The organism is Rhodoplanes sp. SY1, assembly GCF_046000175.1.
GTDB lineage: Bacteria > Pseudomonadota > Alphaproteobacteria > Rhizobiales > Xanthobacteraceae > Rhodoplanes.
In genome coordinates, this window is record NZ_JBEOMB010000036.1 from 57672 (window position 1) to 109858 (window position 52187).

General features: G+C 70.2%; 49 protein-coding genes and 1 pseudogene. 23 read left to right on the forward strand and 27 right to left on the reverse strand.

All coding sequences use genetic code 11. The annotated features are described in order from the left end of the window. Positions 1–719 precede the first annotated feature (719 nt). A complete protein-coding gene (locus ABTU92_RS10630) occupies positions 720–1523 on the reverse strand; it encodes a response regulator (RefSeq protein WP_408090351.1) in 804 nt (267 codons plus the stop codon). A gap of 217 nt (positions 1524–1740) precedes the next feature. Between ABTU92_RS10630 and ABTU92_RS10635 the strand changes: the two genes are divergently transcribed. The 5 genes and pseudogenes from ABTU92_RS10635 to ABTU92_RS10655 all read left to right on the forward strand — a co-directional run. Next, positions 1741–1989, forward strand: a complete 249-nt coding sequence (locus ABTU92_RS10635) for a NepR family anti-sigma factor (RefSeq protein ID WP_408090352.1) — start codon at positions 1741–1743, stop codon at positions 1987–1989. Further along, positions 1986–2561, forward strand: coding sequence for a sigma-70 family RNA polymerase sigma factor (locus ABTU92_RS10640; protein WP_408090353.1), 576 nt, complete (start codon positions 1986–1988; stop codon positions 2559–2561). The genes ABTU92_RS10635 and ABTU92_RS10640 overlap by 4 nt, the downstream gene beginning before the upstream one ends. 344 nt (positions 2562–2905) lie before the next feature. Then, entirely contained in the window at positions 2906–3283 is a 378-nt protein-coding gene (locus ABTU92_RS10645; protein WP_408090354.1) for a hypothetical protein, read from the forward strand. 26 nt (positions 3284–3309) lie between these two features. Beyond that, a complete protein-coding gene (locus tag ABTU92_RS10650) occupies positions 3310–5868 on the forward strand; it encodes a DUF3772 domain-containing protein (protein ID WP_408090356.1) in 2559 nt (852 codons plus the stop codon). Between the two features lie 89 nt (positions 5869–5957). After that, positions 5958–6425: pseudogene (locus ABTU92_RS10655) on the forward strand (CAP domain-containing protein); the annotation flags it as partial. Positions 6426–6800: 375 nt separating this feature from the next. Here ABTU92_RS10655 and ABTU92_RS10660 read toward each other — a convergent pair. The 5 genes from ABTU92_RS10660 to ABTU92_RS10680 all read right to left on the reverse strand — a co-directional run bounded on the left by ABTU92_RS10660 (position 6801) and on the right by ABTU92_RS10680 (position 10658). Beyond that, positions 6801–7088 (reverse strand): HigA family addiction module antitoxin, encoded by a 288-nt coding sequence (locus ABTU92_RS10660; RefSeq protein WP_408090357.1) that lies wholly within the window; start codon positions 7086–7088, stop codon positions 6801–6803. 18 nt (positions 7089–7106) lie between these two features. Continuing rightward, complete coding sequence (locus tag ABTU92_RS10665; protein WP_408090359.1) at positions 7107–7385, reverse strand: type II toxin-antitoxin system RelE/ParE family toxin; 279 nt, start codon at positions 7383–7385, stop codon at positions 7107–7109. A 52-nt stretch (positions 7386–7437) separates the two neighbouring features. After that, positions 7438–8562 (reverse strand): GNAT family N-acetyltransferase, encoded by a 1125-nt coding sequence (locus tag ABTU92_RS10670; RefSeq protein ID WP_408090360.1) that lies wholly within the window; start codon positions 8560–8562, stop codon positions 7438–7440. A gap of 5 nt (positions 8563–8567) precedes the next feature. After that, on the reverse strand, positions 8568–9986 hold the full coding sequence (locus ABTU92_RS10675) for a lipopolysaccharide biosynthesis protein (protein WP_408090362.1): 1419 nt from the start codon (positions 9984–9986) through the stop codon (positions 8568–8570). A gap of 255 nt (positions 9987–10241) precedes the next feature. Continuing rightward, complete coding sequence (locus tag ABTU92_RS10680) at positions 10242–10658, reverse strand: c-type cytochrome domain-containing protein (RefSeq protein WP_111357789.1); 417 nt, start codon at positions 10656–10658, stop codon at positions 10242–10244. Between the two features lie 315 nt (positions 10659–10973). Here ABTU92_RS10680 and ABTU92_RS10685 point away from each other — a divergent pair, with 315 nt between their 5' ends. Together ABTU92_RS10685 and ABTU92_RS10690 are read left to right on the forward strand one after the other, a co-directional pair. Next, the gene (locus tag ABTU92_RS10685; protein ID WP_408090364.1) at positions 10974–11471 is read left to right on the forward strand and encodes a hypothetical protein; all 498 of its coding nucleotides are present in this window, start codon (positions 10974–10976) and stop codon (positions 11469–11471) included. 54 nt (positions 11472–11525) lie between these two features. Continuing rightward, positions 11526–11702, forward strand: coding sequence for a hypothetical protein (locus ABTU92_RS10690; RefSeq protein ID WP_408090365.1), 177 nt, complete (start codon positions 11526–11528; stop codon positions 11700–11702). Positions 11703–11732: 30 nt separating this feature from the next. Here the strand turns inward: ABTU92_RS10690 and ABTU92_RS10695 are convergent, their stop codons facing one another. Continuing rightward, positions 11733–12464, reverse strand: coding sequence for a YggS family pyridoxal phosphate-dependent enzyme (locus ABTU92_RS10695; RefSeq protein WP_408090367.1), 732 nt, complete (start codon positions 12462–12464; stop codon positions 11733–11735). Positions 12465–12553: 89 nt separating this feature from the next. Between ABTU92_RS10695 and ABTU92_RS10700 the strand changes: the two genes are divergently transcribed. From ABTU92_RS10700 to ABTU92_RS10725, 6 genes are all read left to right on the forward strand, one after another. Beyond that, positions 12554–14230, forward strand: coding sequence for a diguanylate cyclase (locus ABTU92_RS10700; protein WP_408090369.1), 1677 nt, complete (start codon positions 12554–12556; stop codon positions 14228–14230). A gap of 166 nt (positions 14231–14396) precedes the next feature. After that, on the forward strand, positions 14397–17024 hold the full coding sequence (leuS, locus tag ABTU92_RS10705) for a leucine--tRNA ligase (RefSeq protein ID WP_408090371.1): 2628 nt from the start codon (positions 14397–14399) through the stop codon (positions 17022–17024). A 70-nt stretch (positions 17025–17094) separates the two neighbouring features. Next, positions 17095–17619 carry an LPS assembly lipoprotein LptE gene (lptE, locus tag ABTU92_RS10710; protein WP_408090442.1) on the forward strand — a complete coding sequence of 175 codons (525 nt, stop codon included), beginning with the start codon at positions 17095–17097 and terminating at the stop codon, positions 17617–17619. Between the two features lie 13 nt (positions 17620–17632). Then, positions 17633–18655: a DNA polymerase III subunit delta gene (gene holA, locus ABTU92_RS10715; RefSeq protein ID WP_408090373.1), complete on the forward strand. Its 1023-nt coding sequence runs from the start codon at positions 17633–17635 to the stop codon at positions 18653–18655. Between the two features lie 146 nt (positions 18656–18801). Beyond that, positions 18802–20205, forward strand: a complete 1404-nt coding sequence (locus tag ABTU92_RS10720; RefSeq protein WP_408090375.1) for a methyl-accepting chemotaxis protein — start codon at positions 18802–18804, stop codon at positions 20203–20205. Positions 20206–20642: 437 nt separating this feature from the next. Next, positions 20643–22334: a methyl-accepting chemotaxis protein gene (locus tag ABTU92_RS10725; protein ID WP_408090377.1), complete on the forward strand. Its 1692-nt coding sequence runs from the start codon at positions 20643–20645 to the stop codon at positions 22332–22334. Positions 22335–22550: 216 nt separating this feature from the next. Here the strand turns inward: ABTU92_RS10725 and ABTU92_RS10730 are convergent, their stop codons facing one another. The 5 genes from ABTU92_RS10730 to mnmE form a co-directional block, all read right to left on the reverse strand. Beyond that, the gene (locus ABTU92_RS10730) at positions 22551–23480 is read right to left on the reverse strand and encodes a ParB/RepB/Spo0J family partition protein (RefSeq protein WP_408090379.1); all 930 of its coding nucleotides are present in this window, start codon (positions 23478–23480) and stop codon (positions 22551–22553) included. Positions 23481–23535: 55 nt separating this feature from the next. Next, complete coding sequence (locus tag ABTU92_RS10735) at positions 23536–24396, reverse strand: ParA family protein (protein WP_408090381.1); 861 nt, start codon at positions 24394–24396, stop codon at positions 23536–23538. Positions 24397–24474: 78 nt separating this feature from the next. Next, positions 24475–25140 carry a 16S rRNA (guanine(527)-N(7))-methyltransferase RsmG gene (rsmG, locus tag ABTU92_RS10740; RefSeq protein ID WP_408090383.1) on the reverse strand — a complete coding sequence of 222 codons (666 nt, stop codon included), beginning with the start codon at positions 25138–25140 and terminating at the stop codon, positions 24475–24477. 287 nt (positions 25141–25427) lie between these two features. Continuing rightward, positions 25428–27305 (reverse strand): tRNA uridine-5-carboxymethylaminomethyl(34) synthesis enzyme MnmG, encoded by a 1878-nt coding sequence (mnmG, locus tag ABTU92_RS10745; RefSeq protein WP_408090385.1) that lies wholly within the window; start codon positions 27303–27305, stop codon positions 25428–25430. A gap of 84 nt (positions 27306–27389) precedes the next feature. Further along, entirely contained in the window at positions 27390–28730 is a 1341-nt protein-coding gene (gene mnmE, locus ABTU92_RS10750) for a tRNA uridine-5-carboxymethylaminomethyl(34) synthesis GTPase MnmE (protein ID WP_408090387.1), read from the reverse strand. Positions 28731–28860: 130 nt separating this feature from the next. On the opposite strand from mnmE, the gene ABTU92_RS10755 reads away from it, so the two are divergent. The 3 genes from ABTU92_RS10755 (at position 28861) to ABTU92_RS10765 (ending at position 31709) form a co-directional block, all read left to right on the forward strand. Beyond that, the gene (locus ABTU92_RS10755) at positions 28861–29109 is read left to right on the forward strand and encodes a hypothetical protein (protein WP_408090389.1); all 249 of its coding nucleotides are present in this window, start codon (positions 28861–28863) and stop codon (positions 29107–29109) included. Continuing rightward, on the forward strand, positions 29087–29497 hold the full coding sequence (locus ABTU92_RS10760) for a type II toxin-antitoxin system VapC family toxin (protein WP_408090391.1): 411 nt from the start codon (positions 29087–29089) through the stop codon (positions 29495–29497). Before ABTU92_RS10755 ends, ABTU92_RS10760 begins: the two co-directional genes overlap by 23 nt. Positions 29498–29585: 88 nt before the next feature. Then, entirely contained in the window at positions 29586–31709 is a 2124-nt protein-coding gene (locus ABTU92_RS10765) for a thioredoxin domain-containing protein (protein WP_408090393.1), read from the forward strand. A 35-nt stretch (positions 31710–31744) separates the two neighbouring features. Here ABTU92_RS10765 and ABTU92_RS10770 read toward each other — a convergent pair whose 3' ends face one another. The 4 genes from ABTU92_RS10770 to hemE all read right to left on the reverse strand — a co-directional run bounded on the left by ABTU92_RS10770 (position 31745) and on the right by hemE (position 35353). Then, positions 31745–32245: a GNAT family N-acetyltransferase gene (locus tag ABTU92_RS10770; RefSeq protein WP_408090395.1), complete on the reverse strand. Its 501-nt coding sequence runs from the start codon at positions 32243–32245 to the stop codon at positions 31745–31747. 4 nt (positions 32246–32249) lie between these two features. Continuing rightward, positions 32250–33515: a transcription termination factor Rho gene (gene rho, locus ABTU92_RS10775; protein ID WP_111357038.1), complete on the reverse strand. Its 1266-nt coding sequence runs from the start codon at positions 33513–33515 to the stop codon at positions 32250–32252. 228 nt (positions 33516–33743) lie between these two features. Next, the gene (locus tag ABTU92_RS10780) at positions 33744–34304 is read right to left on the reverse strand and encodes a CopD family protein (protein ID WP_408090397.1); all 561 of its coding nucleotides are present in this window, start codon (positions 34302–34304) and stop codon (positions 33744–33746) included. After that, positions 34301–35353 carry a uroporphyrinogen decarboxylase gene (gene hemE / locus ABTU92_RS10785; protein WP_408090399.1) on the reverse strand — a complete coding sequence of 351 codons (1053 nt, stop codon included), beginning with the start codon at positions 35351–35353 and terminating at the stop codon, positions 34301–34303. The genes ABTU92_RS10780 and hemE overlap by 4 nt, the downstream gene beginning before the upstream one ends. Before the next feature lie 405 nt (positions 35354–35758). On the opposite strand from hemE, the gene ABTU92_RS10790 reads away from it, so the two are divergent. The 4 genes from ABTU92_RS10790 to dnaQ all read left to right on the forward strand — a co-directional run bounded on the left by ABTU92_RS10790 (position 35759) and on the right by dnaQ (position 38774). Then, positions 35759–36598, forward strand: coding sequence for a pyruvate, water dikinase regulatory protein (locus ABTU92_RS10790; protein ID WP_408090401.1), 840 nt, complete (start codon positions 35759–35761; stop codon positions 36596–36598). A 153-nt stretch (positions 36599–36751) separates the two neighbouring features. Beyond that, entirely contained in the window at positions 36752–37357 is a 606-nt protein-coding gene (locus tag ABTU92_RS10795; protein WP_408090403.1) for a Maf family protein, read from the forward strand. Between the two features lie 46 nt (positions 37358–37403). Further along, positions 37404–38024: a dephospho-CoA kinase gene (gene coaE, locus ABTU92_RS10800; protein ID WP_408090444.1), complete on the forward strand. Its 621-nt coding sequence runs from the start codon at positions 37404–37406 to the stop codon at positions 38022–38024. Positions 38025–38042: 18 nt separating this feature from the next. After that, positions 38043–38774, forward strand: coding sequence for a DNA polymerase III subunit epsilon (gene dnaQ / locus ABTU92_RS10805; RefSeq protein ID WP_408090446.1), 732 nt, complete (start codon positions 38043–38045; stop codon positions 38772–38774). Positions 38775–38800: 26 nt separating this feature from the next. Here dnaQ and ABTU92_RS10810 read toward each other — a convergent pair whose 3' ends face one another. Next, positions 38801–39907 (reverse strand): glycosyltransferase, encoded by a 1107-nt coding sequence (locus tag ABTU92_RS10810; RefSeq protein WP_408090405.1) that lies wholly within the window; start codon positions 39905–39907, stop codon positions 38801–38803. Positions 39908–40073: 166 nt separating this feature from the next. Between ABTU92_RS10810 and dmeF the strand changes: the two genes are divergently transcribed. Further along, positions 40074–41162, forward strand: a complete 1089-nt coding sequence (dmeF, locus tag ABTU92_RS10815) for a CDF family Co(II)/Ni(II) efflux transporter DmeF (protein WP_408090407.1) — start codon at positions 40074–40076, stop codon at positions 41160–41162. Here the strand turns inward: dmeF and ABTU92_RS10820 are convergent. From ABTU92_RS10820 to ABTU92_RS10830, 3 genes are all read right to left on the reverse strand, one after another. Further along, positions 41146–41724 carry a Smr/MutS family protein gene (locus tag ABTU92_RS10820; protein ID WP_408090411.1) on the reverse strand — a complete coding sequence of 193 codons (579 nt, stop codon included), beginning with the start codon at positions 41722–41724 and terminating at the stop codon, positions 41146–41148. The genes dmeF and ABTU92_RS10820 overlap by 17 nt on opposite strands. 15 nt (positions 41725–41739) lie before the next feature. Beyond that, positions 41740–43080 (reverse strand): murein transglycosylase A, encoded by a 1341-nt coding sequence (locus ABTU92_RS10825; RefSeq protein WP_408090413.1) that lies wholly within the window; start codon positions 43078–43080, stop codon positions 41740–41742. Positions 43081–43158: 78 nt separating this feature from the next. Continuing rightward, entirely contained in the window at positions 43159–43905 is a 747-nt protein-coding gene (locus tag ABTU92_RS10830) for a Tim44/TimA family putative adaptor protein (RefSeq protein ID WP_408090415.1), read from the reverse strand. A gap of 337 nt (positions 43906–44242) precedes the next feature. Here ABTU92_RS10830 and ABTU92_RS10835 point away from each other — a divergent pair, with 337 nt between their 5' ends. Both ABTU92_RS10835 and secB read left to right on the forward strand, forming a co-directional pair. Next, positions 44243–44740 carry an FxsA family protein gene (locus ABTU92_RS10835; RefSeq protein WP_408090417.1) on the forward strand — a complete coding sequence of 166 codons (498 nt, stop codon included), beginning with the start codon at positions 44243–44245 and terminating at the stop codon, positions 44738–44740. Positions 44741–44912: 172 nt separating this feature from the next. Next, positions 44913–45407: a protein-export chaperone SecB gene (secB, locus tag ABTU92_RS10840; protein WP_408090419.1), complete on the forward strand. Its 495-nt coding sequence runs from the start codon at positions 44913–44915 to the stop codon at positions 45405–45407. Positions 45408–45556: 149 nt separating this feature from the next. Here the strand turns inward: secB and ABTU92_RS10845 are convergent, their stop codons facing one another. The 7 genes from ABTU92_RS10845 to ABTU92_RS10875 form a co-directional block, all read right to left on the reverse strand. Next, a complete protein-coding gene (locus ABTU92_RS10845; protein ID WP_408090421.1) occupies positions 45557–46432 on the reverse strand; it encodes a hypothetical protein in 876 nt (291 codons plus the stop codon). 188 nt (positions 46433–46620) lie between these two features. Continuing rightward, positions 46621–47016 carry a VOC family protein gene (locus tag ABTU92_RS10850; protein WP_408090423.1) on the reverse strand — a complete coding sequence of 132 codons (396 nt, stop codon included), beginning with the start codon at positions 47014–47016 and terminating at the stop codon, positions 46621–46623. A 136-nt stretch (positions 47017–47152) separates the two neighbouring features. Further along, positions 47153–47554: a hypothetical protein gene (locus tag ABTU92_RS10855; RefSeq protein WP_111357899.1), complete on the reverse strand. Its 402-nt coding sequence runs from the start codon at positions 47552–47554 to the stop codon at positions 47153–47155. Then, a complete protein-coding gene (locus tag ABTU92_RS10860) occupies positions 47551–48252 on the reverse strand; it encodes a hypothetical protein (protein ID WP_170145889.1) in 702 nt (233 codons plus the stop codon). The genes ABTU92_RS10855 and ABTU92_RS10860 overlap by 4 nt, the downstream gene beginning before the upstream one ends. A gap of 102 nt (positions 48253–48354) precedes the next feature. After that, on the reverse strand, positions 48355–49908 hold the full coding sequence (rpoN, locus tag ABTU92_RS10865) for an RNA polymerase factor sigma-54 (protein ID WP_408090426.1): 1554 nt from the start codon (positions 49906–49908) through the stop codon (positions 48355–48357). A 260-nt stretch (positions 49909–50168) separates the two neighbouring features. Further along, positions 50169–51113, reverse strand: coding sequence for an LPS export ABC transporter ATP-binding protein (lptB, locus tag ABTU92_RS10870; RefSeq protein ID WP_408090428.1), 945 nt, complete (start codon positions 51111–51113; stop codon positions 50169–50171). Positions 51114–51284: 171 nt separating this feature from the next. Beyond that, positions 51285–52052 (reverse strand): LptA/OstA family protein, encoded by a 768-nt coding sequence (locus ABTU92_RS10875; RefSeq protein ID WP_408090430.1) that lies wholly within the window; start codon positions 52050–52052, stop codon positions 51285–51287. Positions 52053–52187 lie beyond the last annotated feature (135 nt).

The window sequence follows — 52187 nt, forward strand, 5'->3', positions numbered from 1 at the left end:
TCCGGGAGAAAGGCCCGCGCGGGATGCAGGTGCGCGCCCGGCATGGCTCGCGGGAGCGGAACGCCGAGGCGCCGCCGTTGGTTTCTGAGACGACAGAGGGGTGTGCGGCCCCGCGGCCGGCACGCCGGGCGGGCTCCGAAAAGAGTTCGAAAAAAATTCGCCGAACCCTGGAACCAATCGTCGGACGGCCGGTTGTACGTGTGACCGGCCGCCATTCCCCCTCCCCCCCCGTGCTCGGCCGGCCATTTAAGGCGTGGTTGACTCCGTCAACCACGCCTTTTCTCTGTTCGGCCCACCGCGCGCCCGGATGCCGGGCGACGGCGGAGGCGACCCGCCCTCCGACGAGAGGCGGCGAGCCGACCGGAGCGGTGGGCGAGGGGGTGGGGCTCATCGCAGGGATCTGTGACCAATTTGTTGTTGTCTGAAGGAGGGATGCGCGGAGCGTGCCGCGGCCCTGTTCGTGACGACGCCGCTCCCGCCGGTTCATAAGATCCTTCGGCCGGTCGCGGTCGGGGCATCGCGATGACGTCGCGACGCCGACGCGCGTGCCGGGGCCGAAAGCATGCCACCCGAGCATGTGGCCCGGCCCCGCGCAAGCGGCTCCCAGAGGTGCTTCTACACCTCGCGTGATACTTGGCGCGGCCAAGTCCAAGGTGCTCCCCGACGAAAAAGGGCGGCCCTGCGGCCGCCCTCCGAACGAGCCGGGACCGGCTGTGCGCTCAGGCCGGGATGCGGCGCTCGCGGCGGGTGGCGTTGCGCTCGAAGAACAGCGCCTGGCTGACCACGGCCGAAACGGTCGCGGGCTGGAACGGCTTGGCGATCAGGAACGCCGGCTCCGGCCGCTGGCCGGTGAGGAAGCGCTCCGGATAGGCCGTGATGAAGATCACCGGCACCTCGAAGGTGTCGAGCAGCTCGTTGACGGCATCGAGGCCGGAGGAGCCGTCGGCGAGCTGGATGTCGGCGAGGATCAGGCCCGGACGCTTCTTCTGGGCGATCTGCACAGCCTCGCTGTGGGTGCGGGCGATGCCGACGACATGGTGGCCGAGGCTCTCGACCAGTCCCTCGAGGTCGAGGGCGATGAAGGTCTCGTCCTCGATGATGAGGACGTCGGTGGCGATCTCGGCGGCGAGCTCGCGGCCGGCCTCCTCGACCAGGCCACGGACCTTCCCCAGGTCGGTGTCGAGGATCGCGGCGGCATCCTCCTCCGAGAAGCCTTCGAGCGAGACGAGCAGGAAGGCTTGGCGCGCCTTCGGCGTGAGCTGGCCGAGCCGGCGCTCGGCCGGGCTGCCGAGATCGGCCAGATCCGAGGTGCCGTTGACCGGCAGCGAGTTCCAGATCGCCGTGAAGCAGCGGAACAACGCGACCTTGGGCGCGTCGGTGTCACCGAGGATCGACGGCTCTCGGATCAGGGCCTCCAGCGTGGCGGCGACATAGGCGTCTCCCGAGGCCTGGCTGCCGGTGAGCGCGCGCGCATACCGGCGCAGATACGGAAGATGATGAGCAACCAATTGCGCCGACGACAAAGTTCGAACTCCCGAAATCGAGGATCAGGGGGGTCCGGCCCTCCCCCGTGTGGACGGCCGGCACGACGAGATGCCAGAGGGAACGCCTCGCCGATATAAAGGTTCCGTAGCCTGGAACTATGGCAGGTTTCCGGAGTTGGTTCAAAGTCGCGGGGTCCGGCGTCCGCCCGGGTGTCAGTTCACCTCGAGGTCCGGGAGATGCCGGTGTGAGGAAGTGATGAAAGAGAGAAAGTCATTGCGGCCGGAAGGAAACGTACAGGTGCGGTCGTCCTCCGCCAGGCTGGACCCGACCTTGAATCGCGAGATCCAGACCAAGATCGGTCAACAGCTCCGTGCCGTGTACGACGACATCGTCGATCAGGGCGTGCCGGACCGCTTCGCGGATCTGCTGCGCAACCTGGACATGCAGAGCACGGGCGCGCAGAGCACGCGCGCGAAGGTGGCCGACAAGGACTCCGGCGAATGAGCCGCGACTCCACGGCCGTGACGTCGCGTGACGACGCATCGGTGCGCGAGGCGATGCTGGCGGCGGTGCCGAGCCTGCGCGCCTTCGCGATCTCGCTCTCGGCCAATGTCGACCGTGCCGACGATCTCGTTCAGGAGACGCTGCTGCGTGCCTGGGCGAATCTCGACTCGTTCGAGCCCGGCACCAACATGTCGGCGTGGCTGTTCACCATCCTGCGCAACCTGTTCCGCTCCGAGTATCGCAAGCGGCGCCGCGAGGTGCCGGATTCGGACGGCGCCTATGCGGACTCGATGAAGACCCAGCCCGAGCAGGCCAGCAAGGTCGAGTTCGAGGAGTTTCGCGAGGCGCTCGGCAAGCTGCCGCCCGACCAGCGCGAAGCCCTCGTCCTGGTCGGCGCCTCCGGCTTTTCCTACGAGGAGGCGGCCGAGATCTGCGGCTGCGCGGTCGGCACCATCAAGAGCCGCGTCAACCGCGCCCGCACCCGCTTGGCGGAGCTGCTCGCCATCGAGAGCATCGAGGACCTCGGCCCCGACCGCGAGCTGCGCGCCGTCTTCACGGCCGGCGGCAGCTGATCGCTGGCAGCGACGGCAGCAGACCCGCTGCGGCTGCAAGTGCGAGAGTGGATTCACCAAGACCGACACACACTCCGTTCATCCCCGCGCAAGCGGGGATCGAGAGCAGCGCGTCCTGACATCTTCGGGTCCAGGGCCGTGACGGGCGACTAGCCCGCCGGCGCGGGCGCGTCGTCCCGGCGCCTCGCCGGTGCCTCACCGGTACCTCGCCGGTGCCTCGCCCGCGTCTCTCCATGCTTCCGCCGCGAATCCGGTCCACCGGGTCGGGCGGCTCGACACGCCTTTCCGGGTTGCGCCATAAAGGAACGGAACCCGCCGACGCGGGCCACCGGTGGAGGACCCCCATGGCCGACCCCGTCAGGACCGAGCATTCCGCCCGTCAAGCGACGCGGACCCGGGCGCTGCTGCGCCAGCCCCTGTTCAGGCTGTTGGCGATCAATCTCGCCATCGGCCTCGTCGTCGCCGTTCTGGCGGTCGCCGGCCTGCTGGCGCTCGACGCGCACCGGTTGCGCTCGCTGATCCTCGGCGACCAGTCGCCCGTGGTGGCGGTCGGCCTCCTGCTGTTCGGCTTCGCCATCACGCTCGGAAGCTGGGTCATGGGCTCGGCGATCATGCGGCTCGGCGACGACGAGAACGACACCGGCCGCTCGGCGGCGGCGCCGGTGACCGACACGGCGGAGCCGGTGCCGGTGCGGATCGGGGCTCAAGCGCGGCGTCGCTGAACCAACGGGACGAACGGGGGCGGGGAATGCGATCGACGGAACGGCCGTGGCGCCGGGTTTTCGGCGGCGGCCGGGCGATGGCGGCGGCGGTCATGATTCTGGCCGCCGTGCTGATCGGCGTGCTCGCGACCGGACCCGACGCGGCCGCGCAGACAGCCGCGCAACCGCAGCAGCAGCAATCCCAGCCGCAGCAGCAGCCGCGCACACCGCCGGCCGCGGCGAAGAAGCCGGCGGCGACGACGGCGCCGGCGCAACCGCCCGCCGCCAAGCCCGAATCGAAGCCCGACACGCCAGCCGCCGCCAGCCTGGAGTCGAACCGGAGCGCCCTCGAGGAGATCGAGAAGGCGCTGGCCGCCGAGACTCACTTCGAGGACACGCTCGCCGAGATGCGCCGGCGGCTGACGCCGATGCGCTCCGACCTGCGCGACACCGCGCAGGCGCTCGAGGACGAGCTCAACCAGGTGACGGCCCAGCTCAAGCAGCTCGGCGACGCTCCCGAGGACGACGAGCCCAAGGAGGACGCCGGCCTCGCCGCGGAGCGCGATAAGCTGGAGAAGCGCCAAAGCGAGGTCGACGCCGGCCTCAAGCAGGCGCGCCTGCTGATCCAGCGCGCCGACGACGCCTCGATCAAGGTGACGGACCTACGCCGCGGCCTGTTCACCAAGGAGCTGCTCGCCCGCAGCCCCGGCCTGTTCAACCGCACCTTCTGGGGCGACCTCTCCGACGGGATCCCATCCGAGACCGGGCGCGTCGTCCAGCTCGTCCGCGCCTGGTGGCTGTACGCCGCCAACGCGGCCGGCCGCGGCAACGTGATCGGCGCGCTGCTGACGCTCGCCGGCTTCGCGCTCGCCGCCGTCCTGCTGTTCCGCTGGCTGCGCCAACGCCTGAGCCAGGAGCGGATGACGGCCCAATTCGGCCGCGCCTTCCAGGCCGTGATGGTGCTCCTCGTGCATGCCGTGGCGATGCCGGGCGCCGTGCTGGTCACCGTGCTGGTGCTGGAGAATTTCGGCCTGATGCCGGCCTGGATCAAGGCGATCGGGGTCGGCCTCGCGCTCGCCGTGCTGGCGGCCAGCACCGGCCGCGCCGTCGCGCTGGCGCTGTTCGCGCCCGGCGAGCCGGGGCGGCGCCTGTTCGCCTGGTCGGACGCCGAGGCGGCGCGTGCCACCCGCCATCTCACCTGGGCGGCCCGCATGCTCGGCCTCGCCGCCTTCCTCAATCTCCTGCACAAGACGACGACGGCGCCGATCGCCCTCACGGTCGCGACCAGCGCCCTGCTGGCGCTCGTCACCGCGGCGATCGCTTTCCATTTCATGTGGCGCACCGCCCGCAGCAGCGTCGTCGACGACGACGCGCCGCCCGGCTCCGCCCAGGGCGGCATCCGGATCCGGGTCGTGCTCGCCGTCTTCGTCGCCGGCATGCTGATTCCGCTGGCCACGGGCTACATCGCACTCGCCGCTTTCGTGGCGAGCCGGCTGGTGATCGTGCTGACGCTCACCGGTGCGCTGGTCATCCTCGACGCCTTCGTCGACGCGCTGTTCGGCCAGGTGCTGTCGAGCTCCAGCGAGCGCGGCCGCGCCGTCGCGGCGCTGCTCGGCCTGTCGCATCGCGGCCTCGATCTCATCTCGACCCTGCTCTCCGGCATCATCCGGGTCGCGCTGCTGGTCGTCGTCATCCTGGCCGTCCTCGGCCCGTGGGGCGTGTTCGCCGACGACGTGCTGAGCCGCGTCGCCGAAGCGGCGTTCGGCTGGCAGGTCGGCGGCGTCACCATCTCGATCCAGACCATCCTGGGCGCCATCGCGATCCTGCTGATCGGCGTGCTGGCGGTGCGCGGCGCCCAGCGCTGGCTGCAGACCAGCTTCCTGCCGCGCACCGCGCTCGATCCCGGCCTGCAGCATTCGATCGCGGCGCTGTTCGGCTATGCCGGCCTGATCGGTGTGCTCGCCGCGGTGCTCGGCGCGATCGGCATCGACCTGCAGAAGATCGCCCTGATCGCCGGCGCGCTGTCGGTCGGCATCGGCTTCGGCCTGCAGTCGATCGTGCAGAACTTCGTCTCCGGCCTGATCCTGCTGGCCGAGCGGCCGATCCGGGTCGGCGACTGGGTGGTGGTCAAGAACGAGGAGGGCTTCGTCCGCAAGATCAGCGTGCGGTCGACCGAGATCGAGACCTTCGACCGCGCCAGCGTGATCATCCCGAACGCCGAGTTCATCACCTCCTCGGTGAAGAACTGGACGCACGCCAACACGCTCGGCCGCGTCACGCTCAAGGTGCGGGTCGCCTACGACTCCGACGTCGCGCAGGTGCGCGACATCCTCGCCGGCTGCGCCCGCGCCCACCCGCTGGTGCTGAAGGCGCCGCCGCCCGGCGTCTATCTGCTCGGCTTCGGCGAGATCGGGCTCGACTTCGAGCTGCGCTGCATCCTCTCGAACGTCGAGAACGGCCTCACGGTGAAGAGCGACCTGCACGTCGCGGTGCTGCAGAAGTTCCGCGAGAACGGCATCAAGATTCCCTACCCGGCGCACGAGGAGCGGGTGCCGGGCCCGCCTCTGCTCGCGCACGAGGCGGCGCTCAAGGAGGCCCCGACGTGACGACCCTCGCCCCTCCCGCCCCTGCCCACGTCCGCTCGTCCGCCCGGTTTCCCCGGCGCACCGCGCTTCTCGCCGTCGGGCTCGGCGCGCTGGCGCTCGCCGGTTGCGCCGGCGACCGCGATCCGCCGTCCGCCGAGCCGAGCTTCTATCAGAACCTCGCCAAGGGCGGGCAGCTCGATCCCGCCGCCGCGGCCTCGATGATCTCGGGCTATCGCCGCAACAACGGGCTTGGCGCCGTGACGCTCGACCCGGCCCTGATGCGGATGGCCGAGGAGCAGGCGCAGGTGATGGCGCAGAGGAACAAGCTCGACCACAGCGTCGGCGGCGACTTCAAGACCCGCATCGCCCGCTCCGGCTTCGACGCCGGCGTCGCGGTGGAGAACATCTCGGCCGGCTATCACACGCTCGCCGAGGCCTTCTCGGGCTGGCGCGATTCGCCGCCCCACCGCGCCAACATGCTGTCCAAGGAGGTGACCCGCATGGGCATCGGCGCCGTCTACGCGCCCGGGACCAAGTACAAGGTCTTTTGGGCCCTGGTGCTGGCCGCCCCCGACAAGCGCGCCGACGCCGGCCCGCCGGGCACCGGCGCCCCGACCGGCGCGGGCGGCCCGCACCGCTGGGGCATGCCGATGCCGCAGCTGACGATCCGGTGAGGCGGCGGCTGCGCACCCCGAGAAACTGCCGATCTCGGTGCGCTGTCCCGGTGTACTGCCTCGTGCCCCGGACAAGGTGCGTCGGGCCGGAGGCCCGATGCGCCGCAGAGCCGGGGCCCAGGGGCCGCACGACGGGCGGCACGGCAGGCGCTTCGCACCGTCGCCCCTGGGTCCCGGTTCGCGGCGCGATGCGCCGCGCCCGGGACACGAGGCCTCTGTCGAGGCAACGCAGCGGAACCGCCAGTTTCTGGGAAGGTGACCGGATATGGCGGCCGTCGCTCAGGCGGCGGCCTCGGCACGGAGCGGTCGGACCTTGATGGCGCGGCTGCGCTTGCGCACCTGCGCGAGATCGTAAGCCATCTGCATGGCGAGCCAGGTGTCGGCCGTGCCGCCGATCGCCTTCTCGAGGCGGAACGCCATCTCGGGCGTCACGGCGCTCGTCCCGCGGATCACCCGATAGAGCTGCTGGCGCGTCACCCCGAGGCCTTCGGCCGCCGCGGCGACGCTCAGCCCCAGAGCCTCGATGTCGTCCTTGATGGATCGACCCGGATGGGGAGGGTTCTTCATCGGCACCGCGCATCTCCGTCAATGATAGTCGAGGAAGTCGACGTCGTAGGCCGTACCGTCCCGGAAGCGAAAGACGATGCGCCAGTTGGCGCGAACCGTGACGGCCCAGAAGCCTTTCAGTTTCCCTTTCAGCGGATGCAGCCGCAGGCTCGGCCGGTCCAGCCCCTCGATGGTCGTCGCCGCGTCGAGAGCCGCCAGGATGTCGCGGATGCGCTCGACCAGCTCCGGCGGCAGCCGGCTCCGGTCGTCGTCCTCGTACAGCTTCTTCAGTCCCTTGTGACGGAAGCTCTCGATCATCGCCACGATTGTAGCGTGTCGCGCGACATGCGTCAAAACGGACGCGAGTGAGTCACCGCCGACGCAAGCGGTCGCGCATCTGCTTCGCGATCGTGATCGCCTGCCGACGCGTTCTTTCCAGCCGACACGCGATTGAAAACGACGTCGGCGCGAAGCCGATCAGGCGGTCGGCGAGCGGGCGGCGGGCGGACCACAGCCGGTCGATCATCGGATGGTTTTCCACCGCGCAGGAATCGACCACCTCGATCGCGGGCGCGGCGAGCAACGCGGCGGAGAGGTCGAGGGTGAGCAGGACGCCGGGCGAGTATTTCTTCAACGTCTCGTCGTAGGCGATCTTCCAGAACCACGCCGCGCGGCCGCAGATCAGCACGACGCCGACGGCGACCGGGCGGCCGTTCAGCATCAGCCGCGCCACCATGGCATCGCTGTCCGGGCGGGCCGCGAGGCCGGCGACGGTGTCGGTCATCAGCGCCTGCTCGGCCGGGCGCGACGCCGCCGCCGTGCCGGCGCGGCCTTTCCACCCTTTCGCCTCCAGCGCGAAGAAGTCGGCGAGCGCGTCGCGTGCCGCCGCGCCGCGCGAGACATCGAACGCGAGGTCGCCCTGCTCGGCGAGCCGCCGGCGCTGGCGGCCGTGCTCCTTGGCCCGCGCATCCACGATCGCGGGCGGCGCGCCGGGGCCGACCGAACGCCGCAGCTCCGCCCGCGCATGCGCCGCGAAGGTCGTCTGCACGGCGCCGAGCCGCGCCACCGCGGTGTCGATCGCCGCCGCGACCGGGCCGTCGGCCGGACAGTACGGCAGCAGCAGCGGCGTGCCGGGATGCGCCTCGCGAAGATGCGCCAGCGCCGCCGTGACGATCCCGTCCGGATCGGCCGGATCGATCAGCGGCGTGCCGAGCGGCGCGAAGGGATGCGTCCAGCCGACCAGCGCGGGCAGCACGCCCCAGCGCGTTCGCGACCGGCGCAGCGGAAGCAGGCCGACGAGCCGGCCCGCCGCGTCGCGCACGACGACCGCACCGACGCCGCCCCCGTGCAGCGCCGCCGCCGCGGCGGCCAAGGCCGGCGTATAAAACACGTTCGGCACGATCGCCCGCGCCGCGAACGCAGCCCACTCGTCGCGGCGATCGAGGAGCGCCGGCAGCGTTCGCCATTCCGTCCGCAACGGCGCGCCGCCCGTCATCGTGATCAGCTCCGTCGGAACCGGACGACGAAGACGTGCAGGCCGAGCTTTCGCTTCACCAGGACGAACAGCATGATCGACTCGACCACCACGGCCGCCGCGGTCGCCCAGCCGGCGCCGAAGATGCCGAAGCGCGGGATCAGCACGACGCAGAGAATCACGTTGACGGCGAGCGCCGAGGCATAGACCACCGCACACAGCGACTGATGGCCCGTCATGTTGAGGAGCCGCTCCGCCGGGCCGACGGCACCGCGTGCCAGAAGGCCGATCATGATGATCAGGATCAGCGGATAGCCGGCGTCGAAGCCGGGACCGAACAGCCGCAGGATCGGCAGCCCGAGCGCCGCCAGCACGGCCCCGAAGGCGAGCGTCGGCCAGAACGTCCAGCGCACCGCGTCGCCGACGAAGCTCTCCAGCTTCTCGCGCTCGCCGGCGACGTGATAGGCGCTGAAGCGGTGCGCCACGGCGGCACCGACCGCGTAGGAGATGAAGTGGACGAGCGACAGCGTCTTGCTGGCCGCGTAGTAGATCGCCACGTCCTGCGGGCCGACATAGAGCTGCAGCACCAGGATGTCGACGTAGAACAGCAGCAGGAAGAAGCCGTCGACGACGAAGATCGGCAGCGACGTCTTCAGCCAGTAGCGCACGTCGTAGCGGCGCGCGCCCGGCGGCACCGCGCCGGCGAAGCGGCGTCCCATCAGCACGGCCTGGACCAGCGTGACGAGCCACATGGCGCCGCACGTCGTGGCGAGCACGGCGACGGCATCCATGGTGCCGCCGGCGACGTGCAGGCCGCCCATCACGACGAGGATCAGCACGGGTTGGACGATGAACAGCGGCACCAGCGCGAGGTCGATCCAGTCGAAGCTGCGCGCCATGCCGTCCTGGACCATGCTCAGCGCGAACGCCGGCAGGGTCGCGGCGGCGATCAGGAACGGCACCAGGAAATGCGCCGGCACGTCGCGGCCGAGCGCCAGGACCACGGCGGCGAGCAGCGCCCCCGCGATCGCGCCCTGTCCGAGGCTCAGGAGGCGGGCGCCGGTCAGGAAGCCGCGCAGGCCGTCGAGGTCGCCGCGATGGCGGTATTCCGGGATGAAGCGCTGCGACCCGTAGGCGAGGCCGAGCGGGGCGAGGGGCCCGAGCACGCTCGCCCAGGCCCACACCGCGACATAGATGCCGAACTCGAAGCGGCCCATCCAGCGGGCCAGCAGGATCTGGCTGACGAACAGGATGCCGGCGCTGGCCACCCGGATCAGGAAGGCCGCCCCGGCGCTGCGCCGCGCCACCGAGCGGTCGCTGTCGTCACTCCGGAACGCCGTGATTCGCGCGGCGATCGGCTCGACGAGCCGCCGGCGCAGCCGGGCGACCGGACCGGGCTCCGGATCGGGACTGGAGCCGCCGTGGTCGGTGTCGCTCGCGGCCACGCGTCCCTCCGCATCCGGGCTGGTGAGGCGGGGAGCCTAGCCCAGGGCTGTTAACGTTCGGTTCGCCGCCGCGCCGACACACCGCGCTCGGCTTGTCCGGCCATCGGAGGAGGCGCGGCCGGCCACCGGCCGTCCGCACGTCCTCCTCGGGCCGAAACGCCGCAATGAACACGATGTGCGCCGCCGGCGCCCGGACAATCGACAGGTCGCAATGCACCAAGCGAATGGTCGGCCGCAACGGCCGATCGGTTCCGGTCAGTTGTCCAGCGCGCCCTCCGCGATCCAGCGCCGGATGGTGTCCCGATCGCAGGTCGACAGCTTCTTCATGCCGTGCGGCATGCGGATCTCGGGCTTCACCCGCCAGTCCAGCAGCGCCATCAGGCTGGAGGCGTCGGGATCGCCCTTCACCACCATGGGCCCGAACTTGGTGCCCTTCATCACGCCCGCATAGGTGCGCAGGTCCAGGCCCGAGGTGTCGAAGCCGGTGCCGCCCGGCTGATGGCACTCGACGCACCGCCCCTTGAAGATCGGGACGACGTCCTCCTTGTAGCTGATCGTCGGCGGACGCTGCTTCTGCTTCGATTTCGCGCTCTGCGCGACGGCGTCGTGGGAGAACGACGCGGCCGCCAGCACGGCGACGACGGCGGTCGAGACCCGCAGCCATCTCGTCATGTTCCTCTCCTCTGTCCAACGTTGTGAAACGCCAGCGCTGTCGGTCGAGGATCCGGACGGGCGGGGGTTCTGTCGTGCCGGACACAGCGGAGGCGACCCCCGCACCGGTGATGCTAGAACTGGAAAAAACAAAAACAATCAGGGAGAGCGCGAAGCCGGGAATTCTCCCGCGGCCGTCCCGGCGAGCGAATCGATCCTGTCGTGGCGCATCGCGGGCCGGTCGCTGCGACGATCCGGCCCCGCGCATGTGACTTGCGTTCCGCGAATCGGCGTGGTGCGCTGGCGCGACCCCCGGATCGAGAGCGGGAGCGCAGCATGAGATACTGGGTCGGTGCCGTGTTCTTCGCCGCCGCGGCGGCGTTTCTGGTGTCCGCGATCCTCCACAAGCGCGGCGTCCTGGCGGCCCGCGCCGCGGCCGCGGCGCGCGGCATCGTGCCGGCCCAGCCCGGAATCCGCTCGGTCGCCGCATTCGGCGAGATCCTGCGGCCCGTGCTCCTGTTCTTCCTCGCCTATGCGGCCGTGAAGTCGGTGGTGCTCTATTTCATGCTGGGCGGCGAGGAGGAGCTCTCCTATTTCGATCTCGCCGGCATCGTCGCGGTGCTGGGCTGCTACGGCATGTTCCTCAGCCACCGCATCACCTACCGGACCAGCGACCTCGCCCTCGCCGAAGCCGCGGCGTCGGCGCCGGAACCGGCCGCTCCGGTCGAAGACGGCACGGCGGGGGCGGCGCGCCTCCCGGCCTATGTCGCAGCGCCGGCCAACGACCCGGGGCCGCCGGCGAGCGACCGCCCACCCGCCCGCGGCGCCGGCTGACCCGGCGGCGCGGCACGGCACGGGCGGATCACGGACAGGAGGGGACCGGCACGCATGGACGGGACAGGCGATTCGAGCACGCTGGTGCTGATCGAGCTCGTGCTGGTGCTCGGCGTGGTGTTCTGGTTCGCGTGGCGCGAGCTCAGGGGGCTGAAGCGCGACACGCCGCGCCCCGGAGCCCCCCGGACGCCCTCCGAGCCCGCCCCCGAGCGGCCCCGCCGCAGGCCTTGAGCCTCGACGCCGTCCAGGTCCGACCGTCTGTCACCCCGGCCCGCCGGCGTCGAGCTTCGGGCGGTGGCCGAAGATCGCCGTCCCGATCCGCACATGGGTGGCGCCGAACCGGATCGCCACGTCGTAGTCGTCGCTCATCCCCATCGACAACAGCTCGAGCCCATTGCGGCGGGCGATCTTCTGCGTGAGGGCGAAATGCGGCGCCGGCGCCTCGTCGAACGGGGGAATGCACATGAGCCCGCCGACCGTCAGCCCGTAGACGTCGCGGCAGGCGGCGATGAAGGCGTCGGCCTCCTCGGGCAGCACCCCGGCCTTCTGCGGCTCGGCGCCGGTGTTGACCTCGACGAACAAGAGCGGCTGGCGGCCGGCGCGCTGCACCTCCTTGGCGAGCGCCGCCGCGAGGCTCGGCCGGTCGAGCGCGTGGACGGCGTCGAACAGCGCCACCGCCTCGCGCGCCTTGTTGGACTGGAGAGGCCCGATCATGTGGAGGGCGACGCCGGGATGCCGCTCGCGCAGCGCCGGCCACTTGGCCTTCGCCTCCTGGACCCGGTTCTCGCCGAACACCCGCTGGCCGGCGGCGATCACCGGCTCGATCGCCTCGGCCGGGAAGGTCTTGCTGACCGCCACCAGGGTCACGGCGCCGGGATCGCGGCCGGCGTCGCGGCAGGCGGCCGCGATCCCGGCCTGCACGGCGGCCAGCCGGTCGGCGGGGGTCGCTTCGGCCTCCGAGGGGCCGGGGGAGCGGGGTTCGGACGGAATCATGAGCAGACGACTCGAATTTTAGCGAACCGGTGAAGGCGAGTTTCACTCCGCCCGGTTAGCATTTTTTGCGGGGAACGGGGACGAGTCGCATGAGCCTTCTGAAACGGCCATCCGTCACGCGTCGCCGCAAGGCATGGCGCCTCAGCATCCGGGCGCGGCTCATGCTGCTCGCCCTGCTGGCCGTCACCCCGCTGATCGTCGACCGCGTCCACCTGACCGAATCGAGCCGCGTCGAGCGCATCCAGTCGGCCTATGTCGAGGTGGTGGCGGTCGCCCGGCGGGCCCGCGACGCCCAGGCCGAGACCATCGAGGCCGCCCGCGCCCTGATGCAGGTGGTGTCCCGCGCCTATGTGGCGAGCGCCGCGCGCCCCGCCGACTGCGCCGCCTTCCTGTGGGGCTTCGCCAGCGACACGCCGTGGATCTCCAGCCTCTCGGTGGTGGGCGCCGACGGGCGGATCACCTGCTCGACGCGCCGGCAGGTGATCGGCCTCGACCTCTCCGACCGCGACTATGTCCGCGACGTGCAGCGCACCCGCCATTACGTCCTCAGCGACTACCTGCTCGAACGCTCCCACGAGAAGTCGACCGTGCTGATGGCGTTCCCGATCGTGCGGCCCGGGAGCGACGATGTCGAGGTGCTGCTGGCGCCGGTCGACCTGCACTGGCTCGGACGGCTCGGCCAGGGGGTCGAGAGCCGGACCGGCATGGCCGCCTACCTGATCGACGGCAAGGGGACGGTGCTGGCCGGGGTGCAGAGCCGCGAGCGGCTCGTCGGCCGCCGCTTCGGCGACCATCCGCTGGTGCAGACCGTGCAGTCGGCGCCGGACGGCACCGCGACGCTCGACGGCTTCGACGGGGTGCGGCGCATCTTCGGCTACACCAGCCTGCCCGGCACCGACGTCCGCATCGTGGTCGGCTACTCCGAGCGCGAGGTGCTGGGCAAGATCGAGCGCGAGTCCGGCCTCGCCTATCTGCACCTCGCCTTCTTCGGACTGCTCACCGTGATCGCCGCCTGGCTGATCGGCGAGCACCTGATCGTCGAGCCGATCCGCTCGCTCGCCCGCACCGCGACCCGGATCGGCCAGGGCGACCTCAAGGTCCGCGCCGACCCGGGCGCCTGGGCGCCGGAATTCGTCCCGCTCGCCACGGCGCTGTCCGACATGGCCGGCCGGCTCGCCGCGCGCGAGCGCGAGCTGCGCGCCGCCAACGCGCATCTCGAGGAGCTCGCCTCGATCGACCCGCTCTCCGGCCTCGCCAACCGCCGCAGCTTCGACGCGCGGCTCGCCACGGAATGGACCCGGGCCGGCGAGGCCTGCCGGCCGGTCGCCCTGCTGATGATCGACGTCGACCATTTCAAGCTGTTCAACGACGGCTACGGCCACGTCCAGGGTGACGCCTGTTTGCGCCAGATCGGCCGGGTGCTGGCCGGCGTCGCCGACGCCGAGACCGACTTCGTCGCCCGCTGGGGCGGCGAGGAGTTCGTGCTGCTGCTGCCAGACAGCGGGCTCGACCGCGCCGTCGACCTCGCCGAGCGGCTGCGGCTCGCCGTTCTGGGCCTGCGCATCCGCAACGAGGAGGCGCCGGCCGGCCACATCACGGTCAGCATCGGGGTCGCCGCGCATGTGCCGGGCCCGGACACCCGCCCGCAGGACCTGATCGAGGCGGCCGACACGGCCCTCTACGCCGCCAAGCGCCGCGGCCGCAACACCACCGTGGTCGAGGGCGACGCCCGCCACGACGACCCCCCGCTCGCCGTGGCGGGGTGAGGGGGCCGGCGCCCGGTCCATCCCGCGCCCGTTCATCCCGCGCCGCCCGCCCGGCCCGCGTCCGCGGAACCCGCGGCGCGCGCCTGCGGCGGCCTGCCGGCGTTGACCCGGGCGCCGCAATGATGTCCAACGGGCCGGACATTTTCGCGAGAGCGAGCCGAATCTCATGACTGCAGAACGCTATAATGCCCGCGTCGCCGAGCCGCGCTGGCAGACCGTTTGGGACGAGCGCGACATTTTCGCGACCCGGAACGACGACCCGCGGCCGAAATACTACGTGCTCGAGATGTTCCCCTACCCGTCGGGGCGCATCCACATGGGCCATGTCCGCAACTACACGATGGGCGACGTGGTGGCCCGCTACAAGCGCGCCAAGGGCTTCAAGGTGCTCCACCCGATGGGCTGGGACGCCTTCGGCATGCCGGCAGAGAACGCCGCCATGGCCAACAAGGTCCATCCGCGCGAATGGACCTACGCCAACATCGCGACCATGAAGGCGCAGCTCAAGTCGATGGGGCTGTCGCTCGACTGGGACCGCGAGATCGCGACCTGCGACCCGACCTACTACAAGCACCAGCAGCGCATGTTCCTCGACATGCTGAAGGCGGGGCTGGTCGAGCGCAAGCAGTCGAAGGTGAACTGGGACCCGGTCGACCAGACCGTGCTGGCCAACGAGCAGGTGATCGACGGGCGCGGCTGGCGCTCGGGCGCGCTGGTCGAGCAGCGCGAGCTGACCCAGTGGTTCTTCAAGATCACCAAGTTCTCGGAAGAGCTGCTGAGCGCTCTCGACGGCCTCGACCGCTGGCCGGAAAAAGTCCGGCTGATGCAGAAGAACTGGATCGGCCGCTCCGAGGGGCTGCACGTGCGCTTCGCGCTCGATCCGGCGACGACGCCGTGCGGCGAGACCGAGCTCGAGATCTTCACGACCCGGCACGACACGCTGTTCGGCGCCAGGTTCATGGGGCTGTCGCCCGACCATCCGCTCGCCAAGGCCGCAGCGGAGAAGAACCCGGCGCTCGCCGCCTTCATCGCCGAGGCGAAGCGCATCGGCACCGCGCAAGAAGCGATCGACAAGGCCGAAAAGCTCGGCTTCGACACCGGCATCCGGGCCATCCATCCGTTCGACCCGACCTGGACGCTGCCGGTCTATGTCGCCAATTTCGTGCTGATGGAATACGGCACCGGCGCCATCTTCGGCTGCCCGGCGCACGACCAGCGCGACCTCGACTTCGTCAACAAGTACGGGCTCGGCAACACGCCTGTCGTCTGCCCCGAGGGCCAGGACCCGGCGACCTTCACGGTCACCGACACGGCCTATGTGGGCGACGGCCGGATGATCAACTCCCGCTTCCTCGACGGCATGACGTTTGCCGAGGCGCAGGCCGAGGTGGCGAGCCGGCTGGAGAAGGAGATCCGCGGCAACGCCCCGGTCGGCCGCCGCGAGGTGATGTACCGGCTGCGCGACTGGGGCATCTCGCGCCAGCGCTACTGGGGCTGCCCGATCCCGGTGATCCATTGCCCGAGCTGCGGCACCGTGCCGGTGCCGATCGCCGACCTGCCGGTGACGCTGCCGGACGACATCGCCTTCGACCGGCCCGGCAACCCGCTCGACCGGCACCCGACCTGGAAGCACGTCGCCTGCCCGCACTGCGGCACGAAGGCGACGCGCGAGACCGACACGATGGACACGTTCGTCGACTCGTCGTGGTATTACGCGCGCTTCACCGACCCGTGGATCAATGACGCGCCGACCGACCGCGCCGCGGTCGATTCCTGGCTGCCGGTCGACCAGTATATCGGCGGCATCGAGCACGCGATCCTGCACCTCCTCTACTCGCGCTTCTTCACCCGCGCCATGAAGGCGACGGGCCATGCCGGGCTCGACGAGCCGTTCGCCGGCCTGTTCACGCAGGGCATGGTGGTCCACGAGACCTACAAGAAGCCGGACGGCACTTTTGCTTCCCCGGCCGAGGTGACGATCGCGGGCCAGGGCGACACCCGCACGGCGATTCTCACGGGCACCGAGATCCCGGTCGAGATCGGGCCTATTGAAAAAATGTCGAAGTCGAAGCGCAACACGGTCGACCCCGACGAGATCATCGGATCCTACGGGGCCGACACGGCGCGCTGGTTCATGCTGTCGGACTCGCCGCCCGAGCGCGACGTCATCTGGACCGAGGAGGGCGCGCAAGGCGCGGCCCGCTTCGTCCAGCGCCTGTGGCGGCTGATCGGCGACGCCGAGGCGGTCGCCGCGAAGGGCGACCTGCCACGACCGGCGATGTTCGGCGAGGCCGCGACGGCGCTCCGCAAGGCGGCGCATCTGGCGTTGTCGCGGGTGTCGGAGGATATCGAGAAGCTGCGCTTCAACCGCTGCGTGGCGCACATCTACGAGCTCGCCAACGCCTTCCAGACCTCGCTCGGCGCCGCCGGGGCGGAGCCGCCCGCGGATTACCGCTGGGCAGTGCGCGAGGCGGCGGCGATCCTGGTCCAGCTCTTCCACCCGATGATGCCGCACCTCGCCGAGGAGTGCTGGGCGGCGCTCGGCCAGACCGGCCTCGTCTGCGAGGCGGCGTGGCCCGAGGTCGAGCCGGATCTGCTGGTCGAGGACACGGTCACGCTGCCGGTGCAGATCAACGGCAAGAAGCGAGGTGATGTAACGGTGCCACGCACCGCCGGAAAAGCGGACGTGGAGGCTGCCGTTCTGGCCCTGGACGCGGTACAAAAGGCGCTCGGGGGCGCGGCTCCCAAAAAAGTCATCGTCGTCCCGCACAGGATCGTGAATGTGGTGGCTTGATCGGACGGGACTTTTCCGCACGGCGCACGCAGACGCGGCGCCGGACCGGCGACGCGTGGTGCAACTCGCGATGCGCGGCGCAGCCGTGCTGGCGCTCGCCGTGCCACTCGCCGGCTGCTTCCAGCCGCTCTACGGGACAAGGACGCTCGACGGCGGGCCGTCGCTCGCCGGCTCGCTGGCCCAGATCGACATCGCCCAGATCTCGGCGCCGAACGGCACCCCGCAGGCCCGCATCGCCGTCGACCTGCGCAACCAGCTCGTCTTCATGCTGTCCGGTGGAAACCCGGCACCGCCCACCCACCGGCTCGACATCCGGATCACGACGACCCGTGTCTCGGTGATCGTCGACGTCGAGACGGCACGGCCGGACGTCGAGAACTTCGGCATCACGGCCAACTACATCCTGGTCGACCTGAACACCGGCAAGCCGGTCGTCACCGACGTGGCGCTCAGCCGCGTGTCCTACGACATTCCCGGCCAGCAGCAGCGCTTCGCCCGTCAGCGCGCCCTGCGCGACGCCGAGAACCGCGCCGCCAGCGTGATCGCCGAGACCATCCGGTCGCGCCTCGCCTCCTATTTCGTCGCCGGGACGTGACGCAGACTTCGTCATGACCGCCCTCAAGGGCTCCGAGATCGATGCCTATGTCGGCCGGCCGGATGCCGGGCGGCCGATCGCGCTCGTCTACGGTCCCGACGCGGGGCTGGTGCGCGAGCGGGTCGAGGCACTGATCAAGGCCTCGGTCGACGACCCGAATGATCCCTTCGCCCTCGTGCGGCTCGACGGCGACGCCATCGAGCCCGGCCGGATCGCCGAGGAGGCCCATACGGTGCCGCTGTTCGGCGGGCGGCGGGCCGTGTGGATCAAGGCCGGGCGGAGCAATCTCGCGCCCACCGTGGAGGCCCTCGCGGCCGACCCGCCGCGCGACTGCCGGGTGATCGTCGAGGCCGGCGAGCTGCGCAAGGACGCGGCGATCCGCCTGGTTTGCGAGAAGGCCCGCACCGCCGTCGCGCTGCCCTGCTATGTCGACGGCGACGCCGATCTGGCCCGCCTGATCGACCAGGAGATGAAGGCGGCCGGGCTCGGCATCGCGGACGATGCCAAGACGCTGCTGGTCTCGCTGATCGGCGGCGACCGCCAGGCCTCGCGCGGCGAGTTGAGGAAGCTCGCCCTCTACGGCCACGGCCGCGGCCGCATCGAGGTCGACGACGTGCTGGCCGTGATCGCCGACGGGGCGGCGCTGGCCCTCGACGACGTGATCGACGCGGTCTTCGCCGGCAAGCCGGCGGCGTTCGATACCGAGTTCGCCCGCGCCCGCGCCGCCGGCACGCATCCGGACCGTCTGATCGGGGCGGCGCTGCGCCATGCCGCCCAGCTTCACCGCGCCCGCGCCGCGATCGACACCGGCCGGCCGGCCCAGGACGCGCTGCGCGAAGGGTTTCGGGGGCTGTTCTTCCGGCGCGAGCCGGCCGTCCGGGCGGCGCTCGCCGCGTGGACGACGCCGCGGCTCGCCCAGGTGATGACGGATCTGGCCGAGACGGCGACGGCGGTGCGCCGCCGGGCCGATCTCGCCGACGCGCTGTGCCACCGGGCGCTGCTGCAAACCGCGCTGCGGGCGCGGCAGAAGCGATAGATCCGGGGCGGCACGGCCGGTCGGACACGGGCGCCCGCCACCCTCGGTCGTGCCGTAGATACTAGCCCACCTGCGGTTAACCGGTTGGAAGGCTCGATCCCGCAAGATGCGGCCCGACCGAGTCGACCGAACATCGGGGGAACCGCATGGGCATGCCGGCCGTGGACGACGGGGTGGTGCGCACGATCGCCCGGACCGTGGGCGTCCTGTCGGTCGAGCTCGCCGATGTCGCCGGCAACATCGCCGACGTCGACGCCAAGGCGCAGGGGCTGACCGCCGAGTGCCGCACCCTCTCGGCCGCCGCGACCGAGCTGACCAGCTCGAACCGGCGGATCGGATCGGCCGCGAGCGCGGCGGACCAGACGATCGAGGCCGCCTGCTCCGAGATGGACGCCTCGGCCCATTCGGTCGCCACCTCGCTCGCCGAAATCAGCGCGCTCGCCACCGCGACGGCCGGCTTCGAGAGCAAGCTCGACGGCCTGCGGGCCGCGCTCGAGCGGGTCGCCAAGGCGGCCGGCGGCATCGACGCGATCGCCCGCCAGACCAATCTGTTGGCCCTGAACGCCACCATCGAGGCGGCGCGCGCCGGCGAGGCCGGCAAAGGGTTCGCCGTCGTCGCCCAGGAGGTGAAGGCGCTCGCCAAGCAGACCTCGGAGGCGACCGCCGAGATCGCCGCGACGCTCACGATGCTCGACACGCAGACACGCGGCCTGATGGCGGAATCGGCCGAGACGGTCGGCCGTGCCGCGACCGTGCAGGCCGGCACGGCGGCGATCCGCCAGGTCATCGACCATGTCGGGCCGGCGATGACGCGGATGCGCGGCGACATGCGCGCGATCGTCGAGGCCAATCACGACATCCAGGGGCGTTGCGACGCGCTGCAGACCGCCTTCGAGGCGATGAGCACGCATGTGGCGCGATCGTCCGAGGATCTGCGCACCGCCGATCAGCGCGTCCACGGTCTCCTGAAACGCAGCGAGGAGCTGGCGCTGCTCACCGCGCAGGCCGGCGTCGAGACCGACGACACCGCCTTCGTCGCCCTCGTCACCGCGGCGGCGCAGGAGGTCGGGACCATGTTCGAACGGGCGCTCGAGCAGAATCTGATCACCATGACGGAGCTGTTCGACGAGACCTACGTGCCGGTGCCGGGCAGCGATCCGCAGCAGGTGACGACGCGATTCACGGCGCTGTGCGACCGGCTGCTGCCGGCCCTGCAGGAGCCGCTGCTGACGAAGAGCGCCCAGATCGCCTTCTGCGCCGCGGTGGACCGCAACGGCTATCTGCCGACCCACAACAAGAAGTTCTCGCAGCCGCAGCGACCCGGCGATCCGGCCTGGAACACGGCGAACTGCCGCAATCGCCGCATGTTCGCGGATCGCACCGGGCTGGCCGCCGGGCGCAGCACCAAGCCGTTCCTCCTGCAGACCTACCGCCGCGACATGGGCGGCGGCAACTTCGTGCTGATGAAGGACTGCTCGGCGCCCATCACGGTGCGGGGCCGCCACTGGGGCGGATTCAGGATGGGCTATTCGGCCGACCGCGGGACGTGATCTCGCGTCCTCGCCTCCGCCGCCGATCTCTCGCGCACGATCGGCGATCCACGGCGGGGTTCAGGCTGCTCGTGGTCCTGATGTCGTGCGGCTCCAACCTCATGGTTCGAGATCCGCTCCTGCGGAGTTCCCTCGCCATGCGATTGGAGGCGACGACGCGTGGTGCTTGTTCGAGCCCGCGGCGTCATCACTAGTACGATCAGGTAGAGTTCAACCAACAGGTCCGATCATACCTTGATCATTTCCATGGCCGCGCGGCTCTACCATTAACACGTCCGTAGGACTCGCCTTGTTATAACAACGATTGTCGGCTCGCGAACCTCAGGGTGCGGCCGCTCTCTCGAATCGACAGGCGACGAGGCGCCGGTCGGGGATCCTCACGTCCCCGAGCCGCCGCTTTTTCGCGACCCGAAACGCTCTCTCATCGGACCCGTGCCATGCTGGCGAAGCTCTCGATCCGGACCAAGATCACCCTCGTCGTGTCGTTCCTGCTGGTCGGCATGACCGGGATGGGGCTGCTCGCGATCAGCAGCATGCGGGCCATCAACACCAACGCGGTCGAGATCTCCGAGAACTGGCTGCCGAGCGTGCGGGCGCTGGCCGATCTGCGCGCCGGCGTGACCATCATCCGCAGCGTCGTGCGGCTCCACATGCTGGCCGAGACGCCCGAAACGAAGGCCGCGGTCGAGAAGACGCTGGCGCTGAACTACGACCGCAACGCCAAGTACGCGGCGGCCTACGAGAAGCTGATCACCTCGCCGGAGGAGCGCAGCACCTTCGATCAGTGGAAGAAGCAGGCCGCGCTCTATGACGAAGGCGTCAAGGCGGTCGTCGAGATGTCGCGCGCCAATGCCGGCAAGCTTCCGACCGCGGTCTCGCAGTACAACGAGACGAAGGTCTATCCGATCGGCAAGGCCGCCGACGACCTGCTCAACAAGAACATCGCGCTCAACAACGCCGGCGCCGAGGCGGCCGCCAAGGCGGCTTCCGCCACCTACGACCGCGCGTTCGACCTGATGCTGATCATTCTCGGCGGCTCGGCGCTCCTCGGCATCGGCCTCGCCGTCTATCTGGTCGTCGACGTGTCGCGCGGCATCGCCTCCGTGGTCACGCCCATGCAGGCACTGGCGCGCGGCGATCTCGCCGCCGAGGTGCCGCATCAGGGCGAGGCGACCGAGATCGGTCGCATCGCCACGACCCTGCAGATCTTCAAGCAGGCCCTGGTCGACAAGAAGGCGGCCGACGCCGCGGCCGCGGCCGACGCGGAGGCCAAGCTCGAGCGTGGCCGGCGTGTCGATCAGATCACGCGGTCCTTCGAGGCGATGATCGGCGAGATCGTCGAGACCGTCACGTCCGCCTCGACCGAGCTCGAGGCGTCGGCCAACGCGCTGACCGGAACGGCGCAGCGCTCGCAATCGCTCAGCGCGACCGTCGCGAGCGCCGCCGAGGATGCGTCGTCCAACGTCCAGTCGGTCGCCTCGGCCACCGAGGAGATGTCGTCCTCGGTACAGGAGATCAGCCGGCAGGTGCAGGAGTCGGCGTGCGTCGCCCGCGGCGCGGTCGAGCAAGCGCACGCCACCAACAAGCAGGTGGAGGATCTGGCCGAGGCGGCGAACCGCATCGGCGACGTCGTCGAGCTGATCAACACCATCGCGGGCCAGACCAATCTGCTCGCGCTCAACGCCACCATCGAGGCCGCTCGCGCCGGCGACGCCGGCAAGGGCTTCGCCGTGGTCGCCGCCGAGGTGAAGCAACTCGCCCAGGAGACCGCCAAGGCGACCGGCGTGATCAGCCAGCAGATCGGCGAGATTCAGGGCGCGACGCAGGGCTCGGTCGCGGCGATCCGCGAGATCGCCGGCACCATCGGAAAGCTGTCGGAGATCTCGTCGACCATCGCGGCCGCGGTCGAGGAGCAGGGCGCGGCGACGCAGGAGATCTCGCGCAACGTCCAGCAGGCCGCGCACAGCACCCGCGAGGTGTCGGCCAACATCGGCGACGTGCGCCTGGGTGCGCAGGAGACCGGCTCCGCGGCGAGCCAGGTGCTCTCCGCCGCGCAGCTCCTGTCCGGCGACAGCACCAAGCTGAAGACCGAGGTCGGCAAGTTCCTGGGCGCCGTCCGCGCGGCGTGAGCATCTTGTTATAACGATCGAAGGCGCCGGTCACCTCTCCCCGCGCGCGGGGAGAGGTGACATTCGCGCGTCCAGCGCGGATGTCGGGTGAGGGGGCGTTGCCGCGAGTCTCTGCTTCGCGGAAACGCCCCCTCACCCCGCCCCTCTCTCCGCCCGCGGGGAGAGGGAGAGACGCGCCCGTCGTGCCGCATTGTCGGCGCGTCCGCGCCGCGCCCCTCAGCCGCCTTCCAGCCGGCGGGTCACGTCGTCGAGCTGGTCGAGATCGCGGTAGTGGATGTGGAGCGTGCCGGCCTCGCCCTTGTGGTCGATCGACACGGTGAGGCCGAGCGCATCGGAGAGGCGCTTCTCCAGCGCCCGCGTGTCGGCGTCCTTCGGCTTCGCCGGCGCCTTGGACTTCGGGCCCGGACGCGGGCCGTCGGTGTCCTTGCGGACCAGCGCCTCGACCTGGCGCACGTTCAGCCCCTGCGCGACGATCTGCTTGGCCAGCGCCTCGGCGTCGGGCTCGCCCACCAGCATCTTGGCGTGGCCGGCGGTCAGCTCGCCGGCCGATACCAGCACCTTGACGCTCTCGGGCAGCTTGAGCAGACGCAGCGTGTTGGCGACGTGGCTGCGGCTCTTGCCGACCGTCTTCGCCACGTCGTCCTGGACGTAGCCGTAGGAATCGATCAGCGCCTGATAGCCGGCCGCCTCTTCCATCGGATCGAGATCGGCGCGCTGCACGTTCTCGATGATAGCGAGCTCCAGCGCCTCGCCGTCCGTCACGTCGAGCACGACGACCGGCACCTCGTGCAGGGCGGCGCGCTGCGCGGCGCGCCAGCGGCGCTCGCCGGCGATGATCTCGTAGGCGTCGGCCGCGTCCTTCACGGCGCGCACGACGATCGGCTGGATCAGCCCGTGCGCCTTGATCGAGTCGGCGAGCTCGGCGAGCTCGGCCTCGGCGAAGCTGCGGCGCGGGTTCCTCGGGTTCGGCCGGATGAAGGCGATCGGCACCTTGCGGCCGGGGCGCGGCGACTCGGGCGCGGCGGCCGCCGGCGCGCCGGGACGGGCGCGCGCCGCGGCGGGAGCCGCCGCCTGCGACGGCTCGACGTCGCCGATCAGCGCGGCGAGCCCGCGTCCCAGTCGCGATCGCGGGGCGTCTTCGGCCATTCTGGTCTCCCGGGGTACTCGATATACTTTGTATGTGAAATAACGACGCGGCGGCTCAGCCGGCGAGCGGGCGGACGAGCGCCTTCTCGCGCTGGATCACCTCGGTGGCGAGCCGCAGATAGGCCTCGCTGCCGGCGCATTTGAGATCGTAGACCAGCACCGGCTTGCCGTAGGACGGCGCCTCCGACACCCGCACGTTGCGCGGGATCACGGTGTCGTAGACCTTCTCGCCCATGAAGGCGCGGACGTCCTCGACCACCTGGCCCGAGAGATTGTTGCGGGCGTCGTACATGGTGAGCACGATGCCGTGGATGGTCAGCGCCGGGTTGAGCGCCGAGCGCACCTGCTCGACCGTCTTGAGGAGCTGCGACAGGCCTTCGAGGGCGAAGAACTCGCACTGCAGCGGCACCAGGATCGCGTCGGCCGCGGCCATGGCATTGATGGTGAGCAGGTTGAGCGAGGGCGGGCAGTCGACCAGCACATAGGTGTAGGGCGGCTCGGTCGGATCGGCGTTGAGGGCCGTGATGGCCTCGCGCAGCCGGAACGAGCGGTCGCGCTCCTGGCCGATCTCCAGCTCGAGGCCGGCGAGATCGAGGGTCGAGGGCGCGATGGCGAGCCGCGGCACCGCGGTCGGCCGCACGATCTCGCGCAAGGTCGCGCCGCCGGCCAGCACGTCGTAGGTCGAGACCTCGCGGCTCTTATGGTCGATGCCGAGCCCGGTCGATGCGTTGCCCTGCGGATCGAGGTCGATGACCAGCACCTCCTCGCCCGTGGCGGCGAGCGCGGTGCCGAGATTGATCGCGGTGGTGGTCTTGCCGACGCCGCCCTTCTGGTTGGCGATGGCGAGCACGCGCGGGCGCGGCGGCGGGCCCGCATGCGGAAGCGGCATCGCGTCGCCGGGACCTTGGTCGGACATGTCAGTGGCTTTCGGTTCGGACCGGTCGCGCGCCGGCACGGGCCGTGCGGCGGCAGCGGGGCGGGTCCATCGGACGGATCATCGGGCGCGCTCGAGGCCGCGGACGACGACGATCCGACCCTCCGGGCTGGTTACGCTCGGAACGAGATCGGCCGTGATCCTCCAATATTTAGACGCCTGGGTCAATTCGGCCTCTACATCTTGACCCTTGGCGAGCAGGGCACGCCCTGTCTTGGTCAACAAAGGATAAACGTAGCCGAGCAAAACCGGAAGCGGCGCGAGCGCCCGCGCCGTGGTGATATCGGGGACGACCGGCTTTTTTCGATTGAAGTCCTCGATCCGTTCGGCATGGACCGTGACGGGAAGCCCGAGGTCCGCCGCGACGTCGCGCAGGAGCGCCGCCTTCTTCTGCGTCGCCTCGACGAGGTGAAAGGTGGCGCCCTCGCGGTCGGCGAGCGCGCAGGCCAGCACCAGTCCCGGGAAGCCGCCGCCCGATCCGAGATCGACGAAGGTCCGCGCTTCTGGCCCGATCAACGGCAGGAGCTGCAGCGAATCGGCGACGTGGCGGATCCACAGGGTCGGGATGGTCGACGGCGCCATCAGGTTCATGACGGCCTGCCGGGCGAGCAGCAGCTCGACGAACCGATCGAGCCGCGCCGCTGTTTCACGTGAAACGGGCGTCAGCGCGAGGGCGGCGGCGCGGTCCGCAAGGTCGATGGCCGGGAGCGTCTTGGCGGGCTTCATGGAAGCTGTGCTCGTTCGGCTTGCCGGGGCCGTCGCCCTTCGAGGCTCGACCTTCGGTCGAGCACCTCAGGGTGACGGGAGAGCACGGGGACGCACCGGCGCCCCCACGCGCGCGGGCCTAGCCCTTCATGGTGAGGTGCCCGCGCAGCGGGCCTCGAACCATGTGGCCCACGCGGACACTGCGGCGCCAGCATTAGCCGCCACCTGGTTCGAGACGCGGCCTTCGGCCGCTCCTCGCCATGAGGGGCTAGTTCTGATCTCTGCCGCGCGCCACCCATCAAACCCGCTCACCCCTGCCCCGTCCCGGCCCGCCCGCGCCCCGGCCGCCGCAAGTGCGCCGCGAGCAGCATCAGGGCCGCCGGCGTGACGCCGTCGATGCGGCCGGCCTGCCCCAGCGTCGCCGGGCGGGCGGTCGAGAACTTCGCCCGCACCTCGTTCGAGAGCCCGGTCACGGCCGCGTAGTCGAGATCGGCCGGGATCGCCACACCCTCGTCGCGCCGGAAGGCGGCGATGTCGGCGGTCTGGCGATCGAGATAGACAGCGTATTTGGCGTCGATCTCGAGCTGCTCCCCGATCGCCGGGGCGAGGGCGCCTAGCTCCGGCCAGATGCGGGCGACATCGGCGAGCCCGATATCGGGGTACGACAGGAGATCGAAGGCGCTGCGCCGCTGGCCGTCCTTGCGCAGCGCGAAGCCGAACCGCTCCGCCTCGCTCGGGGTCACGGACAGTGATCGGGCCAAACCGCGGGCGGCGTCCAGCGCCCCCATCTTGGCGCGATGCCGGGCGGTGCGCTCGGCTCCGACGCACCCGAGCGCGATCCCACGATCGGTGAGCCGCTGGTCGGCGTTGTCGGCCCGCAGCGTCAGCCGATACTCGGCCCGCGACGTGAACATCCGGTACGGCTCGGAGACGCCGCGGGTGACGAGATCGTCGATCATCACGCCGAGATAGCTTTCGGCGCGGTCGAACACGATCTCGCCTCCGCCCCCGGCCCGCGCCGCGGCGTTGAGCCCGGCGACGAGCCCCTGCCCGGCCGCCTCCTCGTAACCGGTGGTGCCGTTGATCTGGCCGGCGAGGAAGAGCCCGGAGAGCCGCTTCGTCTCCAGCGCCGGCGTCAACTCACGCGGATCGACGTGATCGTATTCGATCGCGTAGCCCGGCCGCGTGATCACGGCCCGCTCCAGCCCCGGAATGGTCGCGACGAGCGCCGCCTGGACGTCCTCGGGCAACGAGGTGGAGATGCCGTTCGGATAGACCGTGTCGGTGTCGAGGCCCTCCGGCTCCAGAAAGATCTGGTGCCCGTCGCGCTCGCCAAAGCGGACGATCTTGTCCTCGATGGACGGGCAATAGCGCGGGCCGCGGCTGGCGATCTGGCCCGAATACATCGGCGAACGATGGACGTTCGCCCGGATCACGGCATGGGTCGCATCGACGGTGCGGGTGATGCCGCATTCGATTTGCGGCGTGTCGATCCGGTCGGTGAGCACGGAGAACGGCTCCGGCGGATCGTCGCCGGGCTGCATCTCCAACGCGGCCCAGTCGATCGTTCGGCCGTCGAGACGCGGCGGTGTCCCGGTCTTGAGCCGTCCGAGGGTCAGGCCGGCGCGTTCCAGCGCGCCGGACAGTCCCAGCGCCGGCGCTTCGCCGATCCGGCCGGCCGGAATCGTCCGCTCGCCGATATGGATGAGGCCGCGCAGGAACGTGCCCGTGGTTACGACGACGGCTCCGGTACCAATCTCCCGGCCGTCCGCGAGCCGGACACCCGTCACCAGAGCGTCACGTATCAGGAGATCGTCCGCCTCGCCTTCGATCACCGAGAGGTTCACGATCGCCCGGATCGCGCCCTGCATGGCGGCGGCGTAGAGCGCGCGATCGGCCTGGCAGCGCGGGCCGCGCACGGCCGGACCCTTGCGGCGGTTCAAAACGCGGAACTGGATGCCGCCCCGGTCGGCGACGCGGCCCATCAACCCGTCGAGCGCATCGATCTCGCGCACGAGATGCCCCTTGCCGAGCCCGCCGATCGCCGGATTGCACGACATCGCCCCGATGGTCGCGAACCGGTGCGTCACCAGGGCGGTGCGGGCACCCATGCGGGCGGCGGCCGCGGCCGCTTCGCAGCCGGCGTGCCCGCCTCCGATCACGATGACGTCGAAGCGTGTTTCCATGGTCGCGTCGGGGGTTGAGGACGGTGTTTCACGTGAAACACTCGAAACCCGGCGCCCAAAATGCGGCGCCCTCCCGCGCATCTATCATTTGCCGATGCAGAAATCACGAAAGATGACGTCGAGGATGTCCTCGACGTCGACCCGACCGACCAGCCGGCCGAGCGCCCGTGCCGCGAGGCGCAGATCCTCGGCGACCAGCTCTTCGCCCCCGTCGCGATGAGACATCGCCCGGTCGAGCGCCGCCACCGTTTCCTCCAGGGCCGCACGATGCCGCGCCCGGACCACCAGGGCCGGTTCGCCGACCCCGACTCGCGCCTCGGCTTCGGCCTCGAGTGCGGCCAACAGCTCCGGCAGCCCCTCGCCCGTCACGGCCGACGTGAAGAACTGCCGCCCGGCGACTCCGGGGGCGGCGGACTCGGGGACGCCGGCAAGATCGATCTTGGTCGAAATGGTCCACGTCCGTTCGAGAATATCGGCCGGTGGAAATTCCGTCTCAGACCGCGCGTCCCGGACCCACAGCACCAGATCCGCCCCGGTCGCCCGTTCGCGGGCTCGCCGAACCCCCTCCTGCTCGATCGGATCGTCGGTGTCCCGCAGCCCGGCAGTATCGAGCAGCATCACGGGCTGCCCTCCGAGATCGAGATGCACCTCGACGACATCCCGGGTGGTGCCGGGAATCGGCGATACGATCGCGGCTTCCCGCCGAACGATCCGGTTCAGGAGGCTCGACTTGCCGGCATTGGGCGGCCCGGCAATGGCGACGACGAACCCGTCGCGCAGCCGCTCGCCCCGCCCCCCGTCCGCCAGGGCTCGAACAATCTCGTCGCGCAGAAGCCTCACCTGCGCCAGTGCTGGACCCAGAAGTTCCGTCGGCACGTCCGCCTCGTCGGAAAAGTCGATGCCGGCCTCGACCAGGGCCTGCGCCTCGATCAGCCGGCGCCGCCATCCCTCCGCCCGGTCGCCGAGCAGACCTTTGAGGTGGCTGAGCGCCTGGCGGCGCTGCGCATCGGTGTCGGCGGCGATCAGGTCGGCGAGCCCCTCCACCCGGGTGAGGTCGAGCTTGCCGTTGTGGAACGCCCGCCGGGTGAACTCGCCGGGCTCCGCCATCCGGCACCCCGGCACGGTGCCGAGCGCCTTCAGCACGGCGGCGATCACGGCGCGGCCGCCGTGCATCTGAAGCTCGGCCGTGTCCTCGCCGGTCTCGCTCGCCGGCCCGGGAAACCACAGCGCCACGGCCTGGTCGATCGCCTCGCGGGTCGCCGGCTCGCGGACCGTGGCGAGCGTCGCATGCCGCGGCTTCGGCATGCGCCCGATCAGCGCCGCGAGCGCCGCGCCCGCCTGTGGCCCGGAGACTCGCACCACGGCGATCGCCGCCGGCGGCCGGCCGGACGAGAGGGCGAAGATGCTGTCACGTCTCTCCGTCATGCCGAGACCTGCTCCGACGTTTGCGCGGCTGCGAGGAGCGGCGGAGCGGGATGCTCCGCCCGATCCTCGCGCCGCACACCCGATCCGGCGTTGTCTTGCATACCTGCCACAACCGTCTTACTCTCCATCCATGAAGACACTGACCGTAAGGCTTCCGGACGCCCTCGTCAGCGAGATCGAGACCGAATCCCGTCTTCGCAACGTCTCAAAGTCCGATGTGGTCCGCGAGCGACTGACCGCGCGGTCAGAGGCGGCCCCGGCTGGACACGTTGCCATCGCCGACCTCGTCGGTAGTGTCGACGGGCTGCCGCCCGATCTCAGCTCGAACACGAAGGCCGCTCTGAAAGCCTCCGGCTATGGCCGCAAGCACTCTGGTTGATGCCGGCTTCGTCGTCGCGCTGCTGTCGCGGCGCGACACCGCCCACGCCTGGGCGGTCCGCCAAGCCGAACGGTCCCCGCCACCGTGGTCGACTTGCGAGGCGGTCCTGTCCGAAGCCTTCCATCTCCTCGGGCGACCGGGATATCAGGCCCTCTCCGCCCTGATTCGACGCGGCGCCCTCGTAGCGGACTTCGCTTTTCAGCCCGATGCCGATCCGGTCCTCCGTCTCGTCGAAAAATATGCCGACGTCCCGATGAGCTTCGCTGACGCTTGCCTGGTTCGGATGACCGAGATCGTCGCCGATCCGCTGTTGCTCACCACCGACTCGGATTTTCGCATCTATCGGCGTCTCGGCCGGCGAACCATCCCCTATCTGCTCCCATCCTGAAAGGCGCATCTCGCCTTCTCCGCGGCGCCGGCACCCCTCGCCGGCTCGGTGGTTCTCCTCCACAATGGCGAAAACCCCCGGAGCCCCGATGGACACACCCGCCGCAGACCGCACCGCGTTGCGCGAAAACCGTCTCGCCCACGAGACCAGCCCGTATCTGCTGCAGCACCGGCACAATCCGGTCGACTGGTGGCCGTGGGGACCGGACGCGCTCGCCGAGGCGAAGCGGACCGGCAAGCCGATCCTCCTCTCGGTCGGCTACGCGGCCTGCCACTGGTGCCACGTGATGGCGCACGAGAGCTTCGAAAATCCGTCGATCGCGGCGCTGATGAACGACCTGTTCGTGAACATCAAGGTCGACCGCGAGGAGCGGCCCGACATCGACCAGATCTACATGGGTGCACTGCACCATCTGGGCGAGCAGGGTGGCTGGCCGCTGACCATGTTCCTCACGGCCGAGGGCGAGCCGGTGTGGGGCGGCACCTATTTTCCGCCCGCCTCGCGCTACGGACGCCCGGGATTTCCCGATGTATTGCAAGAGGTTGCGCGGCTGTTCCGGGAGGAGCCGGAGCGCATCGACCACAATCGCAAGGCCCTGATGGGGCGCCTCGCGGCGCGGGCCCGAGCCGACGCTTCCGTGACCATCGGAACAGCCGAGCTCGACCAGGTCGCCCGCCAAGTCGCCGGGCTGATCGACATCGGCAATGGCGGGCTTCGCGGCGCGCCAAAGTTCCCGCAACCCGCACTGCTGGAGCTGCTCTGGCGGGCCGGTCAGCGGGTCGACACCGGCGACGATCTGCTGCAGCGCACCAATGTGTGTTTCGATCTGGTGAACCTATCGCTGGAGCGGATGTGCGAGGGCGGCATCTACGATCACCTCGGCGGCGGCTTCTCGCGCTACTCGGTCGACGACCGCTGGCTGGTGCCGCATTTCGAGAAGATGCTCTACGACAATGCCCAGCTCTTCGAGCTGCTCGCGCTCGCCCATGCCCGCGCCGGGCATCCCCTCTTCCGGCAGCGCGCCGCCGAGACGGTCGGCTGGCTGGTCCGCGAGATGGTGACGCCGGAGGGCGCCTTCGCGGCCTCGCTCGATGCTGATTCCGAAGGCGAAGAGGGCAAGTTCTACGTCTGGCGACCCGACGAGATCGCGGCCGTGCTCGGTCCCGAGGACGCCGAACTGTTCGCCCGGGTCTACGACGTGACCCCGGCGGGCAACTTCGAGGGGCATTCGATCCTCAACCGGCTCGCGCTGCTCGACGAACACGCCCGCGTCCGGACCGGACGCGACTTTGCCTTGCGTCCGCTGGACGGCGATCTCGAAAGTCGACTTTTTGCATTGCGTCAAAGTGTCTTAAAGGCCCGTGAATCCCGGATCCGCCCCGGCCTCGACGACAAGGTCCTCGCCGACTGGAACGGCCTGATGATCGCGGCGCTGGCCAATGCCGGCGCCCTGCTGGACGAGCCCGAGTGGATCGCCCTCGCCCGGCGCGCCTTCGATTTCATAGCGACGTCGATGACCCGGGACGGTCGGCTCGGCCATTCGTGGCGGGATGGCCGGCTGCTCTTCCCCGGCCTCGCCTCGGACCACGCCGCGATGATCCGCGCCGCCTTGGCCCTGCACGAGGCCACCGGCGACCAATTTTTGCTAGATACTGCCGTGGCTTGGCAGTCGGCGCTCGAAGACCATCACGCCGATCCGGACACCGGCGGCTACTTCCTCACCGCCGATGACGCCGAGGGGCTGATCGTCCGACCGACCTCGACCCAGGACGATGCGATTCCGAATCACACCGGCCTCGCCGCCCAGAATCTCGTGCGGCTCGCGGTGCTGACCGGTGACGACGCCTACCGGGAGCGGGTCGACCGGCTGTTCGCTGGACTGCTGCCGGTCGCCGCCGCAAACCTGTTCGGCCACATGGGGTTGCTGAACGCCCTCGACCTGCGTCTTCGCGCAGCAGAGATCGCCGTGGTCGGTCAGCCTCCGCACAATGCTGCACTCATTGGTGCAGCGCAGCACGTGCCGTTCACGGAGCGCATTCTGTTACGGGCCGGCGACGGCGCCCGACTTTCGGAAAATCATCCAGCAAAAGAGAAAATCGCCGCAGTCGCGGGCGCTGCAGCTTTCGTGTGCTTCGACGGCCGCTGCTCGCTCCCGGTGCTGACCCCCGACGCCCTGCAGGGCGTTCTGGCGACCGCCCGGCCCCGCGCCTGACCGCCCACCCGTGGAGGCGCCGGCTCGACCGGCCGTCAGCCCGGCCCGCCGGTCCGCCCCAGCGCCCGTCGCAGCACCACGAGCCCGGGCCGGGACGGCGCCCCGCGTCGGTCCGGCACGAAGCCGGACCGGGCGTAGAGGTCGCGCGCGATGGTCATCGACTCGCCGACCTCCAGCACCATGGCGCGGTAGCCGGCCTCGGCGGCGGTCTCGGTCAGCCCGGCGACCAGCTCCTCGGCGATGTGCAGACCGCGGAACGCCGGGCGGACGTACAGCCGCGTCAGCTCGCAGACGCCGGTGCGGCGCCGGCGATAGGCCGCGACGCCGACGGGGTCCGGCCCGGCATGGGCGATCAGCACACACCCATGAGGTCGGGCGTAGCGGCCCGGCAGCCGGGACGCTTCGCGCTCGAGGGCTTTTGGAGACGAGGCGTCGCCCGACCAGGCGACGTAGTCGCGGAACAGCCGCTCCACCAGCGCTCGGTCCTCGGGCCAGCGCGCCTCGCCGACTGCCAGCCGCTGCGGGACCTCGCGCATCGCCTCACGTGTTCATCGAGTCGAAGAACTCGCCGTTGGTCTTGGTGTTGCGCAGCTTGTCGAGCAGGAAGTCGATCGCGTCCATGGTGCCCATCGGGTTGAGGATGCGGCGCAGGACGTAGATCTTCTTGAGCGTCTGGTTCTCGGTGAGCAGCTCTTCCTTGCGGGTGCCCGAGCGGGTGATGTCGATTGCCGGGAAGGTGCGCTTGTCCGCGACCTTGCGGTCGAGAATGATTTCCGAGTTGCCGGTGCCTTTGAACTCCTCGAAGATCACCTCGTCCATGCGGCTGCCGGTCTCGATCAGCGCGGTCGCGATGATGGTCAACGAGCCGCCCTCCTCGATGTTGCGGGCCGCGCCGAAGAAGCGCTTCGGCCGCTGCAGGGCGTTGGCGTCGACGCCGCCGGTCAGCACCTTGCCCGAGGACGGAACCACGGTGTTGTAGGCGCGGCCGAGGCGGGTGATCGAGTCGAGCAGAATCACCACGTCGCGCTGATGCTCGACCAGGCGCTTGGCCTTCTCGATCACCATCTCGGCGACCTGGACGTGACGGGAGGCCGGCTCGTCGAAGGTCGAGGAGATCACCTCGCCCTTCACCGAGCGCTGCATGTCGGTCACTTCTTCCGGGCGCTCGTCGATCAGCAGGACGATCAGATAGCACTCGGGATGGTTCGCCGTGATGGCGTGCGCGATGTTCTGGAGCAGCACCGTCTTGCCGGTGCGCGGCGGCGACACGATCAGGGCGCGCTGGCCCTTGCCGATCGGCGCGACGATGTCGATGACGCGGGCGGAGAGATCCTTCCGGGTCGGATCCTCGACCTCCATCTTCAGCCGCTCGTCCGGATAGAGCGGCGTCAGATTGTCGAAGTTGATCTTGTGCCGCGCCTTCTCCGGATCCTCGAAGTTGATCGTGTTGACCTTGAGGAGCGCGAAGTAGCGCTCGCCCTCCTTCGGGCTCCTGATCTGGCCTTCGATGGTGTCGCCGGTGCGCAGACCGAAGCGGCGGATCTGCGAGGGAGAGACGTAGATGTCGTCCGGGCCGGGTAGATAATTGGCCTCCGGGGAGCGCAGGAAGCCGAAGCCGTCCTGCAGCACCTCGACGACGCCTTCACCAATGATCTCGACGTCCTTCTGCGCGAGCTGCTTGAGGATGGCGAACATCAGCTCTTGCTTGCGCATGGTCGAGGCGTTCTCGACCTCGTGCTCGTCGGCGAACGCCAGCAATTCGGTCGGACTCTTCGACTTGAGATCCTGAAGCTTCATTTCCCGCATGCGGGTTGTCCTGTGGATCGGCGGGTCAATTCCGCTCGTCGCTGGAAGGGAGATGTCGCAGGTCTTTGGGCAGACGGGCTTAGGCCTCTGGGCCCCGATGCTGCGCTTCGGCCCTGGGGGACCTTGATCGATTGCATCTGCCTGCGTTCGGGGAGATGGCGCCAACATAGGTAAAGAGGGCGAGGCACGCAAGAGCGTTGCCTGGTGAAAGGACGTGCAGGTTGCCGTTCAGAACGGCTTCACAATCACCAGGATCACGGTCCCGACCGCCGAAACGACACCCACGACGTTGAGAACAATGTAGAATCCGCGTCGCTTGCGGGCCTTTTCCAGGCCCCCGGGTCGGGCCAGCCGACGCGTCTCGGCCGACACGCTACCGTGCACGGCCGACAGAACGATGACGAGCGCGAGCTTGCCGTGGAACCAGCCGCTGGCGAGCCAGCCGCCCTCCCACATCAGCCAGCCGCCGAACCCCCAGGTCAGCACCATGGCTGGATTGACGAGGTGCCGGATCAGCCGGTGCTCGATCAGCCCGAGCGTGTCGGCCACCGGACCGGGGACCGCCCCGATATGCAGGGCGAACAGCGGCGGCAGCGCCAGCATGCCGGCCACCCAGGCCGTCACGGTGACGAGATGCGCCGCCTTCATCCAGTCGTAGAGATCGATCGGCACCACGAGGATCAGGCCGACCGCGGCCGCGACCGGAACCAGGAGCCCGATCACGGCCCGGACCACGCGCCGGCCCGGCGAGGCGAGCTCGCCCCGTGGCGGACCGGCGCCGTCGGTCAACGGCCGCGCACCCGCGCCAGCATGCGCTCGACGTTCTCGACCGGTGCCTCGGGCGTGATGCCGTGGCCGAGATTGAAGATGAACGGGCCGTCGCGGAACGCCTCCATGACGGCATCGACCCCGCGATCGAGCGCGTCGCCGCCGGCGACCAGCAGCAGCGGATCGAGATTGCCCTGCACGGCGACCCGGCTCTGGATGCGCTCGCGCGCGAACTCGAGGTCCATGGTCCAGTCGAGGCCGACCGCGTCCACCGGAACCCGGTCGACGAAGCGTTCGAGCTGGGTGCCGGCGCCACGCGGGAAGGCGATGATCCTCGCGCCCGGCACCTGCGCCCGCACGCCGTCGACGATGCGCTTCGCCGGATTGATCACCCAGCGGTCGAACTCGGCCGGCGGCAGGATGCCACCCCAGGTGTCGAACAGCTGGACGGCGTCGACGCCGCAGCGGAACTGCTCGGTGAGATACGTGATCGACGCCTCGACCAGACTGTCGATCAGCCGCTGCATGGTCTTCGGGTCGCGATAGGCGAGCAGCCGCGCCGGTCCCTGGTCCGGGGTGCCCTGGCCGGCCACCATGTAGGTCGCGACCGTCCACGGTGCCCCGCAGAAGCCCAGGAACGTGGTCTCGGCCGGCAGCCCGGCCCGGATCAGCTTCACGGCCTCGAACACGGCGGCGAGCTTGGTCTTGTCGAAGGCGCCGGCATAGCGGGAGACGTTCTCGGCCGTCACCACCGGCTCGAGCTGCGGGCCCTCACCGGCCGTGAACCGTACCGTCTGGCCGAGCGCGTGCGGCACCACCAGGATGTCGGAGAACAGGATCGCTGCATCGAAGCCAAAGCGCCGGATCGGCTGGAACGTCACCTCGGCGGCGAGCGTTGGATCGTAGCAGAGGTCGAGGAAGCTCCCCGCCTGCTCACGTGTCGCCCGGTACTCGGGCAGGTACCGTCCGGCTTGGCGCATCATCCAGACCGGAGGCACCGCCTGCCTTTTGCCGGCCAACACGTCGAGGACTTTACGGGTCGGAGGGGTCGTCGAGACGGAGCTGGGCATGTCGGGCCTGGTCATCTGCTCATTCAAAAGATTAAGTGAATCTTCATTGTTGAGTCTATTGGGGGCGGGAAAAGACTCACGACTCGGCTGTCCACACGGGATCCACCCTCGTCCACACCGTCATCCACCGATCCGGGTCCGGAGGCAACCCCGCGGCCGAGCGCCGGGAGTCTTTGTCGCAGAGGGGCTTGGGCCGTGCGTCGACCGCCCCGGGGTGATACCATTGCCGCTCTCCACATTGAAGGCGTATAAATCCGGGACTCGTTCTCCCGTCTTGTGAATATGTGATCCGGGCCGGGCCGGGACGTGCCGCACCACCCCGTGGCGCCGCCGGCGGAGGGGCTTTGTCCCCAGCCGTCCACAGTCGTCCCGAACGCCGTCGTCCCGAACGCCGTCTGGATCGCGATGAGCAAGCCGACCAGCTTCTTCCACCTGCACCTCGTCTCCGACTCGACCGGCGAGACGCTGATCACGGTGGCGCGCGCCGCGACCGCGCAGTACACCCAGGTGTCGGCGGTCGAGCACGTCTATCCGGCGGTGCGCACCAACAAGCAGCTCGACCATGTGCTCGCCGAGATCGAGCAGGAGCCGGGCGTCATCCTCTACACGCTGCTCGACGCCGCCCTGATCGAGCGCCTGGAGGCGACCTGCCGGGATCTCGGGCTGCCCTGCCTGTCGATTCTCGGCCCGGTGCTGCGGCTGTTCGAGTCGCATCTGGGCGCCGAGGCGACCCCCAAGGTCGGCGCCCAGCACGCCCTCGATGCCGAGTACTTCAAGCGCATCGATGCGCTGAACTACACGATGATGCACGACGACGGCCAGATGGCCGACGACCTGGAGCGCGCCGACGTTGTCCTGGTCGGGGTGTCGCGCACGTCGAAGACGCCGACCTCGATCTATCTCGCCAATCGCGGCGTGAAGACCGCCAACATCCCGCTGGTGCCGGGCGTGCCGCTGCCGCCGGGGCTCGAGGCGCTGAAGAATCCGCTGGTGGTCGGGCTGTTCGCCAGCCCCGAACGGATCGTCGCGATCCGCCAGAACCGGCTGCTCGGCCTCAAGGCCCACCAGGAGGACGACCAGTACATCGACCAGGACGCGGTGTCCGACGAGATCACCTATTCGCGTCGCCTGTGCGCCCGCAACGGCTGGCCGTTGATCGACGTGACGCGCCGCTCGATCGAGGAGACGGCCGCCGCCGTGATGGCGCTTTTGGCCGAGCGCCGCCGCCAGCTCGGCGGCGAATGACGGAGTTCGAATGACCACGAGTCGTCATTCCGGGGCGCGGCGAAGCCGCGAACCCGGAATCCAGCCGAAAGGCTCTGAAATCGTCGCTGGATTCCGGGTCCGGCGTTTCACGCCGTCCCGGAATGACAGAGATCGTTCGACGGGGAAGACGTGATGCTCTGGCTCGCTCCGACCCCGCTGGTGATCGCCTCGAAGAGCGCGGTGCGGCGCGCCATGCTGGCCGCCGCCGGCTTTCCGCTCGAGGTCGCCGACGCCGACATCGACGAGCGCGCCGTCGAGACGCGCGGCGGCCCGGTGGCGCCCGACCAGGCGGCCCTCCTGCTGGCGCGCGAGAAGGCCCGGGTCGCCGTCGCCCGCTTTCCCGGGCACTACGTGATCGGCGCCGACCAGACGCTGGCGCTCGGCGACCGCCGCTTCGACAAGCCGGAGAGCCGCGCCGCGGCGCGCGAGCAGCTCAAGGCGCTGGGCGGCCAGACCCACGCGCTCCACTCCGCCGTCGCGGTCGCCAAGGACGGGCGGGTGATCTTCAGCCATGTCGAGACCGCCCGCCTCACCATGCGGCGGCTCACCGACCGGTTTCTCGACGCCTATCTGGACACGGCCGGCGACGCGGTGACGACCAGCGTCGGCGCCTATCAGCTCGAAGGGCTGGGGATTCATCTCTTCGAGCGGATCGACGGCGACCATTTCACCATCCTGGGCCTGCCGCTGCTCGCGCTGCTCGCCTTCCTGCGTCGCGAGGGCTGCCTAGCGGGATGAGGCGGTACCGGATGAAACGGCCATGTCCGCGACCATGAGCGCGACGATGCGCATCATCGGGCTCACCGGATCGGTGGGCATGGGCAAGTCGGTGACGGCCCGCATGTTCTCCGAAGCGGGCGTGCCCGTCCACGACGCCGACGCGGCGGTCCACCGCCTCTACGAGGGTGACGCTGTAGCACCGGTCGAGGCCGCCTTTCCGGGCGTCACGGTCGACGGTCGGATCGACCGCCCCCGCCTCGCCGCGCGCGTGCTGAACGATGCCGCCGCGCTGAAGACGCTGGAGGCGATCGTCCACCCGCTGGTCCGGCGCGAGGAGGAGGCGTTCCTCGCCAGGGCGCGGGCCGACGGCGCGCCCGTCGCGGTGCTCGACATCCCGCTCCTGTTCGAGACCGGCGGCGACGCCCGGGTCGACCATGTCGTCGTCGTCTCGGCGCCGGCCGACCTCCAGCGTGCTCGCGTGCTGCGCCGGCCCGGCATGACGCCGGAGAAGTTCTTCGCGATCCTCGCCAAGCAGATGCCGGACGCCGAGAAGCGCCGGCGCGCCGATTTTGTCGTGGACAGCTCCGGCGGCTTCGATTCCGCCCGCGCCCAGGTCCGTGCCATTCTGGCCGCCCTCCCGACTCGGGCGCCGCGGTCGCGGCCGCCCGATCAGACAGCGCCGTGAGCGCGAGGCCAGATGACCATTCGCGAGATCGTGTTCGACACCGAGACCACCGGCCTCGACCCGCTCAAGGGCGACCGTCTGGTCGAGATCGGCTGCATCGAGCTGGTCAACCGCCTGCCGTCCGGCCGGACGTTCCACAAGTACATCAACCCGCAGCGCGACATGCCGGCGGAGGCGTTCGCCGTGCACGGGCTGTCGGCCGAGTTCCTGGCCGACAAGCCGCTGTTCGCCGACATCGTCGACGAGTTCGTCGCCTTCATCGGCGACGCCCCGATGATCGCCCACAACGGCATGTTCGATCTCGGCTTCATCAATGCCGAGCTGGACCGCTGCGGCATCGCGGCCTTGCCGCGCACCCGCATCGTCGACACGCTGCAGCTCGCCCGCCGAAAATTCCCCGGCGCCTCGAACAAGCTCGACGATCTGTGCGCCCGCTATCGGATCGACACGTCGCGCCGCGTCAAGCACGGCGCGCTCCTCGATTCCGAGCTGCTGGCCGAGGTGTATCTCGAGCTGATCGAGGCCCGGCAGGTCTCGCTCGATCTGGTCAGCGCCGACACCGTCTCGGTGGAGGTCGGCACGACCGTGCGCGTGGTCCGCGCCCGCCCGGTCCCGCTCGCGCCCCGCATCGACGCGGCCGAGCTCGCCGCCCACCGCGCCTTCGTCGACACGCTCGGCGATCAGGCGATCTGGAAGGACTATCTGCCGCCCCCCGAGCCGGTGGCCGAGGAGACCCGCGCCGCCGGGTGAGGCGCGGCGAGGCGTCGGCAGCGCGATCAGCCGGACAGCCGGTCGCTGTCGTCCGGCGGCAAGGCGAGCACCGAGCGGGTGATCGGGAAGCGGTCGGCGAGCAGCGCGGCCTCGAAGCGGCCGGCATATTCGGACCACGAGATACCCTGCTGGTGACGGATCGCCGCCTCGTGCTGGCGCCGCCATAGCGCGTCGTCGGTGAGCAGCGCGACGGTGCGGTCGGCGAAGCGGTCCGGGTCGGCCTCGTGGAAGCCGGTGATCCCGTCGAGCACGCGCTCCGGCACGGCGGCGACCGGCGCCACCACGGCCGGCACACCGAGCGCCTGCGCCTCGGCGACGGCGAGGCAGAACGCCTCGACCTTGTGGGACAGGTAGACGAGCACGCGCGATCCGCGCATCGCCGCGATCAGGCCCTCGCGGGTGGCGCTCGGATGCACCACGACGGAGGCGCGCACCTGCGCCGGCTGGTCCGCCGGCAGCAGCGTGCCGGACCACACGTCCCAGGCGTTCGTGCCGGGCGGAATGTCGTGCACGCCGTAGACGTCGAGCACCGCGTCGGGCACCCGCGGCAACACCTTCTCGGCCCAGATCTCGACGAGGCGCTTGAGGTTGCGCTGCGGATTGGAGGCGAAGATGGCGCGGCGCGGCGGCGGCGCGGCGAGCGGGGCGTGGCCACGCACGTCCTCGGGCAGGCCGAGCGGGATGAGGATCTGCGGATCGCGCCGCGGCAGGAACGGCGAGTAGATGTTGACCTGGTGCAGGCTCTGCAGCACCGGCACGGGCCGGTACCACCAGACGCGGCCGATCTGCTTGTAGTGCTTGAGGTGGTTCGGCTGCCACAGCACCCAGATGGCGCGTCGCTTCGGACGCCGCACGAAGCGCAGGAGGCGGGGATGCTGGCAGGCGACGTAGAGGTCGCAGGTCTCCGGCCGGGCGCCGGCGATCGGCCGCCACATGACGCCGTGGTCCTCCACGGGCGTGGTGCAGTTGGTGTAGACGGTCACGGCGTGACGGCGGCGCGCCAGCTCGCGCGCCAGCCGGATGACCGACGACTCGGTCCCGCCGAGCGGCTGCGTCTCCAGATGCGTGCCGTCGTACTGCCGCGTCGTGTCGGCGATGATGATCTCGGCCATGTCTTTCGGTCTTGTTCGCCGGGGGGGCGCGCGGTGCGGATCGGACCGTCCTCATAGCGCAGGCGGAGGGCGCGTTGAAGCCGAGCGGGACGCCGGGCGGCATCTTGCGTGCGGCCGGCCGCACCTCCACGATAGCCAAAGGCTACGACAGCTTCCGGATCCGCCCATGCACACCCGTTCGTTGAAGGCCTGGCAGCACGATCACGTCTTTCTCGGCAAGGGCCACGACGCCAATGAGCGGCGGACCTGGGCCGTGGTGGCGCTGACCGGCACCATGATGGTAGCCGAGATCGTCGGCGGCACGCTGTTCGGCTCGATGGCCGTGGTGGCGGACGGCTGGCACATGGCGACCCATGCCGGGGCGCTGGCGATCGCGGCCTTGGCCTACCGGATGGCGCGCCGGAACGCGCAGAATCCGGCCTACACTTTCGGCACCGGCAAGATCGGCGAGCTCGCCGGCTTCGCCAGCGCCGTGGTGATGGCGATCGTCGCGCTGCTGGTCGCGTGGGAGTCGGTCGAGCGGCTGATCACGCCGGTCGAGATCGCCTTCGGCCAGGCGATCGCGCTCGCCGTGGTCGGCCTCGCCGTCAATCTCGTCAGCGCCTGGCTGCTGTTCGACCCGCACCATCATCATCACGATCACGGCTTTGCCGGACACGCCGCACACGATGATCATGATCACCACCATCATGACCACGATGGTCATGCTCACGACGAGCACGACCACGATGATCACGATCATCACGACGAAAGTCATGATCATGATCACGATCACGCACACGACACCGACAACAATCTGCGCGCCGCGTATTTCCATGTGCTCGCCGACGCGCTGACCTCGGTGCTGGCCGTGGTGGCACTGCTCGCCGCGCGCTATCTCGGCTGGACCGCGATGGACCCGCTGATGGGGATCGTCGGCGCCGTGCTGATCACGCAGTGGTCGGTCGGCCTCTTGCGCGCCGCCGGCGGCGTGCTGGTCGACAGGGTGCCGGACGCCCGCCTGGTGAAGACCGTCCGTGACAAGCTCGAGGTCGGCAGTGATCGCGTCAGCGACCTGCATGTGTGGCGGGTCGGGCCGGGCCACCTCGCCGTGATCGCCGCGGTCGTCAGCGAAGACCCGCAGCCGCCGGAGGCCTACAAGGCGCGCCTCGCCGGCATTTCGGCGTTGTCGCATGTGACGATCGAGGTGCACGGCTGCGACGCGCACGACCAAGACGCCGGCGACACGGTGCGCCGCCTCAGCGCGGCCGCCTGATCCGCACGTAGAGGGCGCCGGCGCCGCCGTGGCCGACCGCGGCGTCGAAGCCGGCCACGCAGGTGCGGAACTCGGGGAGCTGCAGCCACAGCGGCACCTGCCGGCGCAGGATGCCGCGGCCCTGGCTGTGCCCGAATCCCTGTCCGGATCCCTCGCCGTCGCCGCCCTTGCCGGTGATCACGAGGACGTGCCGGCAGCCCTGGCCCTGCGCCCGCACCAGAAAGCCGCGCAGCGCCGCATGCGCCTCGCTCTGGGTCATGCCGTGCAAATCGATGCGGGCCTCGATCTCGGTGGTGCCGCGCGCCAGCCGCCGCGTGTCACGCCGGCCAATCGGAGCGAGCGGCGGCGGTTTCGGCGCGGCGGGAACGGCCGGCGTTCCTGCCGAAGCGGCGTTCGATGCGCCGGACTTCGCCCTGGTCGCGTGGCGCGGCTCGGGCGTCGCCGGCGCCGCCGTGTCGGCGGGCAGCGGCGCCACCGAGGCGCGGGCCGGATGCAGCGGCCGCACCGAGCGGATGACGCCCGACCACAGGCGGTGCTCCTCGTCGCTGAGCTTGCGCACCATGGCGGCCTCGCAGCCTCAGCGTCGCTGCGTGCGTCGGCCGCCGCGCGGCTCGCCGCGCGCCGGCTTCGGCTTGGCGCTCGGCTTCTCGGGCAACGGCGGCGGACGCAGCCGCGGCAGCGGCATCGCGGCGCCGCGCACGACGGGATCGATCTCCTTCGGCACCAGCACGGCGAAGCGGCCGGGCTCGCGGATGCGGCCGGCGACCCGCCCGGCATCGTCGCCCGAGCCGAAATAGAGGTCGGCGCGCGCCGGCCCGGTGATGGCCGAGCCGGTGTCCTGGGCGATCATGGTGCGGCGAAACGGATCGTTCGTGCGGATGCCGGTGATCGGCAGCTCGGCCGAGATGAAGAACGGCGTGCCGTAGACGTGCAGGACGCGATCGACCGCGATCGAGCGCCCGTCGGTGAGCGGGAGGCCCTGGCCGCCGAGCGGTCCCTGGGTCACGTCGAGCCCGACGATGCGGAAGAACACGAAGGCGCGGTTCTGTCGCCGCACCTCGGTCGCCTCCTCGGGGTTGTCGTGCATCCAGTCGCGGATGCGGGCCATCGACATCTCCTCGCGCGGGATGTGGCCGCGCTCGATCAGCACCCGGCCGACCGGCGTGTAGGGGAAGCCATTGTGGCCGTCGTAGTTGACGCGCAGGAGCGTGCCGTCCTCCAGCCGCACGCGGGCCGAGCCCTGGATCTGGATGGTCAGGAGATCGGCCGGATCCTTCAGCCAGGCGAGCTCCAGCCGCCGGCCGGACAGCGCCCCGTCCTCGATCTCGCCGCGGTCGTAGTACGGCACCGTGGAGCCGTCCGGCAGCGTGCGGAACGCCTGGCCCCGGTTGGGGAAGGGCTGGCCCGGCTTGGCGCCCGGCGCCACCAGGTCGGGCGGCCGGCGATACATCGGCACCTTGAAGACCTGGGTCGGGAAGCGCGAGCCGTCGACGATCGGCTCGTAATAGCCGGTGAGGAAGCCCGCCGGCTCGCCGATCCGGCTGATCCGCAGCGGCCGAAAGTTCTGCTCGAAGAAGGCTCGCGCCGATTCGGTCGTTGCCGAGCGATGCGCCATCGCGCGGCGGCACGGTCCCATCAGGGCGCGCCGCATCGGGCGCGGATCGGCGGCGGGATCGCCGCGCAGCAGCGGCCGGCAGCTCGCCTTGAAGGTGGCGAGTGCGGCGGCCTGGTCGTCGTCGGTCCAGCCGGGGAGATCAGCGAAGTCGATCGGCTCGAGCTGCGCGTCCGTGACGACCAGCGGCATCTCGGGCGGCGGGCGTCCGCGGCCGCGCGCCTCGGGGTCGTCACGTCGGGCCGCCGGCGCGGCAGAGACGCCCTCCGCCGACAGCGCGAGGGCACAGACGAGCGCGAGGCCCAAAGCGCGACCTCGGCCTGGACCGATATGGAGGCGACGAGACGAAGGGGCGACGGCGGTCATGGGGCGCCGTCGCGGCCGTCAGTGGCCGGCCTCGGTGGCGACCAGCTTCCAGTTGGGGTCGCGCGAGGAGACGTCGCGCGCGAAGGTCCACACGTCGGTGACCTCGGTGACCTTCTCGTCGGAGCCGTCGACCACGGCGCCGGCGCGGTCGCGCGTCACCGAGATGAGCTGGGAGACGAAGCGCAGCGTCACCTGGGCGATGCGGCCGCGCAGCTCGGCCGACGACACCTCGGCCGTGTCGATCGACACGAAGCGGGTCTCGGCGGTCTCGCCGCGGCTCTCGCGGTCCTTGATGGCCGCCTCGAAGCCGTCGAACACCTCCTTCGAGAGGAGATTGCGCAGCGAGCGGCGGTCGCCCTCGGCGAAGGCCGTGACGATCATCTCGTAGGCGGCGCGGGCGCCGACTAGGAAATGCTGGGGGTCGAAGCCCGGGTCGGCGGCCGCGATGGCGGCGAGCCCGACCGCGACCGGCGAGCCCGGCGCGGCGATGCCCTTGAGCCGGTCGGGCGAGACGGCGACCGGCGCCTCGGCGGCCTCGATCGGGCGCGGCGCGGTCGGCACGTCGGCGCGGGTCGGCAGGGTCACGACCTTGTCGTTGGCATTGGCGCTGCCGCGCGCCGCGTCGCGCGGGGCGGCCGCGTCACGCGTGGAGAACGGGTCGTAGGGCGGCCGCTCGCGGCCGGTCCGCTGCCCCAATACGCTGCGCAGCCGCAAGAAGATGAACACGGCGAGCGCGAGAAATATGATGGTATAGATGTCAAACACGTCTCGCACGCTCTCGCAGACGTTGCAGGGATTCGAAAGGACGGCTTGTGGCTAACAAGGGGTCGACCAAGCGGGTTCCGAACCGGCGAGTTTCGAACCAGCGAGTTCCGACGCCCTGGCTGCCGCGATCCGGGTTGCCATGATCTAGGTACGCTCGCGTTGCCGGTCCAGGGGCGGCGTGGAAACCCGCAGCCGGTCCGGGGTTGTGGTTACCGGGTCGGAGACCATCGAGCGGACGGCCTCTCCGGCCCGGTTGCTCTTCGGCGTCATGCGCCGCAGCGTATCGTCGACCCACGAGCATACCTCGGATTTGTGACTGCTTCCGGGTGCAAGATCAATGAAAATCGGCAAGTGGTTGGTGGCCGGCCTGGTGCTTCTCCCGCTGGCGGAGCTGATCGCCTTCTTGATCGTTTCGGCGTTGTTCGGCGTCTCCGGCGCGGCCGTCCTGCTGATCGCCGGCTCGGGCGCCGGGGTCCTGATCCTGTATCAGAGAGGACCACGGTGGCTGCAGGATGTCCGCGACCTGCTGTCGGGGCGATTTGCCGCGCAGGGCAGCGAGCGGACCGTGCCGGCCATCCCGGCGCTCGCCGCCGTGCTGCTCGCGATCCCGGGCTTCCTCACCGACCTCGCCGCCCTCCTGGTGCTCGTCCCGTCGGTGCGGACCCGCCTCGACGCCCTGCTCGGCACCGGCGGGCCGCCGGGCGCGCCCGACCCCGCCTTCACGCGCCGCCGCCATCCCAGCGCCGGGCCGGTCGTCGATCTCGCGCCGGACGAGTGGGAGGTGCTGCCCGAGCCGAAGCGGCGGCGCCGGGCGCGCCGCGACCCGAAGACGTGATGGCCGGCCGCCCGGACCTTGCGCCGCTCGGGAGACCGAGGGCGCCCCCCGGGGCCGAGCTTGTCGGGTCAGACGGCCTGTGTTAGCCACGCGCCACCCGCCGGAACCGCCGGCGGCGACGGATTTTCGGCTCGAGGTCACGCGGGCGATGCGCTCGCGGTCAGGAGAGGTCATGGCCACCACCAACGGCGGCGACGCGGCCGCCCCGCAGGCGCAGCCCCAGGGGCCGTCGCTCAACGTGCTCGCCCAGTACGTGAAGGATTTCTCCTTCGAGAATCCCAACGCCCCGCGCAGCCTGATGCAGCAGGGCCAGCAGCCCCAGATCAGCGTTCAGGTCAACGTCAACACCACCCCGATGTCGAACACCGACTACGAGGTGGAGCTGAAGCTCGACGGCAAGGCCGAGGTCGGCGGCAACACGCTGTTCGGCTTCGAGCTGGTCTATGGTGGCGTGTTCCGGCTGCAGAACATCCCGCAGGACAACCTGCCGCCGCTGCTGATGATCGAGTGCCCGCGGCTGCTGTTCCCGTTCGCCCGCGAGATCGTCGCCAATGCGGTGATCAACGGCGGCTTCCCGCCCCTGCTGCTCGATCCGATCGACTTCGTCGGCCTGTTCCAGCAGCGTGTCGCGAGCCTGCAGGCCCAGCAGACCAGCGCCGAGGCCTGATCTGCGACGGCCTTCCGGCCGAGCTTCTGCTGGTGTGCTTCGATGCCCGGCCTCGCGCCGGGCATTTTGCTGTCCGGGACTCGTCGTGAGGCGGCGGGTGCCGGGGCCGGTCTCGGAGCGCGCGGCGAGCCTGCCGCGCGGCGTCGCCTCTACAGCTTCGGCAGTCCGGTCAGCCCGGCCGGCGAGAAGGCGAGGTCGAGGAGCTTCCACTCCTTGTACTTGCTCGGCGGCAGCACGCCGGTCGCCTGGCAGCGGGCGAGCGCCGCCTTGGCGGTCTGCATCAGCACGGGGCCCTTCGCCGAGGCGGGAGCGGCGAGCAGGGTCGGATCGCCGGCGAGCGTGCCGTTCGGTTGAAAGGCGACGCGCAGCACCACTTTGAGGCTCGCCGGTGCATCGGCGAGCGTCGCCGGCGGCTGCCAGCACGACCGCAGATGGGCCTTGAAGGCGGCGATCTCGGGCTCGGTCAGCCCGGCCTTGCGCTCGGTCGACTGGTAGCCGACCGGCACGTTCATCAGGGGCGAGTCGAACCAGGTTCCCGAGCCTTCCCCGTCGGGCTCGGCATTCGCGGGCGCGGCACTGGCGACGGCGCTCGTCGGATCCGCCGAGGCGAGCTTCGGCTCGACCGCCGGCTCTGTCTTGCGCGCGAGGCTGGCGGTCTGCTCGGGGGCGGGCTTCGGTGCCGCCTGCGGCTCGACCTTCGGTGCGGCTCGCGGCGGCTCGGGCTGCTGCTGCGGGACGGGTTGCGGCTGCTCTTTCTGCTTCTGCGGCTCCATCGGCGCCGGCGGCTCCGCCTTCGCCTGCTGTGCCGGGGTCTCGGCCGGCGTCTCGGCCGGGGCCTCGGGCTGGCGCTCGGCCTGCTGCGGGGCCGGCGCGTCGGGCTTCGGCGGCTCGGGAGCCTCCTCGGGCCGCACCAGCTCGACCGTGATGGGCGGCGGCACGGCCGCCAGCGGCGCGCGCACCTGCAGGCCCGCGATCCCCCAGAGGAGGGCGTGCAGGATCACGGAGATGGCCAGCGCGAGGCGCACCGCTCGATCGCTCCCGGTGGACGGCAGGGTCGGGCCGGCGCGCACATCGCTCCGGCCACCCGATCATGAAGCCGGAATGGCCCGCCAGGATGGCCGCGTGGAGGCCGTCGACGAATTTTTAACGCATGTGGCCGAACGGCACCGCCCTGCCCGCACCCGATGCAGCGGTCGCCTCACGCCGGCTCGCGCTACGGCTCCGGCCGGTGGCAGACGCAGCAGAGCTTGTTGCCTTCGGGGTCGCGGCCATAGGCGCCGTAGAAGCTCGGGTGGTAGTGGGCACGCAGGCCCGGGGCGCCTTCGTCGCTGCCGCCATGCGCCAGCAGCGCGGCGTGGAAGGCGTCGACCTCGGCCCTCGTCTTCGCCTCGAACGCCACCATGCAGCCGTTGCCGGGGCTCGGCGGCTGCCGGTTCTGCGGCCGCAGAATCCAGAACGGCGGCTCGATGCCGGAGAATCCCTCGGGCGCGTAGCCGGCGCCGACCTTGAAGGTCTTCACCCGCACGAGCCCCAGCGTCGCCAGCACGGCGTCATAGAACTGCGTCGCGCGAAGGACGTCGGCGGTGCCGACCGTGACATGGCTGAGCATTTTTTGGGACTCCCGGCAGTGTCTCTGCCGCAGAGCCTATCCGAGCCAAGTTCCGCATAATAGCGCGACACACGACGCCACTTGCTTTCGCGCAAGCTCGAGTCTCTCTCCAGACATCCGGCTCGTCTGATGCTCGTCAAACCTTGAGCTGCCGAAGCCGCATCCCCTTCATCGGAAGCTCGAACATCGCCCCGCCCTGCACATTTTGCGTGACGGTTTCGATCGTCGTCCAAAGCGCGAGAATCCGCTCCATCTGCTTGATGACGGGGGACTTCTGAAGACCGGCAGCGAGGAAGAGACCGATCAGGTTTGACGATCGAAATGCATGGTATTCGGCCTTGTTCCGAGTGATCCGACGGTCTCCGGAGAAAACCACCCAGTCACCTTCCCGACTCAGTTCCGTGATCCACTCGACGTCCGGAACATCGGTCCGCCCAAACCTGCTCTTCAGGGTGATGACGTCGTGCTGGCCTTTGAAAAGTTCGCCGAACGCGCGGGCCATCGCCGGAGACATGTTGTGGTCGAAGAAGATCTTCACGCCGCGAGGAGCGATTGCTCGAAGTCCACGGCATCGCTGACCACCGATGCCGGAACATCGTACAGAGCACAGACACGCGGTATCGAGCCCTCTGCCACCACGGCATCGGCGAGCGTCACGGTCGGAATCCCGAACTCGGCCGCGATCGGTTGACCGAACGCGCGTTTCGGGTCGACGACGATGCTTTGCTTGCCGTTGAAGGGCCGCCACCTCGCGACAATATCGTCCGCCAGGTCGAGATCCTTGAAGGTACGGTCGATGACCTGCCGAATGACGTATTGGCGCTTTCTCAGATCGAGAACCTCGTCCTCACCGGTCTGACGCAAGCTTTCCAGGAATATCGTACGGCCATCGGTCCGGAAGCGGCGCGTCGAGAAGGGGCGATCATCGTCGACGCATTCGCGGGCGTATTCGAGACAGTTTCGGATCGTGATCAAGGTCAGGCCCGCGTCGAGGAAACCCTTGATCATCAGCAACTCGATGAGATCGCGAAAACCGAGCTCGATGTGGTCCTCGTAAGCAGGAAGCTGCGGCTGCCACAGCGGGGGCATCTTCACAGCCTCGTCGCCGTTTCGATACGTGTAGCCACCCAGCCAACGTCGGATGCTGAGCGGAGCGATCTTGAGCAGGCGCGCGGCCTCGGGCACCGTGTAGAACCCGGTGCCGATCTGCGCAGCCTTGGCAATCGCAGGTGTCATGGCGGTAAGATTACTCGCCTCCGAGGACCGTCGCCACCCGGATCGCAGGCCGGAGTGTACCGACGCGCAGCTCGTCCACAGAACGGAGCGGCGAGCCGGCCTCTAAACGACCGCGGCCTTCATCTGCTTGTCGCGGCGGCGCTGGACCGAAGAGGGGATGCGCATCGCCTCGCGGTACTTGGCGACGGTGCGGCGCGCGATGTCGATGCCGGCCGCGCGCAGCTTCTCGACGATGGTGTCGTCGGAGAGCACGTCGTCGGGCGTCTCGGCGTCGATGAGCTGCTTGATGCGGTGGCGCACCGCTTCGGCCGAATGCGCCTCGCCGCCGTCGGCGGCGGCGATCGCCGAGGTGAAGAAGAACTTCAGCTCGAAGGTGCCGCGCGGCGTCGCCATGTACTTGTTGGCGGTGACGCGCGACACGGTCGACTCGTGCATGCTGATCGCGTCGGCGACGGTCTTCAGGTTGAGCGGCCGCAGGTGCTCGACGCCGTGCGTCAGGAAGGCGTCCTGCTGGCGGACGATCTCGCTCGCCACCTTGAGGATCGTCTTGGCGCGCTGGTCGAGCGCGCGCACCAGCCATGCCGCGCTCTGCAGGCAATCGGACAGATAGGACTTCTCGGTGTCCTTCTTGGCCCGGCCGGCGACGCGCGCGTAATAGGTCTGGTTGACCAGCACCTTGGGCAGCGTGTCGGAGTTCAGCTCGATGATGAAGCTGCCGTCCGGCGCCTGACGCACGAACACGTCCGGCACCACGGGCTGCACCGTGGTGGTGCCGAAGCGCAGGCCGGGCTTCGGATCGAGCCGCCGGATCTCGGCGATCATGTCGGCGATGTCCTCGTCCGACACGCCGCATTTGCGCTTCAGCCCGGCGATGTCGCGCTTCGCCAAGAGGTCGAGATGGGCGACCAGGGCCTGCATGGCGGGATCGAAGCGGTCGTTCTCGCGCAGCTGGATCGCCAGGCATTCGGCGAGGTTGCGGGCGCAGACGCCGGACGGGTTGAAGGTCTGCAACGTGGCGAGCACGGCCTCGACCCGCTCGGGCGGGCAGCCGAGCTTGTCGGCGACCTCGGCCGGATCCCCGGCGAGGTAGCCGGACTCGTTGACCATGTCCAAGAGGTACTGGCCGATCATCCGCTCGGCCGGATCCGTCACGGCGAGCGCGAGCTGCTCGGCGAGATGGTCGGCGAGCGTCGGCTCGGCCGCTACGAAGGCCTCGAGATTGTAGTCGTCGTCATCGCGGCCGCCATTGCCGACCGCCGACCATTCCGAGTAGCCGGCCGGGCGCTCCTCGGCGAGGCGCGACAGGCCGGGGCCGGACTCGTCCGGAAAGACGTTGTCGAGCGCGGTGCCGCCGAGCCGGTCCTCGATCGACGAGCGGCTGGTGTCGGCGGCGTCCGCCATCCACTCCTCGGCGGCGTCGCGCGGGCCGGCCGGCGCCTCGGCCAGGGCGGGCGCCGCGTCGGCGCCGTTCGGCTCGGGCACGCCCGGCTCGTCGCCGCTGTCGCGCTCCAGCAGCGGATTGCGCTCGAGCTCGCCCTCGACATAGGCGGAGAGGTCGAGATGCGAGAGCTGCAGCAGCTTGATGGCCTGCAGAAGCTGGGGGGTCATCACCAGCGACTGGGTCTGTCGAAGCTGCAGCCGTTGCGAGAGCGCCATGGAAATCCCGGATGTCGTGTGGTCCGGTCGTGGAAAAGCCCCGGATTTGGTCCGGTTCTTGCTTATCCAATCTGTCGTCGGCTGTACATCCGAATCTTTGCGTGGTTTTTCGGATTCTTGCCGCAGCGACGCCAGCGTGGCTCGGGTGCCACGCGGTCCGGGCACACGACTCCGGCGGAGCCGGAGGCGTGTCCTTCCTATCACGATTTCGTGATCGACTTCGAGATCAGCGGGCCGCCTGCGTGTCCACCCGAGGGCCGTCACATCCGGAAGCTCTCGCCGAGATAGAGGCGGCGGACGTCGGGATTGTTGACGATGTCCTCGGTGGCGCCCTCGGTCAGCACCTCGCCCGAGTAGATGATGTAGGCGCGGTCGGTAAGGCCGAGCGTCTCGCGGACATTGTGGTCGGTGATCAAGACGCCGATGCCGCGCTGGGTGAGGTGGCGGACCAGCGCCTGGATGTCGCCGACCGCGATCGGGTCGATGCCGGCGAACGGCTCGTCGAGCAGCATGTAGCTCGGCCGGCTGGCCAGCGCCCGGGCGATCTCGACGCGGCGGCGCTCGCCGCCCGACAGCGCGATCGACGGCGACTTGCGCAGCCGCGTGATGTTGAACTCCTCGAGCAGCGAGTCGAGGTCGCGCTCGCGCTGCTTCTTGTTCGGCTCGACGATCTCCAGCACGGCCCGGATGTTGTCCTCGACATTGAGGCCGCGGAAGATCGACGGCTCCTGCGCCAGGTAGCCGATGCCGAGGCGGGCGCGCTGGTACATGGGCAGCGCCGTCACGTCGTAGCCGTCGAGCTCGATGCGGCCGCGGTCGGCCTTGATCAGCCCGGTGATCATGTAGAACACCGTGGTCTTGCCGGCGCCGTTCGGCCCGAGCAGGCCGACCGCCTCGCCACGCCGGACATAGAGGCTGACGCCCTTCACCACCTTGCGGCCGACGAAGGTCTTCTCGATGCCGTGCACGGCCAGGTAGCCGTGCGTGGCGGCCTTTCGGGCCTCGTGGTCGCGGATCTGCTGCTCGCGGTGCCACTGGGCCGCCGCCTGGGCGTCGTCGTGATAGCCGTCGTAGGGGGTGTCGAGGCTCATCGGCTGATGTCCAGAGGGGGGCGGCTCGTCGCTCCAGCCGGGGCGCGTGATGTCGCGTCCCCGCGACGTCTGCTTCGGGGGCCTCGGTTTGAACCTGCCAAAGAAACCGGCCACGCGCGCCTCGACGACTCGGAGCCCAGGATCGGGACGAGGATCGGGACGAGGGTCCCCTCCGCGTCCGCGCCGGGACCATAGCGGGTTGCACGGCCGGCGCAAACGCGGGCGCGGACCGCGGCCGGGCACGGCGCGCGAGACGCGAGGCGTGGTGCGTGCACGTCGCGGCGCCTAGTAGAGGCCGCTCGGGCCGGACCGTGACCGCGAAGGCTCGCGCGTCGCATCGCGACCACTGGGCGGCGGGGGCGGTGCGGCGGCCGCACCGGTCGCGCCGCCGGCGCTCGGCTGGCTTCCCGGCATCAGCACGGCCTGGACCCGGCACTGGCCGCCGGGCTTGCCGCACTCGACGCGCGACACGCCCGTGGTCATGTCGACCACCAGCCGGTCGCCCTTCACGGCGTTCGGGCCCTGCGAGATGACCACGTTGCCGAGCAGCGTCACGGTGTTCGACTTCATGTCGAAGATGCCGTTGTCGCCGATCGCCACCTGGTCCTTCTGGGTGACGACGACGTTGCCGCGCGCCTCGATGCGCTTGATCTGCTGCGAGCCGCCGCCGCCCGCCATGGCGCTGTTGGCCGGGGCCGGCGCGGGCTTGGCGGCCGGCTTGGCGGCCGGCTTGCCGTCGCCCGGCTTGGCGTCGCCCGGCTTGGCGTCGCTCTTGGGGTCCTGCTTGCCGGCATCGGGCTCGTAGAAGACGACGAGGGTGCGGCACTTCAGCGTCACGTCGCCCTGCACCAGATGGACGTCGCCCGCGAAGGTCGCCATCTTCTCCTTGTCGCGGACCTCGAGCGAGGCGGACTCGATCTTCACCGGCTGGTCGCGGTTCTGGGCGAAGCCCTGCAGGGCGTTCGGCTGGTTGGCGCCGCTCGACTGCGCCGCCGCCGGCATCCCGGCCGCCAATGCGGCGACGAGCGCCGCGGCGCGCGTCTGGCGCGCCACGTCCGGCGGCGCGCCGACGGCGGGGCCGCGTTCCGGCAGAGATCGGGCCGAGGGGACGACGGGTCATCGCACCACCGACCGAGCACCACCGCGTCCGCACGGCACCGTGATGGCCGAAAGGCCGAGCAGCAGGCC

Coding starts and splice junctions, on each gene's coding strand:
- ABTU92_RS10635 (WP_408090352.1), top strand. CDS start 1,741: ATGAAAGAGAGAAAGTCATTGCGGCCGGAAGGAAACGTACAGGTGCGG.
- ABTU92_RS10640 (WP_408090353.1), top strand. CDS start 1,986: ATGAGCCGCGACTCCACGGCCGTGACGTCGCGTGACGACGCATCGGTG.
- ABTU92_RS10645 (WP_408090354.1), top strand. CDS start 2,906: ATGGCCGACCCCGTCAGGACCGAGCATTCCGCCCGTCAAGCGACGCGG.
- ABTU92_RS10650 (WP_408090356.1), top strand. CDS start 3,310: ATGCGATCGACGGAACGGCCGTGGCGCCGGGTTTTCGGCGGCGGCCGG.
- ABTU92_RS10660 (WP_408090357.1), bottom strand. CDS start 7,088: ATGAAGAACCCTCCCCATCCGGGTCGATCCATCAAGGACGACATCGAG.
- ABTU92_RS10665 (WP_408090359.1), bottom strand. CDS start 7,385: ATGATCGAGAGCTTCCGTCACAAGGGACTGAAGAAGCTGTACGAGGAC.
- ABTU92_RS10670 (WP_408090360.1), bottom strand. CDS start 8,562: ATGACGGGCGGCGCGCCGTTGCGGACGGAATGGCGAACGCTGCCGGCG.
- ABTU92_RS10680 (WP_111357789.1), bottom strand. CDS start 10,658: ATGACGAGATGGCTGCGGGTCTCGACCGCCGTCGTCGCCGTGCTGGCG.
- ABTU92_RS10685 (WP_408090364.1), top strand. CDS start 10,974: ATGAGATACTGGGTCGGTGCCGTGTTCTTCGCCGCCGCGGCGGCGTTT.
- ABTU92_RS10690 (WP_408090365.1), top strand. CDS start 11,526: ATGGACGGGACAGGCGATTCGAGCACGCTGGTGCTGATCGAGCTCGTG.
- ABTU92_RS10695 (WP_408090367.1), bottom strand. CDS start 12,464: ATGATTCCGTCCGAACCCCGCTCCCCCGGCCCCTCGGAGGCCGAAGCG.
- ABTU92_RS10700 (WP_408090369.1), top strand. CDS start 12,554: ATGAGCCTTCTGAAACGGCCATCCGTCACGCGTCGCCGCAAGGCATGG.
- leuS (WP_408090371.1), top strand. CDS start 14,397: ATGACTGCAGAACGCTATAATGCCCGCGTCGCCGAGCCGCGCTGGCAG.
- lptE (WP_408090442.1), top strand. CDS start 17,095: ATGCGCGGCGCAGCCGTGCTGGCGCTCGCCGTGCCACTCGCCGGCTGC.
- holA (WP_408090373.1), top strand. CDS start 17,633: ATGACCGCCCTCAAGGGCTCCGAGATCGATGCCTATGTCGGCCGGCCG.
- ABTU92_RS10720 (WP_408090375.1), top strand. CDS start 18,802: ATGGGCATGCCGGCCGTGGACGACGGGGTGGTGCGCACGATCGCCCGG.
- ABTU92_RS10725 (WP_408090377.1), top strand. CDS start 20,643: ATGCTGGCGAAGCTCTCGATCCGGACCAAGATCACCCTCGTCGTGTCG.
- ABTU92_RS10730 (WP_408090379.1), bottom strand. CDS start 23,480: ATGGCCGAAGACGCCCCGCGATCGCGACTGGGACGCGGGCTCGCCGCG.
- ABTU92_RS10735 (WP_408090381.1), bottom strand. CDS start 24,396: ATGTCCGACCAAGGTCCCGGCGACGCGATGCCGCTTCCGCATGCGGGC.
- rsmG (WP_408090383.1), bottom strand. CDS start 25,140: ATGAAGCCCGCCAAGACGCTCCCGGCCATCGACCTTGCGGACCGCGCC.
- mnmG (WP_408090385.1), bottom strand. CDS start 27,305: ATGGAAACACGCTTCGACGTCATCGTGATCGGAGGCGGGCACGCCGGC.
- mnmE (WP_408090387.1), bottom strand. CDS start 28,730: ATGACGGAGAGACGTGACAGCATCTTCGCCCTCTCGTCCGGCCGGCCG.
- ABTU92_RS10755 (WP_408090389.1), top strand. CDS start 28,861: ATGAAGACACTGACCGTAAGGCTTCCGGACGCCCTCGTCAGCGAGATC.
- ABTU92_RS10760 (WP_408090391.1), top strand. CDS start 29,087: ATGGCCGCAAGCACTCTGGTTGATGCCGGCTTCGTCGTCGCGCTGCTG.
- ABTU92_RS10765 (WP_408090393.1), top strand. CDS start 29,586: ATGGACACACCCGCCGCAGACCGCACCGCGTTGCGCGAAAACCGTCTC.
- ABTU92_RS10770 (WP_408090395.1), bottom strand. CDS start 32,245: ATGCGCGAGGTCCCGCAGCGGCTGGCAGTCGGCGAGGCGCGCTGGCCC.
- rho (WP_111357038.1), bottom strand. CDS start 33,515: ATGCGGGAAATGAAGCTTCAGGATCTCAAGTCGAAGAGTCCGACCGAA.
- hemE (WP_408090399.1), bottom strand. CDS start 35,353: ATGCCCAGCTCCGTCTCGACGACCCCTCCGACCCGTAAAGTCCTCGAC.
- ABTU92_RS10790 (WP_408090401.1), top strand. CDS start 35,759: ATGAGCAAGCCGACCAGCTTCTTCCACCTGCACCTCGTCTCCGACTCG.
- ABTU92_RS10795 (WP_408090403.1), top strand. CDS start 36,752: ATGCTCTGGCTCGCTCCGACCCCGCTGGTGATCGCCTCGAAGAGCGCG.
- coaE (WP_408090444.1), top strand. CDS start 37,404: ATGCGCATCATCGGGCTCACCGGATCGGTGGGCATGGGCAAGTCGGTG.
- ABTU92_RS10810 (WP_408090405.1), bottom strand. CDS start 39,907: ATGGCCGAGATCATCATCGCCGACACGACGCGGCAGTACGACGGCACG.
- dmeF (WP_408090407.1), top strand. CDS start 40,074: ATGCACACCCGTTCGTTGAAGGCCTGGCAGCACGATCACGTCTTTCTC.
- ABTU92_RS10820 (WP_408090411.1), bottom strand. CDS start 41,724: ATGGTGCGCAAGCTCAGCGACGAGGAGCACCGCCTGTGGTCGGGCGTC.
- ABTU92_RS10835 (WP_408090417.1), top strand. CDS start 44,243: ATGAAAATCGGCAAGTGGTTGGTGGCCGGCCTGGTGCTTCTCCCGCTG.
- secB (WP_408090419.1), top strand. CDS start 44,913: ATGGCCACCACCAACGGCGGCGACGCGGCCGCCCCGCAGGCGCAGCCC.
- ABTU92_RS10850 (WP_408090423.1), bottom strand. CDS start 47,016: ATGCTCAGCCATGTCACGGTCGGCACCGCCGACGTCCTTCGCGCGACG.
- ABTU92_RS10860 (WP_170145889.1), bottom strand. CDS start 48,252: ATGACACCTGCGATTGCCAAGGCTGCGCAGATCGGCACCGGGTTCTAC.
- rpoN (WP_408090426.1), bottom strand. CDS start 49,908: ATGGCGCTCTCGCAACGGCTGCAGCTTCGACAGACCCAGTCGCTGGTG.